The organism is Paraburkholderia sp. BGA-UO-ETr-F12 (genome assembly GCF_059567945.1).
Window position 1 is genome coordinate 229428 of sequence record NZ_JCAQOZ010000067.1, and the last position, 55781, is coordinate 285208.

General features: G+C 59.9%; 58 protein-coding genes and 1 pseudogene (2 of these 59 cut by a window edge). 23 read left to right on the forward strand and 36 right to left on the reverse strand.

From position 1 onward, the window contains the following. Nucleotides 1–798, reverse strand: partial view of an SDR family NAD(P)-dependent oxidoreductase gene (locus tag AC57B6_RS37520; RefSeq protein ID WP_496423237.1) — the 5' portion only. The gene continues 177 nt to the left of window position 1, outside the view; the window shows 798 of its 975 coding nt (coding positions 1–798); its start codon is at nt 796–798; the stop codon falls past the left edge of the window. Between the two features lie 127 nt (nt 799–925). Here AC57B6_RS37520 and AC57B6_RS37525 point away from each other — a divergent pair, with 127 nt between their 5' ends. Continuing rightward, nucleotides 926–1558, forward strand: coding sequence for a TetR/AcrR family transcriptional regulator (locus AC57B6_RS37525; protein WP_496423238.1), 633 nt, complete (start codon nt 926–928; stop codon nt 1556–1558). Nucleotides 1559–2253: 695 nt separating this feature from the next. Here AC57B6_RS37525 and AC57B6_RS37530 read toward each other — a convergent pair. Next, nucleotides 2254–3234: a protein kinase domain-containing protein gene (locus AC57B6_RS37530; protein WP_496423239.1), complete on the reverse strand. Its 981-nt coding sequence runs from the start codon at nt 3232–3234 to the stop codon at nt 2254–2256. Between the two features lie 408 nt (nt 3235–3642). Next, nucleotides 3643–3801, reverse strand: a complete 159-nt coding sequence (locus tag AC57B6_RS37535) for a hypothetical protein (RefSeq protein ID WP_156034504.1) — start codon at nt 3799–3801, stop codon at nt 3643–3645. Here AC57B6_RS37535 and AC57B6_RS37540 point away from each other — a divergent pair. Further along, the gene (locus AC57B6_RS37540) at nt 3800–4171 is read left to right on the forward strand and encodes a YciI family protein (protein ID WP_028195206.1); all 372 of its coding nucleotides are present in this window, start codon (nt 3800–3802) and stop codon (nt 4169–4171) included. The two genes, AC57B6_RS37535 and AC57B6_RS37540, sit on opposite strands and share 2 nt — an antisense overlap. A 107-nt stretch (nt 4172–4278) precedes the next feature. Here AC57B6_RS37540 and AC57B6_RS37545 read toward each other — a convergent pair whose 3' ends face one another. Continuing rightward, complete coding sequence (locus AC57B6_RS37545; RefSeq protein ID WP_183797474.1) at nt 4279–4755, reverse strand: hypothetical protein; 477 nt, start codon at nt 4753–4755, stop codon at nt 4279–4281. 859 nt (nt 4756–5614) lie between these two features. On the opposite strand from AC57B6_RS37545, the gene AC57B6_RS37550 reads away from it, so the two are divergent. Further along, the gene (locus tag AC57B6_RS37550) at nt 5615–5938 is read left to right on the forward strand and encodes an antibiotic biosynthesis monooxygenase family protein (RefSeq protein WP_144195007.1); all 324 of its coding nucleotides are present in this window, start codon (nt 5615–5617) and stop codon (nt 5936–5938) included. Between the two features lie 137 nt (nt 5939–6075). Here the strand turns inward: AC57B6_RS37550 and AC57B6_RS37555 are convergent, their stop codons facing one another. The 3 genes from AC57B6_RS37555 to AC57B6_RS37565 form a co-directional block, all read right to left on the reverse strand. Continuing rightward, nucleotides 6076–6546 (reverse strand): hypothetical protein, encoded by a 471-nt coding sequence (locus tag AC57B6_RS37555; RefSeq protein WP_496423240.1) that lies wholly within the window; start codon nt 6544–6546, stop codon nt 6076–6078. A gap of 187 nt (nt 6547–6733) precedes the next feature. Continuing rightward, nucleotides 6734–7036 carry a putative quinol monooxygenase gene (locus AC57B6_RS37560; RefSeq protein WP_496423317.1) on the reverse strand — a complete coding sequence of 101 codons (303 nt, stop codon included), beginning with the start codon at nt 7034–7036 and terminating at the stop codon, nt 6734–6736. Between the two features lie 378 nt (nt 7037–7414). Next, nucleotides 7415–8299 (reverse strand): AraC family transcriptional regulator, encoded by an 885-nt coding sequence (locus AC57B6_RS37565; protein ID WP_496423241.1) that lies wholly within the window; start codon nt 8297–8299, stop codon nt 7415–7417. Between the two features lie 73 nt (nt 8300–8372). Here AC57B6_RS37565 and AC57B6_RS37570 point away from each other — a divergent pair, with 73 nt between their 5' ends. Further along, a complete protein-coding gene (locus tag AC57B6_RS37570) occupies nt 8373–8876 on the forward strand; it encodes a hypothetical protein (RefSeq protein ID WP_106354298.1) in 504 nt (167 codons plus the stop codon). Nucleotides 8877–8930: 54 nt separating this feature from the next. On the opposite strand, the gene aroE is transcribed toward AC57B6_RS37570, so the two are convergent. From aroE to AC57B6_RS37595, 5 genes are read right to left on the reverse strand one after another with little or no spacing between them, the layout of a single operon-like run. Beyond that, nucleotides 8931–9764, reverse strand: coding sequence for a shikimate dehydrogenase (aroE, locus tag AC57B6_RS37575; RefSeq protein ID WP_178370800.1), 834 nt, complete (start codon nt 9762–9764; stop codon nt 8931–8933). Continuing rightward, a complete protein-coding gene (locus AC57B6_RS37580) occupies nt 9761–10984 on the reverse strand; it encodes a CaiB/BaiF CoA transferase family protein (RefSeq protein ID WP_281665270.1) in 1224 nt (407 codons plus the stop codon). The genes aroE and AC57B6_RS37580 overlap by 4 nt, the downstream gene beginning before the upstream one ends. Continuing rightward, entirely contained in the window at nt 10984–11442 is a 459-nt protein-coding gene (locus AC57B6_RS37585) for a MaoC family dehydratase (protein WP_046572410.1), read from the reverse strand. The genes AC57B6_RS37580 and AC57B6_RS37585 overlap by 1 nt, the downstream gene beginning before the upstream one ends. A gap of 1 nt (nt 11443) precedes the next feature. Next, nucleotides 11444–11836 carry a VOC family protein gene (locus tag AC57B6_RS37590; protein ID WP_496423242.1) on the reverse strand — a complete coding sequence of 131 codons (393 nt, stop codon included), beginning with the start codon at nt 11834–11836 and terminating at the stop codon, nt 11444–11446. After that, complete coding sequence (locus tag AC57B6_RS37595) at nt 11833–12783, reverse strand: ketopantoate reductase family protein (protein ID WP_252890635.1); 951 nt, start codon at nt 12781–12783, stop codon at nt 11833–11835. Before AC57B6_RS37595 ends, AC57B6_RS37590 begins: the two co-directional genes overlap by 4 nt. Nucleotides 12784–12878: 95 nt before the next feature. On the opposite strand from AC57B6_RS37595, the gene AC57B6_RS37600 reads away from it, so the two are divergent. Continuing rightward, nucleotides 12879–13784, forward strand: coding sequence for a LysR family transcriptional regulator (locus tag AC57B6_RS37600; RefSeq protein WP_496423243.1), 906 nt, complete (start codon nt 12879–12881; stop codon nt 13782–13784). A gap of 209 nt (nt 13785–13993) precedes the next feature. Here the strand turns inward: AC57B6_RS37600 and AC57B6_RS37605 are convergent, their stop codons facing one another. Continuing rightward, nucleotides 13994–14788 carry an SDR family NAD(P)-dependent oxidoreductase gene (locus tag AC57B6_RS37605; RefSeq protein ID WP_496423244.1) on the reverse strand — a complete coding sequence of 265 codons (795 nt, stop codon included), beginning with the start codon at nt 14786–14788 and terminating at the stop codon, nt 13994–13996. Between the two features lie 104 nt (nt 14789–14892). Here AC57B6_RS37605 and AC57B6_RS37610 point away from each other — a divergent pair, with 104 nt between their 5' ends. The 3 genes from AC57B6_RS37610 to AC57B6_RS37620 all read left to right on the forward strand — a co-directional run bounded on the left by AC57B6_RS37610 (nt 14893) and on the right by AC57B6_RS37620 (nt 18681). Continuing rightward, nucleotides 14893–15783, forward strand: coding sequence for a LysR family transcriptional regulator (locus tag AC57B6_RS37610; RefSeq protein ID WP_030099675.1), 891 nt, complete (start codon nt 14893–14895; stop codon nt 15781–15783). 169 nt (nt 15784–15952) lie between these two features. Then, complete coding sequence (locus AC57B6_RS37615) at nt 15953–17083, forward strand: ATP-binding protein (RefSeq protein WP_496423245.1); 1131 nt, start codon at nt 15953–15955, stop codon at nt 17081–17083. Between the two features lie 725 nt (nt 17084–17808). Then, entirely contained in the window at nt 17809–18681 is an 873-nt protein-coding gene (locus AC57B6_RS37620) for a manganese catalase family protein (protein WP_028195191.1), read from the forward strand. 170 nt (nt 18682–18851) lie between these two features. Here AC57B6_RS37620 and AC57B6_RS37625 read toward each other — a convergent pair whose 3' ends face one another. Further along, nucleotides 18852–19262, reverse strand: a complete 411-nt coding sequence (locus tag AC57B6_RS37625) for an NUDIX domain-containing protein (protein ID WP_030099677.1) — start codon at nt 19260–19262, stop codon at nt 18852–18854. Between the two features lie 964 nt (nt 19263–20226). Here AC57B6_RS37625 and cls point away from each other — a divergent pair. After that, a complete protein-coding gene (cls, locus tag AC57B6_RS37630) occupies nt 20227–21498 on the forward strand; it encodes a cardiolipin synthase (RefSeq protein WP_496423246.1) in 1272 nt (423 codons plus the stop codon). An 86-nt stretch (nt 21499–21584) separates the two neighbouring features. On the opposite strand, the gene AC57B6_RS37635 is transcribed toward cls, so the two are convergent. Both AC57B6_RS37635 and chrA read right to left on the reverse strand, forming a co-directional pair. After that, nucleotides 21585–21749 carry a hypothetical protein gene (locus AC57B6_RS37635; RefSeq protein WP_216752857.1) on the reverse strand — a complete coding sequence of 55 codons (165 nt, stop codon included), beginning with the start codon at nt 21747–21749 and terminating at the stop codon, nt 21585–21587. 283 nt (nt 21750–22032) lie between these two features. Continuing rightward, nucleotides 22033–23271, reverse strand: a complete 1239-nt coding sequence (gene chrA, locus AC57B6_RS37640) for a chromate efflux transporter (protein WP_496423247.1) — start codon at nt 23269–23271, stop codon at nt 22033–22035. 625 nt (nt 23272–23896) lie between these two features. Between chrA and AC57B6_RS37645 the strand changes: the two genes are divergently transcribed. The 3 genes from AC57B6_RS37645 to AC57B6_RS37655 all read left to right on the forward strand — a co-directional run bounded on the left by AC57B6_RS37645 (nt 23897) and on the right by AC57B6_RS37655 (nt 26383). Then, on the forward strand, nt 23897–24472 hold the full coding sequence (locus AC57B6_RS37645; protein WP_042274191.1) for a GNAT family N-acetyltransferase: 576 nt from the start codon (nt 23897–23899) through the stop codon (nt 24470–24472). Nucleotides 24473–24833: 361 nt separating this feature from the next. Further along, the gene (locus AC57B6_RS37650) at nt 24834–25295 is read left to right on the forward strand and encodes a WapI family immunity protein (RefSeq protein ID WP_496423248.1); all 462 of its coding nucleotides are present in this window, start codon (nt 24834–24836) and stop codon (nt 25293–25295) included. A 452-nt stretch (nt 25296–25747) separates the two neighbouring features. Beyond that, complete coding sequence (locus tag AC57B6_RS37655; protein ID WP_028195185.1) at nt 25748–26383, forward strand: SDR family oxidoreductase; 636 nt, start codon at nt 25748–25750, stop codon at nt 26381–26383. A gap of 609 nt (nt 26384–26992) precedes the next feature. On the opposite strand, the gene AC57B6_RS37660 is transcribed toward AC57B6_RS37655, so the two are convergent. From AC57B6_RS37660 to AC57B6_RS37690, 7 genes are all read right to left on the reverse strand, one after another. Beyond that, nucleotides 26993–27427 carry a hypothetical protein gene (locus AC57B6_RS37660; protein WP_496423249.1) on the reverse strand — a complete coding sequence of 145 codons (435 nt, stop codon included), beginning with the start codon at nt 27425–27427 and terminating at the stop codon, nt 26993–26995. A gap of 565 nt (nt 27428–27992) precedes the next feature. After that, complete coding sequence (locus AC57B6_RS37665) at nt 27993–28997, reverse strand: transketolase family protein (protein WP_046572416.1); 1005 nt, start codon at nt 28995–28997, stop codon at nt 27993–27995. Next, complete coding sequence (locus AC57B6_RS37670) at nt 28994–29836, reverse strand: transketolase (protein ID WP_028195183.1); 843 nt, start codon at nt 29834–29836, stop codon at nt 28994–28996. Before AC57B6_RS37670 ends, AC57B6_RS37665 begins: the two co-directional genes overlap by 4 nt. Nucleotides 29837–29879: 43 nt before the next feature. After that, entirely contained in the window at nt 29880–31208 is a 1329-nt protein-coding gene (locus tag AC57B6_RS37675; RefSeq protein WP_183797449.1) for an MFS transporter, read from the reverse strand. A gap of 185 nt (nt 31209–31393) precedes the next feature. After that, entirely contained in the window at nt 31394–32143 is a 750-nt protein-coding gene (locus AC57B6_RS37680; RefSeq protein ID WP_496423250.1) for an SDR family NAD(P)-dependent oxidoreductase, read from the reverse strand. 96 nt (nt 32144–32239) lie between these two features. Continuing rightward, nucleotides 32240–33127, reverse strand: a complete 888-nt coding sequence (locus tag AC57B6_RS37685; protein ID WP_496423318.1) for a LysR substrate-binding domain-containing protein — start codon at nt 33125–33127, stop codon at nt 32240–32242. Between the two features lie 267 nt (nt 33128–33394). Continuing rightward, nucleotides 33395–35545, reverse strand: coding sequence for a hypothetical protein (locus AC57B6_RS37690; RefSeq protein ID WP_496423251.1), 2151 nt, complete (start codon nt 35543–35545; stop codon nt 33395–33397). Between the two features lie 356 nt (nt 35546–35901). Between AC57B6_RS37690 and AC57B6_RS37695 the strand changes: the two genes are divergently transcribed. Further along, nucleotides 35902–37182, forward strand: coding sequence for an MFS transporter (locus tag AC57B6_RS37695; protein ID WP_496423252.1), 1281 nt, complete (start codon nt 35902–35904; stop codon nt 37180–37182). A gap of 14 nt (nt 37183–37196) precedes the next feature. Here AC57B6_RS37695 and AC57B6_RS37700 read toward each other — a convergent pair whose 3' ends face one another. After that, complete coding sequence (locus tag AC57B6_RS37700; RefSeq protein WP_030099687.1) at nt 37197–38189, reverse strand: LacI family DNA-binding transcriptional regulator; 993 nt, start codon at nt 38187–38189, stop codon at nt 37197–37199. 178 nt (nt 38190–38367) lie between these two features. On the opposite strand from AC57B6_RS37700, the gene AC57B6_RS37705 reads away from it, so the two are divergent. After that, nucleotides 38368–39201 (forward strand): NAD-dependent epimerase/dehydratase family protein, encoded by an 834-nt coding sequence (locus AC57B6_RS37705; RefSeq protein WP_028195176.1) that lies wholly within the window; start codon nt 38368–38370, stop codon nt 39199–39201. Nucleotides 39202–39301: 100 nt separating this feature from the next. Further along, on the forward strand, nt 39302–39847 hold the full coding sequence (locus AC57B6_RS37710) for a GGDEF domain-containing protein (RefSeq protein ID WP_281663594.1): 546 nt from the start codon (nt 39302–39304) through the stop codon (nt 39845–39847). 122 nt (nt 39848–39969) lie between these two features. Here AC57B6_RS37710 and AC57B6_RS37715 read toward each other — a convergent pair whose 3' ends face one another. After that, the gene (locus AC57B6_RS37715; RefSeq protein ID WP_028195174.1) at nt 39970–40299 is read right to left on the reverse strand and encodes an ArsR/SmtB family transcription factor; all 330 of its coding nucleotides are present in this window, start codon (nt 40297–40299) and stop codon (nt 39970–39972) included. Between the two features lie 87 nt (nt 40300–40386). On the opposite strand from AC57B6_RS37715, the gene AC57B6_RS37720 reads away from it, so the two are divergent. From AC57B6_RS37720 to AC57B6_RS37740, 5 genes and pseudogenes are all read left to right on the forward strand, one after another. Continuing rightward, on the forward strand, nt 40387–41484 hold the full coding sequence (locus AC57B6_RS37720; RefSeq protein WP_178370813.1) for an NADH:flavin oxidoreductase/NADH oxidase: 1098 nt from the start codon (nt 40387–40389) through the stop codon (nt 41482–41484). Between the two features lie 562 nt (nt 41485–42046). Then, complete coding sequence (locus AC57B6_RS37725) at nt 42047–43057, forward strand: zinc-binding alcohol dehydrogenase family protein (RefSeq protein ID WP_028195172.1); 1011 nt, start codon at nt 42047–42049, stop codon at nt 43055–43057. Between the two features lie 108 nt (nt 43058–43165). Beyond that, nucleotides 43166–43321 (forward strand): hypothetical protein, encoded by a 156-nt coding sequence (locus AC57B6_RS37730; RefSeq protein WP_178370814.1) that lies wholly within the window; start codon nt 43166–43168, stop codon nt 43319–43321. A 52-nt stretch (nt 43322–43373) separates the two neighbouring features. Beyond that, nucleotides 43374–43679 (forward strand): putative quinol monooxygenase, encoded by a 306-nt coding sequence (locus tag AC57B6_RS37735; RefSeq protein ID WP_496423253.1) that lies wholly within the window; start codon nt 43374–43376, stop codon nt 43677–43679. A 228-nt stretch (nt 43680–43907) separates the two neighbouring features. Continuing rightward, nucleotides 43908–44516: pseudogene (locus AC57B6_RS37740) on the forward strand (phospholipase D-like domain-containing protein); the annotation flags it as partial. Between the two features lie 86 nt (nt 44517–44602). Here the strand turns inward: AC57B6_RS37740 and AC57B6_RS37745 are convergent. Beyond that, entirely contained in the window at nt 44603–45124 is a 522-nt protein-coding gene (locus tag AC57B6_RS37745) for a zinc ribbon domain-containing protein (RefSeq protein ID WP_216751242.1), read from the reverse strand. A 113-nt stretch (nt 45125–45237) separates the two neighbouring features. Beyond that, a complete protein-coding gene (locus AC57B6_RS37750) occupies nt 45238–46212 on the reverse strand; it encodes an alpha/beta fold hydrolase (protein ID WP_496423254.1) in 975 nt (324 codons plus the stop codon). A gap of 82 nt (nt 46213–46294) precedes the next feature. Between AC57B6_RS37750 and AC57B6_RS37755 the strand changes: the two genes are divergently transcribed. Continuing rightward, the gene (locus AC57B6_RS37755; RefSeq protein ID WP_144194316.1) at nt 46295–46732 is read left to right on the forward strand and encodes an RrF2 family transcriptional regulator; all 438 of its coding nucleotides are present in this window, start codon (nt 46295–46297) and stop codon (nt 46730–46732) included. Between the two features lie 137 nt (nt 46733–46869). On the opposite strand, the gene AC57B6_RS37760 is transcribed toward AC57B6_RS37755, so the two are convergent. Beyond that, the gene (locus tag AC57B6_RS37760; protein ID WP_028195167.1) at nt 46870–47655 is read right to left on the reverse strand and encodes an IclR family transcriptional regulator; all 786 of its coding nucleotides are present in this window, start codon (nt 47653–47655) and stop codon (nt 46870–46872) included. Between the two features lie 127 nt (nt 47656–47782). On the opposite strand from AC57B6_RS37760, the gene AC57B6_RS37765 reads away from it, so the two are divergent. Both AC57B6_RS37765 and AC57B6_RS37770 read left to right on the forward strand, forming a co-directional pair. Then, nucleotides 47783–49126, forward strand: coding sequence for an MFS transporter (locus AC57B6_RS37765; protein ID WP_375791918.1), 1344 nt, complete (start codon nt 47783–47785; stop codon nt 49124–49126). Between the two features lie 4 nt (nt 49127–49130). Further along, nucleotides 49131–49577 carry a type II 3-dehydroquinate dehydratase gene (locus AC57B6_RS37770; protein ID WP_106354330.1) on the forward strand — a complete coding sequence of 149 codons (447 nt, stop codon included), beginning with the start codon at nt 49131–49133 and terminating at the stop codon, nt 49575–49577. Between the two features lie 360 nt (nt 49578–49937). Here the strand turns inward: AC57B6_RS37770 and AC57B6_RS37775 are convergent, their stop codons facing one another. The 8 genes from AC57B6_RS37775 to AC57B6_RS37810 form a co-directional block, all read right to left on the reverse strand. Next, nucleotides 49938–50156 (reverse strand): hypothetical protein, encoded by a 219-nt coding sequence (locus AC57B6_RS37775; RefSeq protein ID WP_496423255.1) that lies wholly within the window; start codon nt 50154–50156, stop codon nt 49938–49940. Nucleotides 50157–50185: 29 nt separating this feature from the next. Next, nucleotides 50186–50647 carry a MarR family winged helix-turn-helix transcriptional regulator gene (locus tag AC57B6_RS37780; protein WP_028195163.1) on the reverse strand — a complete coding sequence of 154 codons (462 nt, stop codon included), beginning with the start codon at nt 50645–50647 and terminating at the stop codon, nt 50186–50188. A 161-nt stretch (nt 50648–50808) separates the two neighbouring features. Continuing rightward, nucleotides 50809–51522, reverse strand: coding sequence for an SDR family oxidoreductase (locus tag AC57B6_RS37785; protein ID WP_028195162.1), 714 nt, complete (start codon nt 51520–51522; stop codon nt 50809–50811). 73 nt (nt 51523–51595) lie between these two features. Beyond that, nucleotides 51596–51970, reverse strand: coding sequence for a hypothetical protein (locus tag AC57B6_RS37790; protein WP_028195161.1), 375 nt, complete (start codon nt 51968–51970; stop codon nt 51596–51598). A gap of 31 nt (nt 51971–52001) precedes the next feature. Continuing rightward, on the reverse strand, nt 52002–52883 hold the full coding sequence (locus AC57B6_RS37795) for an NmrA family NAD(P)-binding protein (protein WP_496423256.1): 882 nt from the start codon (nt 52881–52883) through the stop codon (nt 52002–52004). A 541-nt stretch (nt 52884–53424) separates the two neighbouring features. After that, a complete protein-coding gene (locus AC57B6_RS37800) occupies nt 53425–54357 on the reverse strand; it encodes an amidohydrolase family protein (protein ID WP_046572429.1) in 933 nt (310 codons plus the stop codon). A 2-nt stretch (nt 54358–54359) separates the two neighbouring features. Then, nucleotides 54360–55682, reverse strand: a complete 1323-nt coding sequence (locus AC57B6_RS37805) for an MFS transporter (protein WP_496423257.1) — start codon at nt 55680–55682, stop codon at nt 54360–54362. 12 nt (nt 55683–55694) lie between these two features. After that, nucleotides 55695–55781 carry the 3' portion of an MFS transporter gene (locus AC57B6_RS37810; RefSeq protein ID WP_496423258.1) on the reverse strand. Its footprint extends 1152 nt past the window's final position, so the window shows 87 of its 1239 coding nt (coding positions 1153–1239); its start codon lies off the right edge, out of view; its stop codon occupies nt 55695–55697.

Consider the following 55781-nt stretch of genomic DNA (forward strand, 5'->3'; position numbering starts at 1 on the left):
TCCGAACTTCGAGGCCTGGATATACCGGCCCGCTGCCGTCTCCGGCGTCTGATTCATGCCGGGAATGAGGTTCGCGATTGGGATAAACAGATACTTCACGGCCAGGCTGGCTTGTCGCGAAACGTTGGTCGCAGTCGCCGCACCGGGCGAGACAGCGTACACGGCCATGCCTGCGGGTAGCCGGCGCGCCAGCGCTGCGGCCCACCAGGCAACGAAGAGCTTCGCGTCGGCATACGCATTGTTGGGCACGTACTTCACGTTCGGCCCGTTGCGAATCAGGGCTTCCATCGCAGCGGTCAGGTCGCCGTGGTGGTATTTGGCAGCGAGTGCATCCACGTCGGTGTACTTGAACATGGGTACACCCCCTCGGGCAGGTTCCGCGCTGGCAATAACAATCCGCGCGTTGGGACTCAGCAGGTTCGCGCGGAGCAATCCGACAGTCAATTGATGATGACCGATGAGCGGGGCCTGAGAAGCCTCGACGCCCGCCGAAGTGATCACCCGCTGCTTACCTGGGACCATCCCGGCATTGAGCAGTAGGAAATCAATTGGCCGACCTCGCTTGACCAGTTCGGCGAGCGCGGACTGGACGCTGGCCGGCGTGTCCAACTCCAGCTCCAGCGGCGTGAAGGCCTGTCTTTTAGTTTCCGCTGCGAATTGAGTGGCCGCTTCCTTGGCCCGAGCCAGGCTGCGTCCGGTGATAATGATCTCGCGCCAGCCCTCTCCGGCAAGAATGCGGGCAGCCGCATAACCGAGCCCGGAGGTGGCGCCGGTGACGAGCGCAATCGAATGTTCCATGGGCGTCTCAGTGGTGAAGGGTGAAGGCCGAGTCGTGAGGCCCCGCAGGGCCAGAAACGGCTTGTTAATTTAGAACTATTCGGTTATATATTGGTACCGCAAAAGTTGTCAAGGAGTTTTGAACCAAATGATTCAAAATACTGCCAGGCCAGTGGGTCGACCGCGCAGCTTCGACGAGGCGGGAGCGCTGGAAAAGGCAACTCAGGTGTTTTGGTCGAAAGGCTACGACGGAGTGACGATTGACGATCTCGTCGCCGGGATGGGTGTGGGACGGCCGAGCCTGTATGCCGTCTTTGGGGACAAGCGGACGATATTCTTGCGGGTCCTCAAGGCGTACGTAGAACGGAAAGGCGCATCAGCCGCGAAGGCACTCCTCTCACCGCAGGGTCTTCGCGACTCGATCACGGGCTTTCTAAGGTACGCCGTCGAAAGTGCGACCGAGAAGGGGTCCGCCCGGGGCTGTCTTCTGATATGCGTCGCGCCGCTTGTGGACGACCCTGAAGTCCGGCAGTTCCTGCAAAACGCGGCCGCCGGTGGCACCGCGCTGGTGGAAGGTCGTTTCCGGGACGCAATCAGCGCGGGAGAAATCCCATCTGACTTTCCCGTCGCCGCGCGCGCAACCCAGGTCACGGATTTAGCGCGTGGGCTGACCATGCGTGCGCAGCTAGGCATGCCGCGCAAGGCGCTCCTAAAAGATGCTGAGGAAGCGGCCGATTTGGTGCTCCAACCGCTGCGTGGAAACGCGGGGCCAGAAAGTTGACACCGGCGTTAAGGGGCGTTACGGGGCAGTAGGCTTTGATGGTTGCCGCATTACGCGCCCCTTAATCCCGATCAATCGTTTCCCGTTGGGATAGGAGCGATCACCTTGATTTGGAAGTCGAAACCTATACGCCAGTTGGCCCCAAGCGCGGTCCCTCTCGGGTGGCGATTCGCGCAGTCGGAAGCTCCCTACAGGCAAACTCGTCACGGCGATCTTCGTCCCAACGTCCGTTGTAGTGGCGCATGCTCGTGTCCGATGAGACTTCTGGGGTTCCGTGCAGGCTACTCCGAAGCGGCCCTTCACAACAGGCCGTTGTTGGCCGAACCCGGAAGTTCGGCCCGTGGTCGTCAGTCACCTGCCAACCTCGAGGCGAACTTGCCTTGTTGACCCGATCCGGCCACTCACGCAAGTTCGGACGCAACGGCAGTTCTGATGTACAACGGCCATTCGCGCAGCGGCTTCGACAGGTGGGGCTCCACCAAAGTCGACGGTCGACTGTCAGCTTTGGTTGGGGGAGGTGACCAGTTCCACACCCGCCAATCGCACGTCGACGGAAGCGCTGAGGCTGCGTGACCATCGTTGTCGTCGTTTAATACTCGAGCAACGTTCTTCCCAATCCTGCCTACGCTATTGCATCAAAGACCGGCAAGAACGGGAGTGGCGGATAGTCCGAATTGAATCCGCGGCACGCGTCGTCACTCGTCGAACCCAGATTCGGATTTCAATTCCACGAATGGGCTGTGTACGAAAACCCATTCATCCATGCTTCCAAGATTTTTCGTGTAATCTTTTCCTTTGCTACATTTCTTAATTAGGTCTTTAAATTTGAAAATTTCGTCATCGCTTAGATTTTTAGAAAAATTATATTCTCTTATTGATTTTTTTTGGCCGGACTCCAGTTTCATAAGGCGCTCTATTATGCCGCTAGCATAATACAAATAATGCGATATGTACGCCTTCCAGGCATTGAGTACATCTGGAGTTTCATTTTCCGGTGTTATGTATGGCACACCAAGCGCTTCATGTGTGAGCGGAAACAAAATTTCATCGAAAGTTTCCTTAACCAGCCGCCAATGACGCTCTCGAGAAGTTTCCTCGTTAAAAAAAGATGTGCCGTAGTCAATTATTCGAAAATCGGGGCAGGCCTGAACGTCATAAAAATGCGGCGCCCCGGTCGGCGTCCACGTTATCGTTCTTTCTCGCACTAAGATGTTCTTTGTATGCATGTCGCCGTGCAAAATTCCAAGTGAAGCGATGCGATGGAGAATCTCGACTAGCTGATTTGCCAGCGCCCAACGCACCGCCAAGGACTGAACTTCACTTGTAAGCCATGAATTCAGAGTTACGCCGGGGAAAAATTCCATCGCCATATAAAAGCCGTTCGAAATAGGCCCACCATCGTAAATTCTAATTCCGAAATGTCTGTGATCGATCTCAACCTCGCATGCCTTTTGGGCTTCGTAGAGGGCTTGCTTTTGCTTGTCGCGTTTGTCGCCTGACCGCAACTTCGTCCAGATCTTCAGCGCCACTTGGGGCCGCAAGATGCTTGATGCGAGAAATACAACCCCGTTGGCCCCGCTCGATAGGACCTGTTCTAGGTGATAGCCCGGGACAACGTATCTTGTATTATTTATAATGGCTGCACCGTCAGGTGTCACTTCGAATATATTTTTCATGTTCAAGAAAATAATAGTATCTAATATTGTTTATTCAAAATACGGAGTGAGATCGCCCGCATTCAACTAAATCAGCTTTCGCGGCATAACTTACAGAACAGATTTTAGAGCGTATTGCAGCGAATAAGGATAAGTATTTGTCGCAGGAGGGCCGCTTTCCATAAACCTGATGGTCTATTGGGCGGCGCCGTCCTCTGAGGGAGCGAACAGCCGTCATTTGAAGCAGCAGGTCGTACAACCCGCTGAACAAAACATAGTAACTTTTGGCGACGGTCGGCCCAATGGCCGAAAAGAGCAACGACGCGACTGACACAACTCGCGCACGACAGTCAGTTGCTTGACCGAAGCCGACATTCGAATGTCCACTCTGACGCGTCGGCGAACGGCTGGAGATGGCCGACCTCTGCCTCACGCGATCCGCACGTGCAGCACGAGCCCGGCGGGTCGGCATCGCGCCCGCAAAAAAGGGGACAATCCGGCGAGACCCGCTACAATTTTTTCAGTAGATTGTCGATTTTCGGTCATCAGCTTCGTCGTCAGGTTATTCACACCGAAAGGATCTCCCATGAAATACCTCGGCTTGGCCTACTTCACCCCCGATAAATTCGCCGCGATGGCGCCAGACGACGTCAAGAACCTGGTGAGCCAATGCCCCGCATTGGACGACAAGATGCGGGCAACCGGCAAAGTATTGATTTCCGCATCGCTTGGCGATCTGGACAATTGGCGGACGCTGCGCCCGCGCAGTGGCAAGACGCACGTCACCGATGGGCCCTATACCGAGTCGAAGGAAGTCGTGGGCGGCCTGTTCATCATCGAGGCGGATACCCATGACGAGGCGTTGCGCATCGCCTCCATGCACCCGGCGGCCACGCTGGGCGAAGAAGGGGGATGGGCCGTCGAGCTTATCCCCATGGATTTCTTCTGGGCCCGATGAGGGCATGGGCGCGTGTCTCAACTATGCGTTGGCGCTCGCCTATGTTCGTGACGGAGGGCAGGCATCCTGCGAATCTGATCGACTGAAGCCGTTCACCTTCTCAATGGTTAGCGCTGCGCGGGAGCCGGTTGATGGGCCACCGCGTCTGTTTCTGCGCGCGTCTTGGGTTTGGCTGACGTTTGCTTGCTCGGGCTCGGCTTCGCGGCTGCCGGCGTTTCCTTCGCCGCTATTTGTGATGCCTCTGCAAGAAGGCGCATTGCACGGTTCGCGGTAATGCGGCTTTGCGGGACGCCCTTCGCATCGAGTGCGATCACTTGGTATAGCTCACGGTCACACTCCAGCTCCCGCTGATATTGCTCTGCTGTGTCGACGAGCAATTCGAGCATGGTCTGCTGACGTCGTCTTTCGTCACTCGTGATGGCAGGATTCCTACATATTGAGGACCCAAGTGTGATCAATGTGTTGAGCTGGCTCAACTGCCGGTTGCATAGATCGAAGGTGGAGAGCGCAAGTTTTTCGTACTGGAGTGCGTCGACAGGCGGGCGTGAAGCGGGTTGAGACTGTTTTGTAGGTTTGCTGCTCATGGTGCGACCTCCCTGGTACTTCCTGGATCGCCCGACACTCGCTTGCTTTAAGGAAGTGGGTGAGCGGGCACGTGGCGGGTTTGGAAGACCGGCGCTAAACCAAACCGGCGAGCCTCGCGGCTCCCCCACCACAGCCCGCCCATTGAAATATAGACGTGCAGAGGTAGACGCACGCCCGCCTGAGCGGGTGTGCGGGTTTAGCTAGCAGGCTTCCACACCTGACCGCCGGGTGTTTCCCGATGGCTTGATGATTATAAGTCATGGCAGCGGTGCAGCGATCAACCACGCGGGCTAAGAGTTTGCGTCTGGCTGATTGGATAAGGCTTCGGCATGATGGCAGGCACATCCGGCGACTGCGTTCTCGCTGAGGATTCTCTGCTTCCGCGATAAAGACTCGGAACCGACCGCCAATATGAAGAGGCACGTAAAACAGTCAAAAATAGTGAAAATCCACCGAACCTTACTCTTCTCACTGTCGGCAGTTAGTCTTTCTGCATACGCAAACTTCAGCTATGCGAAGCAGACGCTTATCTCGGAGAGTGGCGGTTGGCTCAAGGCGGTGCGCTCGGCGCAAAGCAGAGGTTTGAGGCGGCGAGCGCGGAGTGTCCGGTTGATTTCATTGAGAGGGCCTTGGCGAGGCGGGAATTGGTGAGGATGGGTGTGAAGGAGTAGGGGATTTGCGATTCGAGGCGCGCCCTCGTTCAGCCGGCCGGCTTGATACGTTCTACACTGTGCGATAGATCGTCGATAATCGGTGGCAATGCTCCGGAAAGAAGACGACTCGAATCGTCTGCCAGTCGGATCACGTAGAGAAACCTATCCGTTGTCGAACCAGTAATTTTCGAATTGAATCAACAGAATGTATTCCTCCACGTTTATCTTTGCGACCAAGCAGTTCGACGATGAGTTTCATCGGCTTGATCAAACAATCGCAGAAGCTGCCAGGACAATCCCGGGCTACCTGGGCGAAGAAGCGTGGGAAAACGCTTCCACCGGTTTGACGTCCAATGTGTACTACTGGGAGTCGCTCGAAGCGCTTCAAATGCTGATCCAACATCCTGCTCATATCGAGGCGAAGGCCGCGCAGTCAAATTGGTTGGCCGGCTATCAGGTGATTATTTCTGAGGTCATACGGACGTATGGAGACGGCGCGCTGGCCCACGTTCTCGGGTCGCCGGTATAACGCTGATACGCCGATAGCCACCGCACGGGTAGCGGGCGTCATGAAGGAGGGGCCGCACTGCTGTCGCCTGGGGCGGATGCTTGATCGGCGACCTCTCTCCTTGCTGATCCAGACCTGAAACCGACGATAACTCGCGCCTAGATATGCACGTCCGGCGCCTTTGAGGGCGCGGCGGGGGCAGGCGGTACCGGCGCACGACTTTGGCCGACGACGATTACCGGTCCGGGCACCGCCCATGCGGGCACGGCGAATAGCACCGGCATCGGCTGTTGCAGCGCAAATTGGCTGTCAAACGCAGCGTGCTGAAGTTGCTGCATCTGGATCTGCATTGCCTGCATTTGCGTGTTCATGGCGCGCATTTGCGCGAGCACCCAGGCTGGCGGCGCGCCACCGTTACTCGACTGCACCACGATGCTGCTGGCGCCGTTTGGGCTATGCCAACTCCACGTGCTGACCTTCACCGGGCCGGCCGAGGTCTGAATCAGGCGGGTCTCACTTTTGGCCTGAACAACGTGACCGTCGACATTGACGAAAAGCGGCTGGGCCGCCAAGGTGACGGCCGGTGCGATCACCAGGGCGGCCGCGGCAATAAGACTGCGAAAACGCATCTGATCCTCCGTTGATTGAGCCTTGCACGCGGATGCGTGAAGGCTCGATAAATATGTCGGGGAAAACTTAAAAATACCTTAAATTGGCCGGGCGGCGGACGTGTCGTTGCCGGCTGCCGGGCGACGCGGCATTGCTTGAAACAGCGAATGGCATAGACAAAAAAAACCGCGCCGGAAGCCGGCGCGGCTACGACGGCAGCTTCGCCGCGAGTACATCGAGGTTCATGATTTCCGGCGGGTTAGCGAAGAGATCCGCAGCTTTCGCCATCAGCGCCTCGGCTACTTTGCCCGCCAGGTGCGCCTGGCGTCCGGCGTCGTCGGGGAACGCGTCGAATATGCCGTACACCGATGGCGCGATTTTCAGCCCGAACCACGCGATCGTTGCGGGTTCCTGCTCGACGAGCGGCAGTCCGCCCATCAGGAAGCTTTCGACTTCCTGTTCCTTGCCCGGCTTCGCTTCGAGCCGGACGAACAACGCTTTCTTGACCATGCCTGCCTCCATGTTGATGCCGCCTGCGGGTACCGACGGGAACGCCCCGATGATCTCTTCACGCGTGCGTGGCACGCGCCCAAACTGTCGCCAACAGCGCATTGATTACAAGCACCGTCGCACCAGGATGTAACGATGAGCCTACTACTACTTGACGCTGTGGCCTAGCGATTAAGAGCAACAGGCCTTACAAGGGTGACCGAGTTTCGTCGGAGTTTTCCGCGAGGCGTGGACCGCATCCAGCCGGGCGCTCGAGCCGAGGTCCGCAGGCGAACCTCTGTCTGCGGCTCAGCGTCAGCGTAGGTCGGCCGCTTTTCGGTAGCCAGAGTCGGGGTGAATGACTTTCGGTCGGCTGCGTTGCGTTCGGCCCGGTTGACTTCAGGGAGACGGCTTCGCTTCTCGAGGTGCGTGGCCGAAGTAGGCCTTGTAGGCACGACTGAAAGCGGCCTCCGACTCATAACCAACCGACCTTCCAACCTCGCCCACGCGCGCGTCACCTTTCGTCAGCATGTCCCGGGCGACGCTCAAGCGCCATTCGTTGCGGTAACGCACCGGAGACTTGCCAACGAGCGCATTGAAACGTTCGCAAAAGTTGGAGCGGGACATGCCGGCGACGGAAGCGAGACTATCGATTGTCAAACCACGTGGCGACTGCTCATGGATTGCCTTCAAAGCGCGGGCAATACGCTGATCTGCCAATCCGCCCAACCAGTTCGATGCATGACCATGATGAACCCAGGCACGCAACGCACGCACCACCACGAGATCAATCATGCGGGAGACCATCAAGGCGGATCCCGCCTCGTCATTGTCCGCCTCATGCAGAAGAAACTGCATGATGTGCGGTAGCCAGTCACATGTCTCCGCCTCGCGAAGGTGGATCATGGCGGGTAACGTCAGAAGCAGCTCCGGCTGGCTGGCCGGATCAAACCAGAAGTGGCAGGCGACGACGTTCGCCGGTTGGTCCAGGGCGGCAATGCGCAGGCTGCCAGGTCCGCGCGGCAACAAGAGCAGTTCGCCGGCTCGAATCTCGCAAGCGTCTGCCTCATTGCCGGCAATTCGCACCGCGCCTTCCATGACTGCGTACGCGTGCGCTGCCTGCGCTGACGTGTCCAACTGCGCGAATGGCAGCAGCATCGACGAAAAGACGCGGTCGCCTGTCATGCGCATGCGCGCAAGAACCTGAGACAGGAGATCGCCGTTAGCCAGACCTGCAAGCGTCCGATCCGGAAAAATGGTCAAGTTTTTCCCAGGTTCAGTCATGTCAATTCGGGTTTCGTGAGCCTAAAGTAAGCGCCGACAACCAACGAAACCACGCAACGAAAGGATTGGAACCATGTTTGGAATTTCGCCGCTCGGCTGGATACACACTCTCGGCAGTCTACCCGCGATCCCCATGGCCGTGTACATGTTCGCGCGTTACGGCAGGATCGTTCCGCGCTCAGTTGCTGGGAAGGTGTACTTCGTCGCCATGCTGATTGGTTCTCTGACCGTGTTCGTCATCGCGCATCAAGGTATCAGCTACGTCATCGGAGTCGCAGCGCTCGTGCTGTTGCTGGCTGGATATGGCGTTGCGTATCTGCCTCTGCGTCTGCCCGGCCGAATCGGTATCTATCTGGAAACCTTCTGTCTGACGCTGACAGCATTCGTGCTGATGGTCCCCACGGTTACCGAAACGCTGAAGCGTGTGCCCGACGGACATCCGCTGGTCAGCGATCCGAAGTCGCCACTGCTTCTCGGTGCCCAAGCCGCGCTCCTCGTCGCGCTTGTTCTGGGGCTGATCGCTCAAGCACTTTATCTTCGCAGGAAGCCGCAGCGTTCCGGTCCGGTGAAAATCTAGAGAAGTGGTGAGAGGCGACCGCCAGCGGCAAGCTTGCGCCACGCCGTTGCACTTTCAATCAAGCGGTACCGTGAGCCGGTCGATCACCGCACGGGTCTGGGGCCGCACGCCTCGCCACCAGTCGAATGCTTCCGCCGCCTGTTCCACCAGCATGCCGACACCGTCCGCGATACCCAGTACGCCCGCGTTGCGCGCGAGTCTCAGGAAGGGCGTCAAGCGCTTGCCATAGGCGAGTTCGTAAGCCGAGCCCGCAGGACTGAAAACGCTCGGTGGGACAGGCGGCAGATCGCCGGTAAGGCTGGCCGACGTCGCGTTGACCACCAGATCGAACTGTCCCATCGCCTCAAGGTCGGCGTACCCGCACGCGGCAAGCGGACCGCTGCTGGCGACTTGCTCGACCAGTGCCCGAACCTTGGCAATGTCCCGGTTGGCGACGACCAGTTCAGCAGGTTGCGCGGCAAGGAATGGCAACAATGCGCCACGCACCGCCCCACCGGCGCCGAGGATCAGCACGCGCCTGCCGGCCATCGGCAGGTTCAGATTGACTTCGATGTCGCGCACCAGACCGACACCGTCAAAATTCTCAGCGACGATGCGGCCGTCGCTGAAGCTCAGCGCATTGGCGGCACCGGCCAGTGCCGCGCGTTCGCTGCGTTCGTCGGCCATCGCGAACGCCTTAAGCTTGAACGGCGCGGTCACGTTCATGCCTTTGCCGCCCGCGGCGATGAACGCGCGCACGGTCGCGGCGAACGCGTCATGCGGCTCCAACGGTCCTTCGATTGCCGTATAGGACATGTCCTGCCGTGTTTCCTGCGCGAAGAGACCGTGGATCAGCGGGGATTTCGTATGGCCGATCGGGTTGCCGATCACCGCGTACCGGTCAGTCATCGTGACCTCACTTTCGAATACAGCACACCTGCTGTCTGCATCGCGTCGATCTCGGCAGCGCCGAAGCCAAGCGATTGCGCCACTTCCACATTGTGCTGACCGAGATCGGGCGCGACCTCGCTGATCGTCGTGTCGCAATCGGAGAAACGGAAGGGCAGGTTCGGCAGGCGCAACTTGCCGTAGCGCGGATGCTCCTGCTCGACCACCATGCCGCGCGCCACGATCTGCGGATCGGCAAGCACTTCGTCAATGCGCTGCACCTTCGCGCAAGGCACCTCGATACCATCCAGCAGATCGAGCACTTGCACGACCGGTTGGCTTGCCACCCAGGGCTTTACTACGGACAGAATGTCCAACCGGTTCGCATTGCGTCCCGCGCCGGTGTGATAGCGCGTGTCGGTGCCGAAACCGGCTGGTCCTCCATGCGACTCGACCAGCGCAGCGAAGCGCTTCCACGCATCGTCCACCTGGGCCGCGATCACGAGGTCGCCGTCGGCGGCTCGAAACACGCCATAAAGCGTCGACGTGGGCATGTCGTGACCGGTCTGCTCCGGCAGGATGCCTTGCATCGTGTAGCACTGCACCGCGTATTCGTGCATCGACACCAGCGTGTCGTAGAGTGCCATGTCGATGTGCTGGCCGCGGCCGCTCTTCACGCGACCGAGCAGCGCGGCATTGATTGCCGCCACCGCGTGAATGCCGGTGTACATGTCGCCAAGCGAGATACGCATGAGTGGCGGCGGCTCACCGGGATTGCCGATCATCTGCATGATTCCGCTCTTCGCTTCGGCGATCAGACCGAAACCGGCGCGATGCGCGTCCGGTCCCGTATGGCCGTAGGCCGAGATCGAGCAGTACACCAGTTGCGGATTTCTTGCGGACAGTTCGTCATAACCGAGCCCGAGTTTGTTCAGCGCACCCGGCCGGTAGTTCTCGACAAACACGTCCGCCGAATCGCACAGCCGCTGCATGAACGCCTTGCCGCGCGGGTCCCGCATGTCGACGCTGACGCCGCGCTTGCCCATGTTCAGTTGCAGGAAGTAACCGCTCTGCTCGTCGTCGAGCACAGTGGCGTGCTGACGACCCGCATCGCCGCTGCCGGGCCGCTCGACCTTGATGACTTCGGCGCCGAGCGCCGCGAGACAGCGCCCCACATACGGACCGGCCAGAAAATGGCTGTAATCGACGACGCGAATACCTTCAAGAGGACGTGCTTGCATCAGAATGCTCCCGGGCGGCGCGGCACCATCAGACGATGCTCGCCATGCTGGACGACATGTCCGTCCTGATTAATCAGTTCGGACGGCAGTACGACGATCCCCCAGTCGGGACGGCTCCGGCTCGCGCGCATCGCGCCCACACGGAATTTCACGTGCAGCACGTCGTTGACCTTGATCGGCAGGTTGAAGTCCCACGTCCAGCCAAGCGACATACCCGGCAGGAAGCGGTAGTCGCTCTGGGTCTTGAGCCCGTCGGCGATAGACAGGCCAAACAGACCGTGTGCAACGATCGAACCGAAGTGGCTCGCGTTTGCGTATTCCTCGTCCACGTGAACGGGTGTGTGATCGCCTGTCAGGTCTGCATAGGCCAGAATGCGCTCCTTCGTTACCGTGTAGCTCGGGCTCACGCACTCGTCACCCTCGCGGGCATCGTCCCAATACTTATCGACGATCGGCATCTCAAACCTCCGAGCGGGGATTGATGTCCAGCGCCCGCGCCACGCACGATGCCGGCCGGGCCTGGATCAGTTCGATGGCGAGGCCGTCCGGGAGGCGCAACCAGTTGCGTCCCTGTGGCATTTCGCTGACGTCATACTTGTGCGCGGCAGCCAGCGCGGCCTCCATGTCCTCACACATCACGCCGAGGTGCCCGAGGCGGCCTTCGGGCGCGTCATGCTGCGGGTTATGGATGAACTGCAAACCGCCGAGCGTCCAGTACTGTCGTGGTTCGTCGACGGTGCCGTCGACCTCGCGCATCGTCATGCCGAAAACGTCTTCGAAAAACCGGATGTGCCAGTGAATGTCCTTCACCCAGATGGCGACATGCTCCAGATAAGCCTTGCTACCGTTCATGCGGTTGTCTCCTTGTGTTGTCGGTCGGTCATGGCGCGCTCGATGCCCTTGATACACGCGACCAGCGTCGCGTTGACGGGTGTCGGCACACCGTACCGTTGTCCCCGGCGCACGACCGCGCCGTTGATAAAGTCGATTTCGGTGATGGAGCCTTTTTCGAGGCTTTGCAGCATCGAGGTCTTGAACCTCGACGAAAGTCCTTCGCCTGCCAGGTTCCACGGGCGTTCAGGATCCGTTGTGGAGAGCGTCACACCGGCGGCGTGGGCGACCGCGATCGCTTCGGCGACCGCCGCGAGCGCGGCCGCCTTCAGAAGCGGTTCGTCGTATAGCTGGCCGTAGGTCAGGCCGGTGGTGGCGGACAGCGCGCCGGTTGCGACATTGACCAGTAGCTTGTCCCACATCGTGCCGACAATGTTGTCGCTGACCGTGGTGGCCAGTCCGGCGGCATTGAAGGTTTCAGCAATCGCCGTCACGCGGGACGTTATCCGGCCATCGAGTTCGCCGATATAGGTCGCCTTGCCGGCCACGCCTGACTCGATATGCCCTGGATTGCGCATCACGCCGCCGACGTACGTCTTGCCGGCCAGCACGCGCTCGCGCCCGACGATGTCGGCGAGCACATCTTCGTGCCCAAGGCCATTCTGCAACGACAGGACCAGCGTGTCGGGTCCGATCAGGTCCAGCGCGCCGCGCATCGCTGCATCGGTATGAAACGACTTGACCAGCACGACCACCAGATCGACGGCGCCGGCTTCGGCGGCGCGTGTCGTCGCTTGTACCCTCACACGACGCGAGCCATTCGCGTCGTCCACGCACAGACCGTCGCGCCGCATGGCCTCCACATGGGCCGCCGAGCGGTTCAGCAACCAGACTTCGTTGCCGCTTTCGGTCAGCGCGGCGCCGATGGTACAGCCCAGAGCACCCGCACCTAAAATCGCAATCTTCACTGCCGTCTCCTTGATCTGAAGACCACGATATGATTTGGTGCTCATATGCGCAATGCAATGGATACAATGACGTTATTGCGCCAGACAATATTGCTATGAACCCGGCAGAACTCCCCGATCTGAAGCTGCTGCAGCTCTTCGATCTTCTCTACGATGTCCGCAGCGTCACGCGCGTCGCGGAGCAGCTCGGCCAAAGTCAGCCGACGATCAGCATCTGGCTCGGGCGTTTGCGAGCGCATCTGCAAGACCCGCTGTTCATACGTACCCCTGGCGGCATGGCGCCGACGCCGCAAGCCGATGCGCTGATCGGTCCGTGCCGGGAGATTCTCGAATCGCTGCGGCGCTTCGCTGCGTGGGAGATTGCATTCGATCCCACCACCGCGAAGCGGCGGTTCCGCATCTGCATGACCGACGCGAGCCACATAACGCTTCTTCCGCGCATGCTGGCGCACGTGCGCGCGCAGGCGCCTGGGATCCGTCTCGAAGCGGCCAGAATCGACGGCAATACCGAACGCGCGCTGGAATCAGGTGAGGCAGACCTTGCAATCGGTCATGTGCCCTGGCTCGGCGGCGGCATTTACCAGCAGCAGTTGTACACGCAGGACTGGGTGTGTTTGCTGAACAAGCATCACCCTCGGGTGCGAGCGAAACTGGGGCTTAAGCAGTACCGCGCGGAAGGGCACGTCGCCATCGCGGCGGGGACCGGGGCGCAACTGCTGGAGCAGGCGCTTGTGCGCGAACAGGTTGAACGGGACGTCGTACTCGAGTTACCGGGTTTTCTCGGGCTCGGCGCCATCATCAGGAGCACCGATCTGATTGCCACGCTGCCTCGGCATATCGGCGAGACGTTGGCCAAGGTGAATGACTTGTCGGTGCGTCCGTGTCCGATACCGGTGGAGGGATTTGCGGTGCGGCAGCACTGGCACGCGCGCTATCACCACGAAGCGGGAAATCGCTGGCTGCGCGATCTGGTCGCTCGGCTATTCAGCAGTCTGCGCTGACGTTTCACGCGACGTCGGTTGTCGTGGCGTCGACGTGTCACCATGCATCAACCGGTCGGCGCGATTAAGGCAACTCCGGGCGGCTATTTTGTTTGGTAATACTCGTACGAAAGCTGCCACATTCAACTTGGGCTGTCGTCTACTCCAGGAAGGAACCGATGGTTTGGCCCTTCCCGAAGCCGCGTTGAACGAGCGAAAAAGCGCGCGCCCTATGCAATGGTCCGAACGACACCGCCGTCGACACGCAAGGAAGTCCCCGTTGTCGCCGACGCCTGCTCCGAGCAGACATAGACGACCAGGTTTGCGACTTCTTCGGTCGTCGCGAAGCGATTGAGGAGCGTGGTCGGGCGATTCGTTTTCAGGAACTGCTGCTCGGCTTCTTCACGCGAAATGCCCTGCGCATCTGCGTTCGCCTGCGCCCAACCGCCCATGATCTCCGAATTCGTCGGACCAGGGAGAACCGAATTAACGGTGACGCCCGTTCCGCCGACCACCTCGGCCAAGCCCCTCGCAATCGCGAGTTGAGCGGTCTTGGTCGTGGCGTAGTCGATCATGTCCTTGGGGACGGCCAGCGCGGACTCGCTACTGATGAAGACGACGCGTCCCCAGCCGCGCTTCGTCATGTTCGGCACATAGTGGCGGGCGGCGCGAACGCCGCTCATGACGTTAAGTTCGAAGAGATCGATCCACTCGCCGTCCTCAATTTCGAAGAAGGACTTCGGACGCCCCGTACCCACATTGTTGACGAGAATGTCCGCATCCGGCGCCTGCGCGAACAACTTTGCCGCGCCTTCCGGGGTCGAAAGATCCGCGATCACGCCGGTAAACTCCGCCTTTGGCAAGAGTTCGCGAAGCTCACGAAGTGCCGTGGAGACGCGCTTCTCTGTGCGGCCGTTGATCACGACCGCGGCGCCCGCGCGCCCCAGTCCTTCTGCAATGGCTCGGCCGATGCCTGCCGTTGACCCGGTAACGACCGCCTTGCGGCCAGTAAGATCGATATTCATGACACCAGTCCTTCAACGTGTGGAGAAAGCTGGATTGTGGGTGATGTCGGAATCAATGATAATGACTCAATTTTGCATAATATTAATTCCCGGGAGGAATGGAGGTGGATCGATTCCAGGAGTTAAACGCCTTCATAGCCGTGGTTGAAGCAGGCGGTTTTACCGCCGCCGCGCGTAGAACCGGCGATTCACAGTCGGCCATCAGCAAGGCTATCGGCGCGCTCGAGAGACGCCTCGGGGTGGCGCTATTTATCCGAAGTACGCGCAGCGTGACCCTGACGGATCAGGGGCAGAGATATTATGACCGGACCAAACCGCTGCTTGACGAGATGGATGACGCCGACAGCGAGCTGACCAGCAGCACGCATAGTGTCTCGGGTCCGATCAGGATTGCCGCATCAGGTACTTTTGGCCGTCTTCATGTTTTGCCGCTTATCCCCGATCTGCTATCACTCAATCCTGGCCTTCAGGTGGATCTCATTCTCTCGGACTTCGTGCGAGATATGGTGGAAGATGGGATTGATCTGGCGATCCGGGTGGGGCCCGTGAACGATCCTGACGCGATCGTCAGGCGCGTAGCCAGCACGCCTCTCGTCTGCGTCGGATCCCGTCGCTACTTCGAGCAACGCGGAATGCCAAAGACGCCGGCCGAACTCGTTGACCACAATTGCCTTGTATATCGCGGCTTGACGGAGCCGACGCATTGGCCTTTTGTAGGGCCAGAGGGTAGATTTAGCGTGTCCGTGCGCGGAAATCTCTCGTCCAACAGTATCGAAACGATCCGCGCTGGTGTTTTAGCCGGCGTGGGAGTCGGCCTGTTTGCCAGGATCTCGCTTGCCGATGACCTCCGACATCCGGACGTCATCACCGTTCTCGACGAATTTATAGGCGACGCCAGAGACATAAGCCTCATCTGGCCAAGACGCCGATTTGTACCGGCGCGTGTGCGACAAGTCACCGATTTTTTTGCAGAGGCTATACCGCGGCGTATTTAGTCTTCCGAAGCTTGATCAACGATCCGGGCTTCCGGGTTTGGTCATTTTGTGACGTTCGGCTGCGTCGCGCAAACGGCCGCTCCCGCCTTTTCGATCGATGTTCGTCCCTGATTTGCGCGTACCATAGGGGCGGCTGTGCGGATATCCGACTCGCCCTGGAGACGCTTCTATGCGACTTGCTGACTTTATCTTGCGGCAATCAGAGCCAATTCTGGCGCAATGGGAGGCGTTCGCCGCCTCCCTCGTGCCGGCTGCGGCAATGATGGAACCGTCGGCGTTGCGAGACCATGCGCCAGAGATCCTGCGCGCGGTGGCAAAAGACCTGCAGACTGCACAGACGAGGGAAGCACAGTACGAAAAATCAGTCGGGCGGGCCCCCGCTCCAATCAATGCGACCGAAACCGCCGCGCAAACGCACGCCCTTCTCAGGGCACGATCCGGCTTTAACATCAAGCAACTCACGGCCGAATATCGCGCGCTGCGCGCAAGCGTACTCCGCCTGTGGATGGACGATTGCGCGCCCGACGCACCTCATCTGGACGACGTCATTCGCTTCAATGAGGCGATCGATCAGGCACTTGCGGAATCGGTCGACTTTTTCAGCGCGCAGGTCGAGCAGAGCCGTAATTTGCTGCTTGGCATGCTCGGGCACGACATGCGCAGCCCTCTCCAGGCGATTCAAATGACTGCGTCGTATCGTGAAGCACTGAACGCCGGGGAGCAGGTATCGGACGCAGCAGGTCGCCTGATACGCAGCGGGGCCCGGATGCAGGCGTTGCTTGATGACCTGTGCGATTTCAATCGGACCAGGCTGGGCTTGGGCATCAACGTCATACCCAAGCGTGTCAATCTCGCGGACGTGCTTGCTGAAGAACTGGAAGAGTTGCGAGCCATTCATCCGGACAGGCAGATTGAGCTGCACGTGACGGGGGATTCACAAGGAGTCTGGGACGGCCAGCGCCTGCAGCAATTGCTCGGAAACCTCGTGCTCAATGCCCTCAAGTATGGGGCACAGGACGCTCCGGTGCGCGTGATGGTGACGTGCGACGTGACGCATGTCCGTATCGACGTTAGCAACCGTGGACCGGCTATTGAGCGCGCGACGCTGGCGCGTATCTTCGATCCCCTGATGCGGGGGGACGAACAGCAGAGCAAAGACGACAGGGCGCGTAATCTCGGACTGGGCCTGTATATCGCGAGCGAAATTGCCAAGGCCCACAATGGTGCGATCGAAGCGCGCTCCGACGAGACGGAGACCTCATTTTCAGTGTCGCTCCCGCGTGCTGGCGAATCCGGATAAGACGTTGCTGGTTCATTGCGACGAGGCTGAGTGCCTCCCGCGTCGGTCGTCGCCGGTTGTGTGCTGAGGGTAAGCGGTCGTCCAACCGTCGAGTCGCAATGACGCCTTGGCGTCGAACCGGGCCGTTTAAAATCAAGTTGGAGGGTCTTTTGGGGCGGCGATGGTTCAAGGGAAATGACAGGGGCGAAGCCAGTCTGAGAGCTCAGTTTCAGCACAGTCCTTCCACATTCATGCCGTGCCCGATGCATGGCGCATCCACTACGTTGCGCCAGACTATTCTGACGAGCGCCCGCGCTTGCAGACAATCCGGAAAGGCTTGGTGGGGGAGATTTGGCGGATGATCACGGCACCCGTCTGTTCGTCGAAAATTACGATCTAACGGCCCTGTATTACAGTTTTGCGCACCGCCGAATCGTTGAACTTGCTTAAGCGTCGCCCCACGCGGCCCACTGTCGGTGTGTTGACTAAATGGGTGAGCTGGGCACAGCGCATGCTGGGATTCGTGCGGCACTGTGTTGCCATGCTCGGCAATTTCGCCGGGCATCCGCCAGAGCGTCCGCTCTGAGAGCCGGGCGCCCGTCGTTGGGTGCGGGCAGCCGTCTGGCTGTGCCGCCGTCCGGGTTGATCAATCCACGGTCGTACGCGATTCCACGCGGGTACAGGCACGTAACCGTTCCTCGCACCCCACAGGGGGAATTGCTTCGGCCAGTCACCGGAGAAGTCTCATGTTTATCCACAACAAACGCCTTCAGTACACCGTGCGGGTTGCCGCGCCGAACCCGGGTCTTGCGAATTTGCTGCTCGAGCAATTCGGCGGCCCCCAGGGAGAACTGGGTGCCGCGTGCCGATACTTCACCCAGGCGGTCAGTGAAGATGACCCGGGGCGCAAGGACATGCTGTTCGATATCGCAACCGAAGAACTCAGCCATCTGGAGATTGTCGGGTCGATCGTTGCGATGTTGAACAAAAGTGCGAAGGGCCAACTGGCCGAAGCCGTCGAAGCGGAGGCCGAGCTATATCGTTCGATGACCGGTGGCGGAAACGACTCGCACACGACGGCTTTGCTGTACGGCGGTGGCCCAGCCCTCACCAATTCGGCGGGTGTCCCCTGGTCCGCGTCCTATGTCGACACGATCGGCGAACCCACGGCCGATCTGCGCTCGAACATTGCGGCGGAGGCTCGCGCGAAGATTGTCTATGAACGCCTCATTAACGTCACCGACGACCCGGGCATCAAGGAAGCACTGGGATTTCTGATGACCCGCGAAATTGCCCACCAGAAATCGTTCGAGAAAGCTTTGCATTCGATCCAGCCCAACTTTCCTCAAGGCAAACTGCCTGGCGTACCGCAGTACACCAGCGTGTACTACAAGATGTCGGAAGGCGAGGACGCACCGCGCGGACCGTGGAATGAAGGGCCAGAATGGGAGTTCGTCGCCTCCCCGGCGCCTGCCGTGGATGGAGGGGACGGAACGGCCACGGTCAATGTATCGAAGCGGGATGTAAAGGTGCTGCAGTCGATGGCGTCGCGAACTGCGTCGGATACGAGCTCGGATCCGACAACAGGGGCAGACCTCGGCGCGGGTCAAGCTGTCTGACGTTGCAGGCAGGTGCGCGGCTGTCCAAAGCGGCCGCGCGCTCAATGTCTTGTGGCTGGCGCGAACGTCTCTTTCGAAAGAGTCGAGGGACTGTTGTGCGCTCACGGTCCTGCGCCATCACGGCGCCGGACGCTGTTCTTTTCGGCGGATCCGGGTGGCGTTGAGGTTATTCACTCGACTTGCTCCGACATCTGCTGCAAACCGCCGTGTTCAGCAGCGACCACGCGGCCAAGGAAAAGCTCAACGATTCCCCGGGTCGGCACACTCGCGGAAAGCGTCCCAATCTTGACGGGCGGGAACCATTTGCATCGGGTGATTTCGTTGCTCGCCTGCGCAACCGATTCATACGCCACGTCGGCGAAGAATACATAGTGCAGCGTGTTGAACCCGCTGAACTGAAAAAGGTAAGTCAATTCGGTCGCGGTGAGTGTCGTTTCCTCCGCCAGCTCACGCAGTGCGGCTTCGTGAGGTGCTTCCCCTCGGCGGATTCGGCCGCCCGGAAGCGCCCATCGCGATCTCAGCCTGGCAACCAGCAAGACACGGTTGTCCCGGACACATAAAACGGTTGCCCTCTCTTTCATGGATGTCTGTCCGTTTGATCGCAAAGCGCTAAAAGACCTCAATCATAATTTAGCGTGTTGATGACGTCTTTTTGGCCGCGTACGCTACCGTAAAATCGTGCCAATGCGGAACTCGCAGGCTTTGGCAATCAGGAAATGTCGGTGCGGGACGGGGAGTATAGCGATGAAAATGTCTCACAGATTAGGGAGCCCCGATACGGCGGGGCCGGTGTGGGGGCTTGTCTTTGGCATGTTCATGACGGCAGTCGGGATAGGCCTGTGGTTTTATGCGACATCGCAGGCCCCCGCCGGACGACAAGATGAATCGTTGGCCGTAGCGGCCGTTATCGTCGGCCTGTTTTCTGCCGTCTATGCGGGGCGCGAACTCTGTCACAAACGTCGGTAGATCGCCTTGGGGCGCGTAGGCGATCGGCTTGCGCCCAACCGCAATCGATATCGACCGACATGCGACCTGGACATTCCGCGGCGGTATCACTGCGGCCCACCGGCGACAGTCGCGGCAACGCAGTCTCGCTGCGCTGCGGACGTGACCTGGCCTGGCCGTTATAAGTGCGTCGAGGGAGGTTAGCTTCTTGTCACACGTTCCCAAACACTAAAGCAGCGAGATGTACTCCCGCCGCACTGCAATCACGCCCTCAAGTGCCACCAGGGCTTGCTCAACTTTGCGGGGTTGTCGTCGCAGGTCATCTGTCATTTCAATCCTCCTGACGGACGAGCGCGTCCTGTTCGCGCATGACGAGGTTCAGCGACTCCGGCGCATCTTGGCTCAGAAGGCTGCGGATAATCCGGCGAGCTTCTCTGGTTCCCATTAGCACTCTCTTGATGGCGTAGTGAATTGCGCTGACTCTCCATGCGCAGCGCCCAGCAACATGCCGACGAAGGGGAGAAGCGCTGATCTATCCGCGGTCCCGAATACCCGTACACTAACGGTTCCGGACGAGTGTCCGCTACGCGAGGCCCGCGCATGCCGACGATTGCCCTTATTGTCCTGACGGTCGTGGTAACGCTCGTCGTCGTGCTGGTGATCGCGAACCTGACGAGCGGCGAGAAGAAGCTCGAGCACAAGATCGAACGGCTTTACGCCAGTGACGATCCGCAGTTCATTCGCTCGATGGGGCTGCTGCTCGGGCCGCCCGTCGTCCCGGGCAACCGCTTCGAGGTGCTCCTCAACGGTGACGAGATCTTCCCGTCGATGCTGGAGGGCATCCGCTCGGCGCGGCATACGATCACCTTCGAAACCTTCATTTACTGGTCTGGTGCGATTGGCGAGGAATTTGCGCGCGCTCTCTCCGACAAGGCGCGCGCGGGTGTCGCGGTGCATGTGCTGCTCGATTGGGTCGGCTCGTCGAAGATGGACAGGCGCTATTTGCGGATGCTGCGCGAGGCGGGTGCGGAAGTCGTTCGGTACCATAAGCCGCACTGGACCGGTCTTGGTCGCATGAACGACCGCACGCACCGCAAGCTGCTCGTGATCGACGGACGCATCGGCTTTACGGGCGGCGTGGGTATCGCCGACGAGTGGAGCGGACACGCGCAGGATGAGAAGCACTGGCGCGACATGCACTTTCGCGTCGAAGGCCCGGCGGTAGGGCAGATGCAGGCGGTCTTCATGGACAACTGGATCAAGTCGACGGGCAATGTGCTTCACGGCCCGCAATACTTTCCGGAGATCGACGCCGCAGGCGAAGGCCTCGCGCACATGTTCAGCAGTTCGCCCTCCGGCGGCAGCGACGACATGCAGCTCATGTACCTCATGGCGATCACCGCGGCAACGCATTCCATCCACCTGGCGAGTGCGTACTTTGTGCCGGACAAGCTGACGATCAACGCGATCGTCGAGGCAGCGAAGCGCGGAGTTAAGGTGCGCATCATCACGCCCGGCAAACGCATCGACACCCACACGGTGCGCGAGGCGTCGCGCGCGTGCTGGGGCGACCTCCTCGCCGCGGGCGTTGAGATGTACGAGTATCAGCCGACGATGTATCACTGCAAGCTGATCGTCGTCGACGAGTATCTGGTGTCGGTAGGCTCGACTAACTTCGACAGCCGCTCATTCAAGCTCAACGACGAGGCCAATCTCAACATCTATGACCGCGATTTCGCGCGCCGGCAGACCGCCGTTTTCGACGGCGACGTTGTCAACGCGAAACGCATCACGCTTGACGACTGGCGCCGCCGTCCGCTGCTTGAAAAGCTGCTGGAACGGGTTGTCGCGCTGCTCGATTCGCAGCTTTGAGGTTTGGAGTCGCCCGCGGAAACGATGACAACGGACACCTACGATCGAGCGAGGTGATTCGATTCTCCGATTGGATCGGGATGGCGTCAGGGCGGCAATCTGCCTGCGGTCGCACTGACGGCGAGAACCGTTCTGCCGTCACTGGCAAGACCACACTCGTAAATGATCGGCGTATAGACGCCGAGGTTATTCTGGAACTCGGCTTTGTCGCCTACCTCTTTCCCGTGTTGTTTGCGTTTGATGACCGCCATGAATTCCTCCGATCAGTTTCCACGTCTCGTCGACACGGCCTTTGTAGATTAGATCAACGCGCCCGGCGGCAAGAAATTTATTGTGCCGGTAAGCAATGCATGGTCCCGGGCGCTCGACCTACTCACGCAGACTGTCGATACTCTTTGCTATCGCAGCAGCCGGTTAATAACCTGCAGTTGATAGCCGGATGGACCGTGCCGGTAGTTTTGCGATCTGCGGTTACCGTTTGTCCCGACGATGCGCAGAGTGGGGCAGGTGCGCGGAGCTTGTCCGGACATCGGTTCAACGTAAAGCAAACTCGGCTATGCTAGCGAGCGCACCCACCACGACGACCGCGAATGGCGGTACCTTCCACCGGGTAAGCAATAGAAAGCAGACCGCCGCGACAGCGAAGTCGGCCTTCGAAAGCACCGCAGTGACCCATACCGGCGAATAAAGCGCTGTAGCCAGCAAGCCGACGACCGCCGCGTTCACGCCGCTCAACATCGCTGCCGTGGCAGGGCGCGAGCGCAGGGATTGCCAGTGAGGCAGGGCGGCTATGACCAGCAGCAGACCCGGCAGAAATATACCGGCGGTGGCCAGCGCGGCGCCGACCCAGTGACGCGGTGCCTCGGGCATCATCCAGCCGAGAAAGGCTGCGAATGTAAACAGCGGTCCCGGCACGGCTTGGGCCGCGCCGTAGCCGGCCAGAAAATCACTCGGCGCGATCCAACCTGTCGCGACAGTCTGCTGTTGCAGCAACGGCAAGACGACGTGGCCGCCGCCGAACACCAGTGCGCCGGAGCGATAGAAAGCGTCGAACATCTGAATGCCACGCGTGTTATGTAGCGTCAGTAAAGCGGGGAGTCCAAGCAGAATAACGAAGAAAAGCGCCAGCGCGGCCGATCCGATCACGGGTGAAATGCGCAACGCGGTAAGCGCCGGATGCGGTTCGCTGCCCCGTTGCGCGTCTCCAGTCCTGCAAAAGACGATACCGAGCAGCGCCCCGAGTGCGATCACCAGCAATTGGGCGTACACCGTCGTCAAGACGGCAAGCATTGCGATGGAAATAAGGGCGATGGCCGCTCGCTGACGATCCGGGCACAGACGCCGCGCCATATCCCACACTGCTTGTGCGACCACCGCGACTGCCACCAGTTTCAGGCCGTGGATCAAGCCTTGCCCCGCAGCATTGCCGAGGTCAGGAGCGAGCGCAGCAAAGCCGATAAGCAAGAGAACGGATGGCAAGGTGAAGCCACACCACGCGGCCAAACCGCCGAGCCATCCCGCTCGCATAAGCCCGATCGAAAATCCCACCTGACTGCTGGCGGGGCCAGGGAGAAACTGGCACAGCGCTACGAGGTCGGTGTAGGCCTCATCATCGAGCCAACGCCGGTTTTCGACGAACTCACGACGGAAATAGCCGAGATGAGCGATCGGGCCGCCAAATGACGTCAGACCCAATTTAAGGAAGACCTTGAGAACATCGAACACGTCGATTAATCGGCCGGAGCGTGGCACTGTAACGGGCTGCTGATCCATCAAGTTTTATCCGTGGAGACTTGTCCGCGCATCATACAGTGACGACCTCCGGCCTCTCGGAACGTGCGGCTCGAACGCTCCGCGTGCGGGTAGGGCATCGATCTACCGCGCGGTCACCTGCCCCATTCAATTTTTCGATGGGCGTCTAGTCGCAGTGAACGGGGCTTGCCTGGAACCGTTCAAGCGGGTTTCGACGGTTGGCGTACGAGGCACGCGAACGTCTCTTAAGTAGAAGGTCGAATGGCTGGTGAGGGTAGAACTGAGCCGATCATTATCGGATTCAGTCCGACCATGAAGCGTCATTCGTCCGCTCCGTCGCCCGGACGTTCAGGCATCGGTTTCACTAAGGAAGCGGCCATCCAATTCGCGATGTTGAACGTTGCTTCGTTGGCCTTAGTCGGCGCTCGCATGTCGACGCTGACATGCCCGCTCGCGGCAGCAGGGCGGTCGTTCGACAGCGGCAACCGCGAAGGGCAGCTATGGCACCAACGAATGCGTACTTTCGACCCATAGGGGACGTTCGGTTTTCCCTGCAGCAGACATTGACATTCGCGTCGTCAGGCGAACTATTGACGAAAGACTCTTGACTAGACATACTCGCACGCCTTTGTCAACGGAGAGCGATGTGACGAGTGCCAGCTTCGATGTGTTACATCAAGAAATCTCTACCGCACGTCTAAAACTTGTACCGGCGTGTGGCCAGTTCGTGCAAGAGCTTCGAGAATACAGTATTGAGAACCGCGCCCATTTGCAGCCATGGGAGCCGCTTCGAGCCGAGAGCTTTTTTGAAGCTGAATCAGTCGCGCAACGACTTTCCACGATGGCCCATAACAACACTTCAGGGCAGGCTGTGCATCTTCTATTAATTTCCCCGGAAAGCGGAGAAATGATGGGGGAATGCAATTTCACCAACATCGTGCGCGGCCCTTTCCAAGCGTGTCACCTTGGTTTCTCGGTCGGAAAGCGGTTTGAAGGAAAAGGTCTGATGCGCGAAGCATTGACGCCCGCCATTTCGTATATTTTCGACCACGTCAGATTGCACAGAATAATGGCGAATTTTAGGTCCGAAAATGTTCGTAGCGCACAGCTATTGGAGCGGCTAGGTTTTGATCGCGAAGGACTGGCTCGGTCCTACCTAAAAATCAACGGGGTATGGGCCGACCACGTACTTACGTCGCTCGTAAACAACGCAGCGGATTGAATCGGATTCGCGACGTTCATTACCGCATGTTCGACTCGCATTTTCGAAGAGGCAAGCATGCGCGGCAGCCGGTGAGTACCGGGCGGCGGGTGTTCGCCGTCCCACCAGGATTGTTTAAAAACGCTTGATTGTCAACAATCTAAACGTGATGTCGAACGGCCGTTCCTGGCCGCGTGTCGCCTCATGCAATTAGCATGCGCCGCTTCACCCTCGCTTCGCTGCGATCGGCAGCACGCGACCCGCTTCTGCCACTTGAGAGCATTGATTGGCTGCCAGAAACCGGACATTCGCGGACTTCTACGGCTAGCCGATATACTTCGCATCGGCACCATGTGCACCCATAACAACCGAATCCGATTAAATGTCCGAGCAACCTCACGTGAATTTGGATGAACCCAGCCTACAGATTGGGGGGTTGAAACTCTGGGTCCACGGTCGTCAATTTCCGTTGGCGCAAGATTACTGGGATGGAAACTGGCTGCAAGTGACCGCACGATGCGACTCCGCAAGCTCAACCGTTTCGACGGTCGGCCCCATTGTGCATCTAGGTGAGTTGGTGCAGCTCCTCGAGGAATGCGAGCGACTCTACGAGTCCCTATCGGGCACTGCGACGCTTGACTGCATGGAGCCAAACCTCGGCGTTACTTTGACGGCCAAGACAAACGGGCACATCGATGTGCGGATTCACCTCTCGCCTAACCACATGTTGGAGAGGCATGAGTTCAATGAATCACTTGACCAAACGTTCTTACCGACAATCATTTCGCAGTGCCGCGAAATTCTGACAGAACACCCGCTGCGCAAGCCGGAGAACGGGAACTGAATAATTCAAATCGATTCACGCGCCTGCGCGAACCAGTGCCGCCAACCTAGCGAGTTGCTCAAAAGCGGCCCCTCGTGAACGTCCGAAAGTGGCCGATTGCACCAGTTCGACGATCGTCCCCGGACCGGACATTTGGATCCTCGGCGGCTCCTTACCTGCGGTTTCTGCGAACGCGTACTACCGGCCAGCAAGCACCTCTCACGGGCTCGGGCCGGTTGTCCGCGGTCGTGTCCGTACCGGCCCTCCACAGCGCGCTTACGACGATGGTTCCAAAGTTTGACACTGTACGGAAGACTGCGCTTACGGACGCAGGGAAACTCGGTGACGAGGAATAGCGGTTGGGCCCGCCGTTGCGACTTCCCCCAGCCTGATGGATGCAGAAAACTTTCGCGTTCTGATACTAGACTGTGAATACAGACTGCTGTGTAGCACATCGTTCCAGGAGAAAAGTCATGAACGTTCTGTTAATTGGCGCAAGCGGGAGAACGGGGCGGCTAATAGCCGAAAAATTGCATGCCGCCGCCATCCCGTTCTGCCCGTTGATACGCAACGCGGCAAAAAGCGATGCTTTCGAGCGGTTCGGCGTCCGACCGCTCATTGCCGACCTGACTGGCGATTTCTCGCATGTATTCAGCGGCGTACATACTGTCATTTACGCCGCCGGCTCGGCAGAAACCGAGGGCTCGGAGCAGGAACGCCTGATCGACCGCGACTCGATCATCAAGTCGGTCGATTACGCAAAGCAAAGCAGCGTGGGCCTTTTTGTCGTTATCAGTGCATTGCTTGCGTACGCGCCGGAACGTTCGCAGCAAGCACTACAACACTACGCGCAAATGAAACGCGAATCGGACGACTACGTGATTGCTAGCGGGCTCGATTACCTTGTGCTGCGCCCCGGCACGCTGACAATGGAGCCGGGAGTGGGAACCATTCAGATCGTGTCGGATGCCGACTCTCCGCGCGACCCGGTGGCGCGTGAAGATGTGGCCGAGGTCGTTCTCGATGCGCTCAAGGCGCGACTGGTCAACAAGGTAATTGGTTTTGTAGGAGGAGACGTGCCTATTGGAGATGCGTTAGCCCGCGTGTAGCCCTGCGCCCCGATCACGGCATCAGATCCGCTTTCTCGAACGCTTACCGCCTGCCTTAGCGTTCTCTGTGAAGGATCTGAGTAAGAAATACTCAATCAGAAATAACCCCGTGTAACCCAAGTGCACCGAACACAATCCGCACCGTCGTTTAGTCTGACGGGGCGAGCGAATGACCGCTGACGAAAAAGTTTTATGATCGGTTTGGGTCGAGAGTGTGAGTCCGTCGATAAGGAAAGCTGCCGCCGGATTGATCCAGGCCGCCAACGTCGGCAATCCGCCACGTTTGGCGACGAAGAACCCGGCCTGTCCCAATGGCGGCTCCGGCCGATGACCAAGCGTTCGTCCTTGACGATTGGATGGCCGTTACGGAGTGGAACCGTCGCTCGAACGTCCGGGCGATGACGCATGTGAGCGGCTGTTTGTGGCCGGGAGCACGCGTTCGCACGAACCGCCGGAAAGCTCCCGCGGATGCCTGTCCACATTTGCTTGCGGCGCTTGCCCGTGCTCGTGACGGAGGGCAGGCATCCTGCAAATCTGATCAACTGAAGTTGCCCACCTTCTTGATGGTTAGTGCTGCGCAGGAACCGATGCTCGGGCCGCCGCGTCTGTTTATGCGCTCGTCGTGGGTCTGGTGGACGTTTGCTTGCCCGGGCTCGGCTTTGTGGCTGCTGGTGTTTCCTTCGCCGCTATTTCTGATGCCTCTGCAAGAAGGCGCATTGCACGGTTCGCGGTGATGCGGCTTTGAGGGATGCCCTTCGCGTCGAGTGCGATCACCTGATATAGCTCACGGTCACACTCCAGCTCCCGCTGATATTGCTCTGCCGTATCGACGAGCAATTCAAGCATGGTCTGCTGACGTCGTCTTTCGTCACCCGTGATGGCAGGATTTCTACATATTGAGGACCCAAGTGTGATCAATGTGTTGAGCTGGCTCAACTGCCGGTTGCATAGATCGAAGGTGGAGAGCGCAAGTTTTTCGTACTGGGGCGCGTCGACAGACGGGCGTGAAGCGGGTTGAGATTGTTTTGTAGGTTTGCTGCTCATGGTGCGACCTCCCTGGTACTTCCTGGATCGCCCGACACTCGCTTGCTTGGGGAAGTGGGTGAGCGGGCACGTGGCGGGTTTGGAAGACCGGGTCAGAAACATGCCGGCGAGCCTCGCGGCTCCCCCACCACAGCCCGCCCATTGAAATATAGACGTGCAGAGGTAGACGCACGCCCCGCCTGAGCGGGGGTGCGGTTTCTGACTGCAGGCTTCCACACCTGACCACCGGGTGTTTCCCGACGGCTTGATGATTATAAGTCATGGCAACGGTGCAGCGATCAACCAGGCGGGCTAAGTGTTTGCGTTTGGCCAATTGGATAAGACATCGGCGGGACGCGATGGGTTGTCGGGAACCAAAGGATTGCGGACAAGCACGCGGCTAGTTGCTTCAGCGTTGACGGCCAGTACTAACGCGTAGCAGGTTTCGTCAACGCACGGGCCTGGCAGTCGATGGCGGTGCGTCGACGGAACTGACGCACCCCCCTTTCAAACTAGCAGACGACTCGTTTCACGCGCAGGCGGAGCGATGTCCGCCGTGCGGCTGCGTCTGAATGACACCGTGGGCTCATCGAAGCCAGCCCTTGATGGTATCGGCCATGACGTTGGTCGAGATGCCATAGCGATCGTGCAAGGTCGGCAGCGCGCCCGCACCAAGAAACTCATCGGGCAGTGCGATTTGGCGGTACATCGGCGTGACGCCCGCCGTGAGCAGCGTGGTCGCGACCGCTTCGCCGAGGCCGCCGATCACCGAGTGATTCTCGGCGACCACCACCATGCGACCCGTGCGCCGCGCTTCGCGCAAAATCGTCTCAGTGTCGAGCGGCTTGATGGTCGGGACGTGCAGTACGCCAACTCCCACGTTGTCCGCTTCCAGCAACTTCGCCACCTCCAGCGAGCGCATGGTCATGATGCCCGACGAGATGATCAGCACCTCGGCGCCGTCGCGAAGCAGCTTCGCCTTGCCCAGCTCGAACTGATAGTCGTATTCGTCTAGCACGGCCGGAACGTTGCCACGCAGAAGGCGCGCATACACCGGGCCGTTATGCGCGGCGATCGCGGACACCATCTGCTCGGTATCGAGTGCGTCGCACGGATCAATGACCGTCATGTTCGGCATTGCGCGCATGAGCGCAAGATCCTCGGCTGCCTGATGGCTCGGACCGTAGCCGGTCGTTAGCCCAGGCAGCGCGCAGATGATCTTCACGTCGAGGTTGTCTTCTGCGATGGCCTGGTGCATGAAGTCATACGCGCGACGGGTTGCGAATACGGCGTACGTCGTGACGAACGGCTGCGCCCCTTCATGCGCCATACCTGCGGCCGCGCCCATCAGCAACTGCTCGGCCATGCCCATCTGATAGTAGCGGTCCGGAAACTCCTTTCCGAAGATATGCAGGTCGGTGTACTTGCCGAGGTCGGCCGTCATGCCGATCACGTTCTTCTTCTCCCGGGCCAGTTGGGCCAATGCATGGCCGAACGGCGCCGAACGCGTGACTTGTCCTTCGCCGGCAATGGAAGCGATCATCGCCGAGGTCTTCAGGCGCGGCTTCGCGGTAAGAGTGGTGTCGTTCATGCTTGTCTCCCTGCTTCGAGTGCTGCGAGCGCCAGTTGCCACTCGTGGGCATCGACGCGGATGAAATGGTTCTTTTCCCGTTCTTCGAGAAACGGCACGCCGCAGCCCATGCGGGTATCGCAAACGATAATCCGTGGCTGCTCCTTCGGATGATTGCGTGCAGCATCGAAGGCCGCTTTCACCGCGTCAATATCGTTGCCGTCCACGCGCTGCGTGAACCAGCCAAATGCTTCGAGCTTCTCGACGAGCGGCTCGAACGCCATGATCTTCGAGGAGGGACCATCTGCTTGCTGGTTATTGACGTCCACCATGGCGATCAGGTTGTCCAGCTTCCAGTGAGCGGCCGACATCAGGCCCTCCCAGATCGCGCCTTCATCGAGTTCACCGTCGGAGAAGAGCGTGTAGACGAAGGCGTTTGAGCCCTTGCGCTTCAGTCCCAGGCAGCGGCCCACCGCGATCGTGAGACCGTGGCCGAGCGAGCCGCCGGACATCTCCATGCCGGGCGTGTAGCTCGCCATACCGGACATCGGCAGCCGGCTGTCGTCGCTGCCGTAGGTTTCGAGTTCTTCCGGGGGCAGGAAGCCGGCTTCGAAAAGCGCGGCGTAAAGCGCGATCGCGTAGTGGCCGTTGGACAGCAGGAAGCGGTCGCGGCCTTCCCAGTCGGGGTTGTCGGGTTGGTAACGCATCGCACCGAAGTAGGCAACCGCGAGTACATCGGCGATATCAAGTGCCTGGCCGATATAGCCCTGGCCCTGCACTTCGCCCATCAGCAAGGCGTTTCTGCGAATCCGATAGGCGCGCTCGGCGAGCGTCACCGCATCTGATGACGGACTGTTCATGATCTCTCCTTGATTGAAAAATGAGTCTTTGCGGCAAACGGTGTCAGCGATTGACGGATTTGGCTGGCACGAGGAACACAAGCGCGGCACCCATGACGATCGCCACAGAGATAAAGATGAGCCCGGCCGTCGATTTACCGGTCAGGTCGTTCAACCAGCCCACGATGGCAGGCGAGAAGAAGCCTGCGAGATTGGCGAAACAGTTCACCGCGGCGATACCCGCCGCGGCGGACATGCCGCCGAGAAGCGCGGTCGGCAGTGACCAGAACTGCGACGACGAGGCGAGGATGCCGGCGGCGGCCACGCTGACACACACCAGCGACGCGCCGACTCCGCCCAGCATCGGAAGCGTTGCAAAGCCTGCTGCCGAGACGAGCATCGGGATCGCAAGATGCAGACGACGCTCACGGTGGCGGTCAGCGCTCGCGCCCACCAGCGGCAGCGCAATGATGGCGCACAGGTACGGTACGGCCGTAAAGATGCCTACCCACAGCGGGTCGGCCACGCCGGACTTGCGGATGATCGTCGGCAGCCAGAACGTCAGCCCATACTGACCGAGCACGACGCAGAAGTAGATGGCAGCCATCAACCACAGACGACGATCGCCGATGAAAGATCTGATCGACACATGGGCGATCTTGTGGGCGTTGTCGCTCGCCACGTTGCGTGCGAGGAGCGCCTTCTCCGGATCAGTGAGCCATTTTGCGGCAGCGATACCGTTGTCGAGGTAGAGCAGGATGGCGACGCCAAGGAGCAGCGACGGCAGCGCTTCGAGGATGAACAGCCACTTCCAGCCAGCGAGACCGTGTACGCCCTGGAATGCATGCAGGATGTAACCGGACAGCGGCCCGCCGACAATGCCGGCCAGCGGAATCGCCATGAAGAAGAGGGAGAGCGCCTTGGCGCGCCGCGCAGACGGAAACCAGTAAGTCAGATACAGGATGACGCCTGGCGCGAACCCTGCCTCGGCCACGCCCAATAGAAAGCGCAGGACATAGAAGGTGGTGGGCGACTTGACGAAGACAAAGGAGGCCGAGATCACCGCCCACGTCAGCATGATGCGAGCGAGCCAGTTTCGCGCGCCCACTTTGTGCAACATGAGATTACTCGGTACCTCGAAGAGAAAATAACCGAGGAAGAAAATGCCGGCGCCGAAGCCATACACGGTTTCGCTGAATCGCAGGTCGTTGAGCATCTGCAGTTTCGCGAAGCCCACGTTGACCCGATCGAGATAAGCGCCCAGATAGCACAGCATCAGGAACGGTATCAAGCGCCGTCCCACCTTCGCATACGTTTTTGATTCGAAGCTCGCCGGATCGGCAAGCGATGTGACATCGCCCGTCATAGACGGCGCAGCGGCTTTCGTTTTCATGGTTGTCTCCTGTCGGCCAGAGTTAGCGCTTTAGCTGTCGATCAGAGTTCGCGCTTTAGCGCTTACTCTGCATCCCATGCAAAGCTCTTAGTCTGGCCCCATGCAAGATGATTGCGGCCATATTGCCCCGGCTTTTACCGCCGGGTGCATTGACTCATCCGCCGCAATCGCGACGGATGTTGCGCTTAGTGGATTAACATGCCGCCGTTGACGTCGAGCGTGATGCCGGTCAGATAGGCCGACAGATCGCTCGAGAGGAACAGGCAGGCGTTCGCGACGTCGGCCGCATCGCCGAGTCGGCCGAGCGGGATGCCCTTGATGATGTCGGCGCGCATCTCCGTCGTGAGCTTGTCTCCGGTGATATCGGTCTGAATCAGGCCCGGTGTGATCGAGTTGACGCGGATGTTGTCCGCCCCGAGTTCGCGCGCCATGGCACGCGCGAGACCGAGTACGCCCGCTTTTGCAGCGCTGTAATGAGGTCCGCCGAAGATGCCTCCGCCGCGTTGCGCGGACACGGATGACATGCAGACAATGCTGCCGCTCTTTTGCGCTCTCATTTGCGGAATAACCGCTTGCGACATGTAGAGCGTGCCGCGCAGGTTCACGTCGATGACCGCATCGAAGTTGTAGGCTCCGATGTCCATTGTCTTCAACGGCTGGGTGATACCTGCGTTGTTGATAAGACCATCGACACGGCCGTACCTTTCGATGACCGCCTTGGCGGCAGCCATGCATGCGGCCTTATCGGTCACATCGCAGGCGAGGCCGAAGTGTTCTTCGCCGAGTTCACGCGCGGCACTCTCTGCGTCTTCCTTGCGAAGGTCTAGAATCACCACCCGCGCGCCTTGCGCAGCAAGCGCTTTTGCGGTTGCCTTGCCAATGCCACGCGGCGAGGCTGCGCCGGTTACGATTACTACCTGGCTGTCGAGCAACATGTTTGTCTCCATCGATCACGTTAGTTGGTAGACGCAGTTTCAGCGCTTCAACCATCTCGATCAATGCAGTTCGGCTCAACTATTGCTGAAGAATTTTCAGGTGTTGCGGCTGATCTCCTGCTCGACCCAGGTCAAAAACTTGGCCACGCGCGGCAAGTCCGCGTTCTGGGAAGGGTAAACGAGGTGATGGGCCCCGACTTCGACCGCATACGTGCGATCGAAGACCGGTACGAGCGAACCGCGCTTGAGGTGGACCGATGCGAGCATCGTGCTTTCCAGCGCGACGCCGTGTCCCAACGCCGCGGCTTCGAGCGACATGTACGAGCGGTCGAACGCGAAATCGTATGCCTTGGGCGACACCGCGACGCCGAACTTGCCGAACCATTGCTTCCACTGAACGAGAGGCGTCTCCGAGAAGATCAGGCGCCGCTCGAGCAGATCCTCGGGGGTACGCACCGGGTGTCTTCTCAGGTATTCCTCCGATGCAAGAGGCGCGATGAACTCGTTGCGTAGCGTTTTGATCTCGCCATCGGTCCAATGAGCGTAGCCATGCCGGACGTCGACGTCATAGAAGCCGGAGGTGAACGATACATCCTCATATGAGCATGCGAGATTCAACTGAATGTCGCCGTTCGCTTCCTGGAACAAAGCCAGCCGCGGCAGCAGCCACATCAACCCAAAGCTGGGACTCGAGTGAATGCGAAGTATCTCGACACCCGATTGGCTCGATGCGCGTTCCGTCGCGCGGCTCAGGTCGGCGAGCGATCCGGTGACATCGGCCAGATATTGCTGACCCGTGGGCGTCAAAACCAGCCCCCGTCCCAGTCTTGTGAACAAGGGCCTTCCCACGATGGATTCGAGGTTGGCAATCTGATGGCTGACCGCGGATGGCGTTAACCCTAATTCATCGGCCGCCCGATTGACGCTCTTCGTGCGTGCGACACTCTCGAACGCGATGATGGCTTTTAGTGGTGGGATGCGCATTGTTCCTGGATGCAGAGGTTGCGAGCGGGCTTGGATCAGGGTGTTCTGCTTCGCTACAGGCGATTCCAGAAATGTCGCGTATCCCAGGGGTAAAGGCAAGCCGAGGTTCGGCCGACAGGCAATCGGTTCACAGAGGCGCGAGACGTTGTGGGAATACGAGGGCCGTCCGTCTGGATGGGTTTTTTTTCGACTCGCACAGCTAGTTCAGCTCATAGACTTCCTTGCGAGGCAACGCCGGCCCTTAAAAGGCCGGCGCACTTCATAGGATCAATTTGAAACGGCGTACTTCAGCGTCCAGCTGAACGTACGACTACTTCCCGCGTTGAGTGCGAAGGGGCGTGTCGTACAGGCAAAGTTCGAATGCAGCTGCCCGATCGGAGTGGTCGACAACGGATTGGTTACCCCAGCCGCCATTTCGAAGTTAGACAGGGCGCAACCGTCAAAACCCATCGTGCCATAGCTGGTCGCATTGCTATTAGCGTACTTAACCGAAAATCCATCGCTATTCGCTGTGGTGTTCGGGAAATCCGCAAAGGACGTGAAGTCTGTCTCGACCGCGATGGGGCCGGTCAACGTCCCGGAACTCAGCGTATCGGTTCGCGTCAGTGTGCCTTGACCAAACGTTAGAACCGTGTGGACCTGCAGGTCGATATCCGTGGCATAGGTCGCATTCTTAACGGCCTGCCGGAACTTGGTCGTGTCGAAAGAGACGGCCACCTGGCCGTTGTTTTCCTGAACATTCAGGTTCTTATAATACGTGACCGGAATGTAGGTTTTCCCGTTATAGGAAACTTGCGGAATCAGCAACGCATAGCCCAGATCCGTTGTGCCGTAAATCAGGTTGTCGGAGAACGGCGTCGGGTAATAGGGCGTGTACGAATTGTAGTCGGGCGCCTGGCTCAGATTCAGATTGATGACCCGCTTGCCGTCGCGCACGGTGATGAGCGCGGCGCTATACGGATGCGCGGTATCGGTGGGCAAGTTGTACCAGGTGAGCGTGTAATGCGGTTTTGTATTCAGCCACGCTTGCAGGTCGGCATCGGACATCGGCGCTTTGCCGTTGAAACCGAGCTTGTCCCACCACGCGTTCACATACATGTACTGGTGCAGCAGGCTGAAGTTCTCGCCCATCACGCGAGGCTTGCCGCGATACGCGTCGGTGCCGCGGCCCTTGACCCACATATTCACGGAGGGAGTCGGCAAGGTCGGGTCGTACCAGAACGTGTCGAAACGATAGGCCGCCTTGTAGATGAACGAATAGGCCACCTCCATCTCCTGAGCGGACAGTACGCCGGCATTTGCCGCAGCAGTCAGGATTTCCATAAAGGCGGAGTCCCCGTACGGCCCGATGGACCTGCCATAATTGAAACCCTGGCCATCTGCGTTGAGCTGCGGAAGAATGAGGTCGACTGACTTGCGTAGATAGGATTTCAATTCGGGCGTGAGATTCGCCTCATTGCCCATTTCGAAAGTTCGTTCAACGACTTCGCCAATTAGCAACGTGCTGTACCGATCGAAGCGTGCCTGATCATAATAGGTCGTATGGGTGTTCGAGGCCTCGTCGGAAAAACCGCCGGACGAGTCTTTCCGAATGTGATTCGTGAGTGTGTACAGAAGCGCGTCCCGCGCACCCATCGATGCCACAGTCGGGTCGGTGGCGGAAGAGAAAGTCGGATTGCTCCATCCCAGTTTTTGTCTTAGTCCCGCAATACCGTAAGAAACCGCATAGTAGTTTTGAGCGGTATTAAGCGATGCAACGTCGATCGGCGTACCTGTGGCGGGGCACGTATTCTTCAAGCCGCTTGCATCGGCGCCAAACATATCGCAGAAGTTCAGGCGATTTTGAAGAGTAGCGAGCATTGCGTCGCTGAAGACCTCGTTGAGCATGCCATGCGCTTTGAAATTATTAAGCGCAACGAGGTAGTAGTACTCGCCCCAGGATGTATTCGCATACGTGTAATTCGCGCCGCTTGTCTGCGTCATCATCGCGGTTGTTATCTTTTGATACGTTGCGAGGTAATCCGCGTATTTCGGATCCCCTTTCGCTTTCATATCGATCAATATGTACGACAGGCCGAGCGCCAGTTTGCCTGGAAGAAATTTATCGCCCGTGTTCGTATCGAGTACATGGACCGGACTGCCGTCGCCCAGGTCCATCACCACCTGTGTGAAATCAGGCGCTTTCCTGATGAGATCAAAGAGCGCCCTCATCTGCCCCATCATGGTTATAGACACGCCTGCTCCTGGCGGGACGCTCGTATCCGTCGCTCCATAAACGATTCCGTGGAGAGACACGGTCGACGCAGAAGAAACTGGACTTTTCGGACCATCGTTCAGGCCGCCTCCGCAGGCACTGACGAGAAGGAACGTCAGTGTACTGGCCGCGAAAATAACGGCTGATTTTCTTGACGAATGCATTTTTGTCTCCTGATTGTAAGTGGATCGATGCTGAAACACGACGGACCCGCGTCCCGCCAGTCCGCCTGACCTCCGCGCCGTCTCGACCTGCCGAGAGGCCGCTACGCATATGAACGAAAACGATTAACCCTACTTCGGGGATAGATGGTCCCACCATTGGATTGCAGAGCACAAGACCAGGTAAACCAAGGACTAGACAGAGAGTCACAATGCTTCTATCCTAGAAAAACGTTTTCCTAAATTGACGTGCCCGTGACGTGGCGCACCTGCTGCGGCGCATAGCGACCCTCGGCGCTCCCTGCCTTCAATGACACATAGCGCGACGCGACGAACGCCGCCGCGCAACGGAGACTTACATGCATTCCGCCGTTATCAGACCCGCGCGCACCGCCGCTAGCCGTTACCGCTGGACGGTCTGCGCGCTCCTTTTCTTCGCCACCGTAATCAACTACATGGACCGCCAGATTCTCGGTCTGCTCGCGCCGGTGCTGCAGCACGACATTGGCTGGACCCAGGTGCAATACGGCCGCATCGTGATCGCCTTCTCGGCGTTCTACGCGGTCGGCCTTCTGTGCTTCGGCCGAATTGTCGACTGGCTGGGCACGCGCATTTCATACGCGCTTGCGATGCTGATCTGGAGCACGGCTGCGGTGTTGCATGCGGCGGTCGGCTCGGTGGCCGGCTTCGCCATAGTTCGTGCGCTGCTTGGCATCGGCGAGGGGGGTAACTTTCCGGCTGCCATCAAGACGACGGCAGAATGGTTTCCGCGGCGCGAGCGTGCGCTTGCGACCGGCATCTTCAACTCTGGCGCGAATATCGGCGCAGTGTTCGCGCCCGCAATCATCCCGCCGCTTGCGCTGGCGTTCGGCTGGCGTGCGGCGTTCGTGATCATCGGGGCGGTGGGCCTCGTCTGGCTGGCCGTATGGCTCGCGCTCTACCGGTCCGCAGACACGAGTTCGGGGGAGGGCGGACAGGACGAGGCCGAGACGCTCGATGCCGTCAACGTGAACGCCCGCGCGCCGGGCTGGGGCGCGTTGATCCGAAAGCGCGAGACGTGGGCGTTCCTGATCGGCAAGTTCCTGACTGACCCGGTGTGGTGGTTCTATCTGTTCTGGCTACCGAAGTGGCTTAACGAGTCGCGCGGCATGGACATGCAGCACATCGGCCTGCCGCTCGTCTGCATCTATGCGATGACGACCGTCGGCAGTATCGGCGGCGGCTGGCTCTCTTCGGCGCTCTTGCGTTCCGGGTGGAGCGTGAACGCCGCGCGCAAGACAGCGATGCTGATCTGCGCGTGCTGCGTGCTGCCGATCGCGTTCGTCTCCCAAGTCGATAACCTGTGGGGCGCCGTCGCGATCGTCGGACTGGCCGCAGCCGCACATCAAGGCTGGTCCGCGAATCTTTTCACCACCGCGTCCGATCTCTTTCCGAAGCGCGCGCTGGGCGCGGTTGTGGGGGTCGGGGGGATGGCGGGCTCGATCGGCGCGGTGCTGTTCTCGGAAGTGATCGGACAGGTCCTGCAACGCACGGGCCACTACTGGGTACTGTTCGCGATCGGCGCGCTCGCCTATCTCGTCGCGCTTGGCGTCATGCAGATGCTGACGCCGCGCATGACGCCCGCGAAGCTCGACGCGTGAAAGCACGAGGCGCCTCAGCTGCGGGCCGCTGTCGACTCACGGACGATGAGCCTCGGCTCGAACGTCGAGTGCCCAGCCTCCGCATGGCCCGCGAGCGCGTCGATGAGCTTTTGCATCGCGAGTTCGCCCATCTTCTCGCTCTGAATATCGACGGTCGTGAGCGCAGGCGCTGCGTACTCGCCATACGGGACGTTGTCGACGCCGGTCACCGAGAGCTCCTGCGGCACCCTGATGCCGAGCGACGCCGCCTCTTTCATGAAGCCGAGCGCGATCAGGTCGTTGTAGCAGATCACCGCCTGCGGCCTGCGCGGACCGAGCATCACGCGCGAGCACGCATCTTCGCCTGCATGCGCCGTCGGCGCGTGAGCGTCGTACACGTCGAGCGTGAGGCCGGCCTCCTCCAGACACTCTCGCGCGCCGCGAATGCGCTCGTCGTTGATGCGTGCCTTCCCAAAACCGAGGTAGGCGATGTGACGATGCCCGAGGTTGAGCAGATGCCGCGCGAGCATGTAGGTTGCGAGCCGGTTGTCGATTCCGACGCTCGGGATCTGCAGCACATCGCTACGTCTCAACAGCACGACTGGCTTGCCGAGATCGAGCAACCACTGCGCGTCATTGTCGGGCATCCGCGAACTGACGATCAGGCCGTCGACCCGCTGCGCGAGCGCTTCGATCAGCGGGCGCTCACGCGCCTGGTTTTCGTCGGTGTCGACGAGCAGCAGCGTGTAGTCGTGCCGCAGCGCGACGCGGTTGGCGCCTTTCACGACGTTCGTGAAGTGCGGATTGCTGATGTCAAGAATGGTCAGCCCAATGGTGCGGGAGCGGCCGGTGATCATCGATCGCGCAAGCGGATTCGAGCGGTAGCCGAGTTCCTCGATCGCAGCCTTCAGGCGAGCCTCGACCGGTGCGGAGAAGCGCTGCGCCCCGTTCATGTACTTCGACACCGTGGCGACCGACACGCCGGCGGCTGCGGCGACGTCGCGAATAGTTGGGGAAGGTTTTTTCATGCGAAAGGTAACGTTTTCTCTTTTGTTTACCGATTGTCGCAGAAAGCGCGGTCAGGGGGGCGAATGCCATTCGGCGTAAGCGCCGTCTAATGGCCGCGCATCCGGCATTTGATGCTGAACCTCATCCATCGCTCTCGTATAGAAAACGTTTTCCGTCAGTCATCTTTCAGGAGTTTTTATGAGCCAAACAGTCGTGCCGTCGTTCAAGCCGTTCCGGCGCCTGCTTCTGACCGGAGCCGCCGGCAACCTGGGCAGCCAGCTGCGCGGCGCGCTCGCCAATTGGGCCGATGTCGTGCGCGTGAGCGACATCTCGGAGCTCGGAGAACCTGCGCCGCACGAGGAAACGAGCATCGTCGATCTGGCGGACCGGCCGGCGGTGATGCAACTTGTCGAGGGCGTCGATGCGATCGTGCATCTCGGCGGCATCTCCGTCGACGCCCCGTTCGAGGATCTGCTCGGCGCGAACATTGTCGGCACATACAACGTGTATGAGGCAGCGCGCAAGCACGGCGTGAAGCGCATCGTGTTCGCGAGCTCCAATCATGCGATCGGTTTTCATCCGGTCACCCAGGTGCTCGACGCCGACTCGCCGCAGCGCCCGGACAGTCTCTACGGCGTGACGAAGTGCTTCGGCGAGGCGCTTTCGCGCTATTACTACGATCGTTTCGGCATCGAGACGGTGTGCCTGCGAATCGGCTCGTCGTTCGAAGAGCCGAAGAACCCGCGCATGCTCGTCACGTATCTGAGCTATCGCGACTTTATTGAACTGGTGCGCTGCTCGTTGTTCACGCATTGCGTCGGGCACGCAGTCGTGTACGGCGCGTCGAACAATCCGGTCAAGTGGTGGGACAACACGAAAGCCAGCTTCCTCGGGTTCAACCCGCGCGACAGCGCTGCGCGGTTCGCGGAACGTTTCCCCGCGACCGCACCGAGCGACTCGCGCGACGATCCCGCACAACGCTTCCAGGGCGGCCCATTCGTGCTTGGCCAGCCAATGGAGCCGAAGCAGTGAAGCATGCGTTCTCGGGTGATCGGGATACCTGCTCACGAAGCGTCCGACGCAAGTCCAGACAATCGCGAGCTGCTTCTGCGATGTGACGGAGCGAACGGCGTTGCTCGATCGGCTGCGGCATCAGGCGTTCCACGATGCGCTGACCGGCCTGCCGAACAGACGCTCCTTCCTCGAGAGGCTGGATGAGGCATGCGCGGCAGGCGGCGAAGGCGTGGCTGCCATCATGTTTATCGACCTGGACGGCTTCAAGGCCGTGAACGATACATACGGGCATCAGTGCGGCGACGAAGTGCTGATTGAAACCGCGCGTCGGATAAGTCGCTGCGTGCGTGCCGGCGATCTGGTTGCGCGACATGCCGGGGATGAATTCACCGTGCTGCTGACTGGTCCTGCAGTCGATCGTGCCGCACTGGAGAGAATTGCACGTGCAATCCTGCTGACACTGAGCCAGCCCATAACGTTCGGGGCGAAGGTCGTGCGGGTATCGGCCAGTATCGGCATGCTACTGCGCGGCGAGGCACCGTCTTTGAGTGGGGAAGCCCTGTTACGCGCGGCCGATGCCGCCATGTATCGTGCGAAAGTCGCGGGCAAGGCGCGTATTCTCGTGCACGAGCTTCGCGATTCACCGGCGGGCAAGCCGGGTTGAGATCGACGCCGTGTCGTGCCGGCTGATTCGGCCAGCCTGGCGCCTGCCGCGCGATTCATCGGCGCACAGGGCAGGCGGGCCGAAGCTGAAGCCGACAAGCCGGAGACGACAAGCCAGAAGCCCTAAGCCGGCTCGCTCAACGCCGGTTCCGCGGCGATCTGCTTGAGTATCGCCTCCATTAACCCCGGAAACCGGCTGTCCAGTTCCGCGCGCCGCAACGAATTCTGATGCACGGTGCCGGCCACACGCGTGCGCACGAGGCCCGCCTCACGCAGGATCCGGAAGTGATGCGACACGCTCGACTTCGGGCGGCCGCCGTCTAGCTCGCCGCAGGTCGCCTCGTCGACGGACGACAGCCGACGGACGATTTCGAGGCGAACCGGGTCGCTCAGGGCATGGAAGAGCCGTCCGAGCGTGAAGTCCTCAGCGGCAGGATGGTTATAGGTACGCATCCTGCAAATGATAAAGGTTTCTGCGATACTTGGTTATTCGATGTTTATCGAACTAACGTACAAGCAAGTCCAGAGGAGTTTCACCCGATGTCCGCACTGTTCCAGCCCTACAAGCTCAAAGACGTTTCCTTGCGCAACCGGATCGCCATTCCGCCGATGTGCCAGTACACCGCCGAAGACGGCCTGATCAACGAATGGCACCGTGTGCACCTGGCCGGTCTGGCGCGCGGCGGTGCCGGGCTGGTGATCGTCGAGGCGACGGCCGTGTCGCCCGAAGGCCGTATCACGCCGGGTTGCGCCGGGATCTGGACCGACGAGCAGGCGCAGGCTTTTGCACCGGTCGTCGCGTCGATCAAGGCGGCCGGCTCGGTGCCGGGCATCCAGATCGGGCACGCGGGCCGCAAAGCGAGCGCCAACCGTCCGTGGGAAGGCGACGATCATATCGCTAATGGCGACAGCCGCGGCTGGCAAACCATCGCACCATCGGCGATCGCGTTCGGCGGCAATTTGCCCAAGGTGCCGAAAGCGATGACGCTCGACGATATCGCGCGCGTTCGCGAAGATTTCGTCGCCGCCGCGAAGCGAGCGCGCGACGCGGGCTTCGAATGGCTCGAACTGCACTTTGCGCACGGCTATCTCGGCCAGAGCTTCTTCTCCACCCACTCGAATCAGCGCGACGATATGTACGGCGGCAGTCTCGAGAACCGCAGCCGCTTCCTGCTGGAAACGCTCGCGGCGGTGCGCAAGGTGTGGCCGGAGCACCTGCCGTTGACGGCGCGCTTCGGCGTGATCGAGTACGACGGCCGCGACGAGGAAACGCTAGCTGAGTCGATCGAACTTGCGAAGAATTTCAAGCGCGAGGGACTGGACATGCTGAGCGTCAGCGTGGGCTTTTCCACGCCGACCGCGGCGATTCCGTGGGCGCCGGCGTTTCTCGCGCCGATCGCCGAACGCGTGCGCCGCGAGGCCGGGATTCCGGTTTCATCGGCATGGGGCATCGATACGCCGGAACTGGCGGACCGTTCGGTGAAAAACGGGCAACTGGATCTGGTGATGGTTGGCCGCGCGCATCTGGCCGATCCGCACTGGCCGTACCATGCGGCGAAGAAGCTGGGTATCGAGCGTCCGTCGTGGACATTGCCGGCGCCTTACGCGCATTGGCTCGAACGCTACGCGGTCGCGTGAGTTTGCGCGTCGGTTTCCTTTTGTACTGATGTGCTGGTGTACCGATGTGCCGTTTGTCCTATGCTTGATGCAGCGGGGCAGACGGCACGTCTGATTTGCCTTCTACGCGCGAACGCGCGGCGCCGCGTGTTGGTGCACGCCGCGAGTTTGTGGGAGTTTCCACTGAAGGCCGTCATCCGGCAGCCTGATTCGTAGAACGCATTAAAGATGCCACCCACTGAAAGGCCGGCGTAGACGGACAAACCGACCCCTTCACTTGCTCGTAGAAGCCATCAGCCACCTCGCATGCCTGGACCGTCGACGCTGAATGCGAGCACACCATCTCATCCAAATACCTATGTTTAACCAGAAACATAGCCTGTGCAGCGCGTGGGCCGGTCCAGTCCGCATTCACAACTCCCGCCTATACGATGATCAACCTGCGCCACTACTTCTGAGCGTCCGTGCAGGGCATGCAGTTCATTCACGGCGTAAGGGTCATTTCCCTACGCGCTCCTGACGATATAAGTGAGTGAATAAACCGGCCCGCTGTAACTTAAACCGTCATTTTTCTGGAGTACATATGAAAGCCGTTATCTATAACGAGTCGGTTCCGCTCGGTTCTCCGGATGCCCTGACCGACACCACGTTACCCGAGGCTGAGCCAACCGGGTACGACCTGTTGGTGGAAGTGCATTCGATCTCGGTGAACCCGGTCGATACCAAGATCCGTGGCGGCGTGCTGCCGCCCCCAGCGGTCCCCAAGGTGCTGGGCTGGGATGCGTCCGGCGTGGTGCGCGCCGTGGGCGACAAAGTAACCCTGTTCAAGCCCGGCGATCGCGTCATGTACGCCGGTTCGCTGTTGCGGGCGGGCACCAACAGCGAACTGCACCTGGTCGACGAGCGCATCGTCGGGCCGATGCCGAAGAGCCTCAGCTTCGAGGAAGCGGCCGCGCTGCCGCTGACCTCGGTCACGGCGTGGGAGTTGTTGTTCGACCGTTTGCAAGTGCGCGAAGGCAACAATCCGATCGGGACGCTGCTGGTCATTGGCGCTGCCGGTGGCGTCGGCTCGATACTGATCCAGCTGGCGCGCCAGCTGACCGGCCTGACCGTGGTCGCCACCGCATCCCGGCCGGAAACACGCGACTGGGTGCGCGAGCTTGGAGCGCATCACGTGATCGACCACACGCAACCGATGCCGGAGCAGTTGCGCGGCCTTGGCATTGACGAGGTCGATTACGTGGCGAGCCTGACCCACACTGACAAGCACCTGGCCGAAATCGCCCAAATGCTGGCGCCGCAGGGCAAGCTGGGGCTGATCGATGACCCCGAGTCGCTCGACGTGCCGATCCTCAAGCCCAAGAGCATCTCGCTGCACTGGGAATTGATGTACACCCGATCGATGTACCAGACCCCGGACATGATCGAGCAGCACAATATTCTGGCCCGGGTTGCCAGGCTGGTCGACGCCGGCGTGCTGCGCACGACGCTGGCGGACCATTTCGGCACCATCAATGCGGCCAATCTGCGCCGTGCCCATGCGTTGATCGAGAGCGGCAAGGCACGCGGCAAGATCGTGCTGTCCGGCTTTTGAGATTTTGAGGAGCGCGCCATGAAAATCACAACTGCCATCGCATGAATCACACAATGAAAGCTCTGCTTCTTCAACACGCAGGACCGGACTAAACACTGGAGCTGGCGAATGTTCTTATCCCCACGCCAGGCCGGCGCGCGCGTCCTCGCAACCGCATCACGTTCGATGGACCGCGTCCGCTCGTTGGGCGCCGACGAGGTGCCGTCGGCATTGCGTGAGGCTGAAGCAGGGCACACACAGGGCAAAGTGGTGATCAGGCTTTGAGCCGCCACCAGACTTGTCCCATAGTTCAACCGTAAGATAGAAAGGAACCGTTATGACCATTGAAGTCATTGCCACGCTAGAGGCCCGCCCCGAAAGGGAAACCGACGTCGAGGCAGCGCTACGCGTGCTGCTCACGCATAGCAGGCAGGAACCGGGCGTCCGGCGCTACGACCTGTACCGCGACAGCACACGACCCGCCACGTTTCATCTGATCGAGGTTTACGCGGACGAAGCCGCGCTGGAAGCGCACCGTGAGAGCGCCCATTACGTCAGGTATCGGGAGCAGGCCGGCGAATGGTTGCTGGCTGCGCCAATGGTTGCGGTCCTCCACCCTGTTGCCGTTGCCCGGGATGAGTAAGTCCGGGGGCGACGAGTCGATCACTCCGCGTGAATCCGCGACGCCTGTAATACGGCATGTCTGTCGCAACCGCTCCGAATCAACCGCCCCCGTCCATTCGTTTGCTCGGATGGGGAACTCGAGTCTTAGGCGAAACTGTGAAGGCGCGCCGCGTGTCGCGGCTCGCAATCGACGGTCTCGCAGGCTTTGAGCTAGCCGCCGTTGACAGGACTCGCCTTATTGAATTCTTTGCTGCGCTTACACAAGCCGCACTGGACCGGTCTTGGTCGCATGAACGACCGCACGCACCGCAAGCTGCTCGTGATCGACGGACACATCGGCTTTACGGGCGGCGTGGGTATTGCCGACGAGTGGAGCGGGCACGCGCAGGATGAGAAGCACTGGCGCGACATGCACTTTCGCGTCGAAGGCCCGGCGGTAGGGCAGATGCAGGCGGTCTTCATGGACAACTGGATCAAGTCGACGGGCAATGTGCTTCACGGCCCGCAATACTTTCCGGAGATCGACGCCGCAGGCGAAGGCCTCGCGCACATGTTCAGCAGTTCGCCCTCCGGCGGCAGCGACGACATGCAGCTGATGTACCTCATGGCGATCACCGCGGCAACGCATTCCATCCACCTGGCGAGTGCGTACTCTAACTTCGACAGCCGCTCGTTCAAGCTCAACGACGAGGCCAATCTCAACATCTATGACCGCGATTTCGCGCGCCGGCAGACGGCCGTTTTCGACGGTGACGTTGTCAACGCGAAACGCATCACGCTTGACGACTGGCGCCGCCGTCCGCTGCTTGAAAAGCTGCTGGAACGGGTTGTCGCCCTGCTCGATTCGCAGCTTTGAGGTTTGGAGCCGCCCGAGGAAACGATGACAACGGACACCTACGATCGAGCGAGGTGATTCGATTCTCCGATTGGATCGGGATGGCGTCAGGGCGGCAATCTGCCTGCGGTCGCGCTGACGGCGAGAACTGTTCTGCCGTCACTGGCAAGACCACACTCGTAAATGATCGGCGTATAGACGCCGATGTCATTCTGGAACTCGGCCTTGTCGCCGATGTATGTGATGGGGCCGCCCGGGCTATCGGTCCAGCGATAGCGACTGAACTTCAACTCATAGGGGCCGCCCATCCATCTGACGGTGTGCGTCGCCAGTCGCTCGATCGGACCCGGGCAATAGATGCTGGCCGCAGCGTTCCCTCTATCGCCTAGACACTGCAGATCGTCATTGCGGCACGGCTGGACTTGATTCGCTGCGTCGCTGCCGTACCTGGCGCCGCTGTCCGAAGCGCAACCCCAGGTGATCAACGAACCGACGATAAGCATTCCCCAGCCGCCCAACATTTTTCCCACGCCGGTCTGCCGCTTGACCACGGGCGGGCCACACGTGACGCACGACGTCGCCTTGTCGCCTACCTCTTCCCCGCGTTGCTTGCGTTTGAGGACTGCCATGAATTCCTCCGATCATTTCCCACATCTCGTCGACACGGTCTTTCTAGATTAGGACAATCTGCCGATCGGGCAGGCACGCGTTCACCGTCCGTGTCAGATCGCGCCCGTGTACGTCAAAGATCGCGGAGAAACTCAATCAATGCCGCGTTGACGAAATCCGGCGCCTCCTGTTGCAGCCAATGCCCTGCTTGTGGAACGATTCGAGAGGCCGACAGCTTGGGCACGATCTGGGACATGCCATCGATAATCTCGTGCATGCCCGGCATTGCCAGACCGGTGTCTCGCTCGCCGACAAGGTACAGGGCGGGAACCTCGACGAGCAAGCCCTCGAAAGCCGATTGCATTTCCCAGTTCCGATCGAGGTTGCGGTAGTAATTTAATCCACCGCGAAAGCCAGAAATGCTGAATGCCTGTACAAACTTGTCGAGGTCGGTGGGTGCGAGCCACGTGGGCAACGAAGGTGGATCAATCAGAGCGTCAAGGAGTCCACCGTTGCGCGGCACAAGTCCGAATGGATTGGGCGTATTCGCATCGCGGGCTCCGAGGTCGCCTGATGCGGAGTAATAGATCTTGCGCAATGTCGTGGCAACGTCCCGCTCAAGTTCGGCTTCGGCCAAACCAGGTTCGGAAAAGTAATGCGTATAGAACCTCATCTGCTCGGTCTGCGGAAAAAGCCGGCTCGGCGTCACGGGCGCGCGGCCCATCATCGGCACCCCGAGCGCAACGACAGCGCGAAAGCGGTCAGGCCGAAGCAACGCGGCTTGCCAGGCAATGGTTGCACCCCAATCGTTTCCTACAACAACGGCGTCGCGTTCTCCGAGAATGTCAACGAGCGCCACCAGGTCACCGACAACGTCTAACGTCGTGTACTGTCCGATTGCCGTCGGGCATTCGCTTGATCCGTAGCCACGCAGATCCGGTGCTACTGCGTGGAAGCCGGCGTGCGCAAGTGCCGCCAGTTGATGGCGCCAGGCATGCGAGGTCTCAGGAAAGCCGTGACACAGGAGCACCAACGGGCCATCGCCCTGTTCAGCGACATGCAGGCGAATTCCGTTTGCTTCAACAAAGATTTGACGGTATGCGGTCATGGTTGCTCTGGCAGAGATGGATGCACACAAGAATCCCGAGATAGCGTAACATCAAAAGTTGCGCATTACCAAGCTTCCGAATATGCAACGCGATACCCGATTGGCTCGACTTCTGCACGTCCTCATTCACATGCATCTTCGAGGAGGCGCGACCACCTCGGAGACGATTGCGCTGATGCTGCATACGAACCCCGTCTTTGTCCGTCGAACGATGGCTGCGCTACGCGAATCGGGGTACGTAAAGTCGACTGGTGGTCCGGGCGGAGGCTGGGCGCTTGCCTGTGACCTCAACGATCTTACGGTGAGAGATGTCTACGAGGCCATTGGACATACCGCGCCGTTTGTGATCTGCGTGGCCGACGACAATCACACTTGTCCGGTGGAGGCGGCGGTAAATCGCCACATCAATGAGGTATTGGGTTCAGCGGAAAATACGCTACTTCAATTGCTTGGTGACAAGCGACTCTCCGAGATCGCGCACGACGTGACGTCGTCAAAGTCGCGCAAAACGACTAGTTGATCTCGCGGAGCAATGGAGTGGGGGGGCAATGGGCCGCTGACAGAGACGTTCGGTCATCCGCACCGACGTATCGGAGACGGCAATTCGGTCGAAGCGGACCAGTTCCTCCGCCCGGAGGGCATGAGTCCGGTCCCTCCTCATCCCTTGCCGAGGGGTGGCCGACTGGGGAATCCCGCCATATTGCTCAACTGAGCCAGCTCGTTCGCCGCCTCGCGCAGCAGTACCGAGTACTCGTGCATCTTTTCGGCGGTCAGCCGCACCCGCGGACCGGCCAAACTGATAACGCCGACGCAACGCGAACCACTTACCACGGGCACCGCCACGGCTGACATGCGGGGGGCAAACACCTCGTCGATCATCGCGTAACCACGTACGCGAGCAGCGTGGAGGAATCCCAGCAGCGCTTTGAGTGTCGTCGGCGCATTGGGTCCGAACTCATTCGGCGGTCCGAAGCCCTGCTTCAAAACCAGTGCAATCGCTTGTTCGTCGGTCATCGTCATGAGCCACGCGTGTCCAGTCGACGTGCATGAAAGTCGCGCGGCCTGGCCCATGTCGGGGTCGTAGCGGAAGCCGATGCGATGCCCGTCCGCCTTGCCCACCCAGATAATCGCTTCGCCGTCCACCAACGACAGCCGTGCCAGTTCACCGGTTTGCGCGGCGACGCGCTCGATGATCGGTTGGGCGATATCCGCGATGCCCGTGAGGCTCAAGAATTCGAGTCCGTTCGAGGTCATGCGCATTGTCAGGATGTACCGGCTGTGATCGACCAGTTGCCTGACATACCCGCTTTCAACGAGTTCAGCGAGCAGGCGGTGGCACGTGCTGCGCGGCAGGGACAAGGCGTCAGCAATGGCAACAAGGCCTACCCCTTCGCCTTGCGACGCGAGCAGATCGAGAATTTTCAGCCCGTTTTTGAGCGACACTTTCTGTCTATTTTCACAATATGAAATGGAGTTCCGGTGCGGAACAGCCTGTCTTTGTAGCGCAAACAATAGCACTTGTTCGTCGCCAGAAACGAACGTTTCAACATATCGGGAATTCGGAGACAACATGTCATTTTTTGCTGATTCAGATCTTGCCGCGGAAGAACAGTCCGCGCAGGCTCACTTGATGGCGCGCCGGGCGGTGGCAGGCGCAACCGTCGGCACTGCGCTCGAATGGTTCGACTTCGCACTGTATGGCGTGGTCGCGGCCACGATCTTTCCAAAGCTGTTTTTCCCGTCGCTGGACCCGACCGCCGCGCTGCTGGCGTCACTGGCTAGCTTTTGGGCAGGACTGGCCGCTCGCCCGCTCGGCGCGGTGATCTGCGGGATGCTCGGTGACCGTTGGGGACGGCGCAAACTGATGCTTATCACCGTGTCGGTGATGGGCGCGTCATCGTTCCTTATGGGGTTGCTGCCCACTTACCACCAGGTCGGCATCCTCGCGCCGACTTTGCTGGTGTCGCTGCGCATCATTCAGGGTTTCGCGCTTGGCGGTGAATCGACGGGCGCGCAGCTGATGGCGGTGGAGCATGCGTCTGTTCACCGACGTGGTTGGTATTCAGGTCTGCTTGGCATTTGCTCGCCACTGAGCCAGATTCTCGCCAATTTCTCGCTCTTTACGCTGGCCGCGTTGCTTTCGTCGGACGACTTCGATTCCTGGGGATGGCGAGTCCCGTTCCTCGCAAGCTTTGTCCTGGTGCTGCTGGGCATCTACATCCGCAGGAAGGTCAGCGAGACGCCGGCCTTCGAGGCGCTCAAGCAGACTGGCGTTCCCACACGCGCGCCCAATCCGCTTGGCACCGTCTTCAGATACCACTGGCGCACCGCGCTTCGCCTGACGCTGTTCTTCTGCGGCCCGGCCGCGCTGTTTTATCTGATCGTGGTTTTCTCGCTCAGCTACCTGACGAAACACCTCGGCGTACCCAGGCAGACGGGTTTCATGCTGCTAATGGTGGCAAATGTCTGTGCCATCGTGGGGGCGTTGGCGGGCGGCTATCTGAGCGATCGGATCGGACGCAAACGTGCGCTCATGATCGGCTCGTTCTGCACGCTGATCTGCTGCCTGATCTACTTCCCGATACTCAACCAGAACTCAATCGTCATGACCATGGCCGTGATGGGCGTATTCCTCGGCTTCACACAGTTCCAGAGTGGCATCCAGCCGGTCTGGTTCGCCGAGTCCTTTCCGACCGACGCGCGCTACACGGGCTCCGCACTGTCGTACTCGGGAGCCAACCTGCTCACGGGCGGCCCGATGCCGATCGTCGCCGTGGCGTTGCTCAATGCCTTTAACGGTTCCCCGTGGGCCATCGTAGCGGTTTGCGGCTCGCTGAACCTGATTTCCTTCCTGATGATCGCAATATCCCAGGAAACCAAAGGCACGTCCCTGGAACGCTCTTCTACACATTGATACCATGACTCGCAAACTCTACATCCTCAATGGCTCCAATCTGAACATGCTGGGCGCAAGGGAGCCTCACATTTACGGCACCACCACGCTCAAGGACATCGAAGAGAACTGCCTGACGCTGGCCGACACGCTTAAGTTCGACTGCGTATTCCGTCAGACCAACAGCGAAAGCGTGCTGATCGACTGGATCCAGGAAGCGTTCCTGCAGGACGCGGCGTTGATCATCAACCCGGCTGGCTTTTCGTTCGGTCGGATTCCGGTGCTCGACGCAGTCAAGCTCATCCGCCGGCCCGTAGTGGAATTGCATATCACCAACATCCACCAGCGTTCCGAAGAATATCGTCACTCGACCATCTCGGTGGCGGCGACTGCGGTGATCTGCGGAGCTGGTGCGAACGGATATTTGCTAGCGATCCGCGCGATTGACGATCTGTGGGGCAACCCGACTTGAGCCTGCCCCTCACTTCATGAACCACGCGGGCTCCGCGACGAGGCCCGCTTCGGCCGACATTTGCGTGTCGGGCATCGGGCAGGACTTCGAGCGGACCAGCCGTCCGAGTGACCATCGCATTGCTCTGGCGAGTGGCCGAAATTGGCCGGCAAGCGTCCGCTCGCCGGCTAGTTGCCGTCAGACCTCGGTCTGCTCCTTGGTATCGAGCTGAACCGGTCGTTGCGTCTTGCGCTGCGTTACCGTTGCCCGCGATCCGACGTGGGCTATCAATTGCGAGAGTGGACATAGCCAGCTCGCGAATGTTCGAAGACATTTGGACGCTTATGCAGCTCTAGTGGAGATGTGCGTCACGTGAGACGTTTAGCTTTCAAAGCTCGCGCCAGGCAGCAGGTCGCCCACGTTGGGAATGTCGAGACCAGGCAAGAGACGGCGGCCGATGTCAGCCAGACCGGTTCCAATGGCGGTATGCGGTTTCCGCCTGGCGACCTCGGCTAGTGCCTGCGTGAACGCTTTCTTGAACGCGAGCCGCGGATGGAGCGCAAGGGTATCGTCGATGAGCTGGGGAGAAATCTCGTCCATCCGAGGGCAGCCGCAATGCATCCGGAGGCTTAGTCTTGCGACGAGCGCATCGACACGTCGCCGATGACCACCCCTCTCAACCCCTCCCGCAACGCCGTAACATTGTCCACTCCGTTCAGTTGCTCGAACTCCCGTTGCGCTGCCTGCCAGAGAGGCGCTGCCCTTTCGTGCAGACGCCGTCCCTCCTCGGTGAGTTCGACAAGGCGGCTACGGCCGTCGGTGGGCGAGGGCTTGATCGTGACGAAGCCGTCGCGTTCCAGGAAGCCAACCATTTTTCCCATAGCCGTTCGTTCGATATCGAGCCGTTCGGCAAGGGCGTTGACCGGGGTACTTCCCACCTCGTTTAGGGCGGCCAGGGTGAGGAATTGCGTGATGCGCAGACCCGCCGGCTCGAGATGGCTGTCGTAGAGTCGTGAGATTTGCCTGCTTGCTTTCCTGACGGCGAAGCAGTTGCATTGATCGATTCCAAGCGGCTGATTGACCGGCAACATCTGTTTCACTCCTGATTTTGGTTAATTGCGCGGACGCTGCGCGCGCGTCGCGCGAATATACTGCGGTATGTTTCGATGAAACCGGGAGCGACAGCGCTGGCATACGGCGGCCTGCGCACCTTATGTCTCGCTGCCGAAACCGACCGGTGTCATCTCGGTGTTCAAAGCCCTGCAGGCGGTGTGATGTAGCCGGGTATCTCGGCCGCAAGCGTGCTCTTCAGCACCGCTGTCCCCTCGTCGGCCATAACCTCGCTCTTGCCGGCGGCGAGAGCGTCGTAGGTCTGTCGCACCACGTCCTCGGGACTGGCCTTCGGCACGTCAATGCCGTTGGTCAGATCGGTATCCACGAACCCGACGTGCAGGCCCAAAACCTGGATGCCACGCTCGTGCAGGTGAAAGCGAAGCTGGTTCGTGTAACTCCAGGCTGCGGCCTTCGATGCGGCATACGGTGTCAGATAGGGTCGCGGAAGCCACACGATGTCGGAAAGCACGTTGATGATGGCAGCATGCGGCTGGGCTGCCAATATCTGTTCGAAGGCCTGTGTGACGCGCATGACGCCGTAGTAGTTGGTATCGAACATGCGGGCGGATTGCGCTTCCACGTCGGCCGCCAAAGGCCCGTCGATCAGCGCGGCAATGCCCGCGTTGTTGATCAGCACGGTCGTATCCGCCGCCAGTTTCGCGGCCTCGGCGATCGACGCCGTATCCGTGACATCGATCCTGACCGGCACAATGCCCGACTCGTCGAAACCGCTGGTGTTGCGCATGCCTGCGTATACTTTCGCCGCGCCGCGCCGACGTGCCTCTCGTGCAAAAGCCAGGCCCAAGCCACGATTGGCACCGGTGATGAAGACGGTAGCGTTCCTGATATCCATGACAAGCTCCTTTTTCAAAAGCCGCAGACGGGGGAGAGTCAACTCCCGCCACTAGCCTGCGGGTGCCTCTGGTTCATAGAAAGATGTTTTCTGGCAACTGCTTCGAAAGCGCCTCACGCAGGCGCGTGGCGAGAGTCAGTACAGCGCCAAGCGGGCTCATCCGCACGCTGACTCGCGGCACCGAGCCGTCGGCGTTGCGGTCGACAACCACGACCGCGCTCAGCGCCTCGCCACTCGTCAGAACGGCCTCGTATTCCAGAAAAAGCCGCGAGCCGACGGCTTGAACGAACGTTGGCGTCTGTGAGACGTAGAAGGTTCCAACGGCGCCGACGGCGAGCCTGATTTCGTCGCGCCCGATAACGGGAGCGCGCAACACCGAGCTGACCAGCTCAGCGTCGGCCGTCAGATCATCGAGAAACGGGTGACGCTCAGGTTGGGTGGGTGACATTTTCAAACCTCGATTCGCTTTAAGGACGTGTTCACACGAATGCGGCCCGATTCCTGGCAATGAACTGCTGGACCGAGAGCGGCGGCTGCCCAGTGATCTTCTCGACGGCATCGTTGGTGCTTGAAAAGATGCCGTCGCGGTAGTTCTGCGCAACTTCGACCAGATGCTGCGTGAGGAACGGCGGAAACTTGTAAAGGGTTTCCATCTTGATCCGGAATTCCTCAATGGATGCTGGGGCATATTCGATCCGGGCACCGAGAACCTCGCTCATCGCGGCTGCGATCTCGACGTGGTTCATCTCGACGGGGCCGTGGAGCATGTAGGTCTTGCCCTCGTGGCCTTCGGGGTTGGCGAGGAGATGGGCGATCACGCGTCCCTGATCGTCGCTGGCGATGGGGGCGTGACGGCCGTTGCTGAAGGGAAATTCAATTTTCTTCGTGGCCCAGATTTCCCTCGCGAAATGCGGATAGACGAGCCAATCGGCAAAGAAGGTGGGACGCAAATGCGTAGTCGCGACACCCGACCAATCGAAGACCCGTTCGGAAACCCAGTGATCCTGTGCCGCGTGGCTCGCCGACTCCCGGCGTGCAGAAATCTGCGACATGTTGACGATCGCCGTGACGCCCGCTTCCTTTGCTGCCTGCGCGAAATAGGCCGCGGCCCCGATGATTCCCGGCGCGATTGGATGAAGGAAATACGCCGACCGGATGCCTTCCATCGCTGCCCGGATGTCGTCGATGTCGGTGAAGTCCCCGACCGCAACATCGACACCGCGCCGCCTCAGGGCTGCCGCCCGATCGTCATCTGTGCGCACATAGGCCCGCACGCGTTTGCCCATCTTGAGCAGTTCGTCAATGGCAAAACCTCCGGTCCGCCCGGTCGCACCGCTTACAAGAATCTCAGCCTCGTTCATCGCTTTTCTCCATTCGAAAGTGAGAGCATATGCTCTCTTGTGTTGGAGGTTAGGAGCATATGCTCTTATTGTCAAGGTTTTTTTTGGGGTTCGCGTGCCACGGATAACAGCACGACTGGTTCAACTGGCGGCATTGGCAGCGAACATCGACGGATGCCGCGGGGCAGAGGCGTCGATATAGCCCTTGCTTACCTGGATCGCGGAATGTCCAGTGTCTGCTCACCTCGGGAAGAGACGGGACCGCGCGAATTGACGAAGCGATTTCCTGTGGTTTGGCAAGGGCGCCGGAGATCATCAGCGAGGGCCGCGAGTATTCGATCTGCCCGCAGATTCGTGCCAGGCGCAAACCGCAAATATCCGTTCGCGCTAGTCATTACTAACAATGCGCTGACCGACGATGTGACCGGTCAGCTAGATGTGTAAGGGGCCGCTACTGTCTTTGGAGCTGACTTTTGAGTCTCCATCCGCGGTCGCTAAAGCGATGCATGTTTCGACTCGGTATATTGCCGTTGATCCCTCTTTTCGTGACATCTTCGCCGGGCTATGCGAATCCGTACAACTTCGTAGGGTTAGTGACGAATATCAGATGCTGCCAATCCGGCCGCCCGATCCAATCCGCGATCGTGTCCAGCAAGCTTGCATCATCCGGCTTATGAGTCTTCTCCGTCGGATGAGGCCAGTCGGTACCCCACAGCATCCGCTCCGGCGCCATCTCGATCAGCGCTTTCGCGACAGGTGCCACGTCTTCGTATGCTGGCGCGCCCGCCTTGCTGTCGACGTACGGCCCCGACAACGTGATCCATGTATTGCCTTTGTCGACAAGGCGCCGCGCGGTGCGCAAAGCGTCCGACGACAGGCCGCCCGGTTGCGGAACATGCGCGATATGGTCGATGACGAGCGGGCAGGGCAGTGCCGACAAATGCGGCTCGAGCACCGGCAGTCGCGCGCCCTGCACAACCAGTTCGATATGCCAGCCGAGATTGGCTATGCGCGCGGCAAGTGGCGTAAGCATGTCGAGCGTCGTGGCGCCCGGATAGCTCAGGTTGAAGCGGATCGCGCAAATGCCGCCTCGATCCAGATTCTGCAGTTCCGCATCGGTCACGGAACTGTCAATAACGGCAACGCCGCGCGCGTTGCCGCCGAACTGCCTGACGGCTTCGAGCGTACAGCGGTTATCCGTTCCATACGTCGACGGGGTGACAACCACGTTGCGCTTCACCCCGAGGCGCGTCTGCAAAAGCCGGTACTGCGCGACTGTCGCATTCGGCGGACGCAGGGTCGTGCCCGGTGCAACCGGGAAGCGATCGTCGTAGATATGCATGTGACAGTCGATGGCGCCTTCGGGCAACCTGAACGTTGGCCGATCCGTGCCGCCCGACCACGTCTCTTCCGCGTTTGCCAATTCAGGCATCGCCGCGGACATGAGTGCAACGCCCGCGAACTGGAGGAACTCGCGTCTCGTGGAAACAGCCATGATCAGATGGTCCCCGTCTTGCTAACCAGACGGTTTGCCGAACCGTTGCGAGTCAACAGCAACAAGGTCGCGACGCTGACGAGCGTGAGGATGGCGAGTGGCATCAACGCCAGCGCATAGCTTCCCGTCGCCTCCTTCACCCATCCGTATACGTTCACCATCAGTCCGCCGCCGAGCAGATTTGCAATCGCGTTGACCGTCGCGAGGCCTGCCGCCACGGTACTGTTGGACAGCATGTCTGTCGCGAGCGCCCAGAATGGCCCCTTGAACGAATAGGCGCCCACGAGCACCGCGCACAGCATGCAGACCGTCGGTACAAGCGAGCCGCTCAGCGACGTCGCGAACAGACCCACACCGATCAGCAGCATCGGTACTACCGTGTGCCAGCGCCGCTCGCCGACCCGGTCCGAGCGGCGGCCCCAGTACACCATCAGGATGGAAGCGACCGCGTACGGTACGGAGTTCAGCAAGCCTGTCTGCATGACAGACAACCCAAACGACTTGAGCAGTTGCGGCTGCCACACGGACAGCGTGCTGCCTGCCGCCGACGCACACGTATCGACGAGTGCGAGACACAACACATAGCGATTGCGGAACAGTTGTGCGAGCGGCAGCGACGGCACTTTCTTCGGAGCCTTCTGCTCGCTGACGAGCGCATTGACGAGCCACATCCGCTCGTCATCGTCGAGCCATTTCGCGTTCTCCGGCTTGTTGGCCAGCATCAACAGACACGCGACACCGAGCAGCACGGTCGGGACGCCTTCGAGAATAAACAGCCAGTGCCAGCCGCGCAGGCCCCAGAAGCCGTCCATCTGCAGCAGCAACGCCGAAATCGGTGAGCCGATGAAGCTCGCGGCGGGAATGGCGACCATGAACGTCGCGACGATACGAGCGCGATACGAGGCCGGAATCCAGTACGACATATACAGCAGCACGCCAGGGAAAAAGCCCGCTTCGGCGGCGCCGAGCAGAAAACGCAGGACATAGAACGACGTCGCGTTATGCACGAACGCGGTCGCCGCCGACACGATGCCCCACGTAATCATGATCCGCGCGATCCAGATACGCGCGCCGTACTTTTCCAACGCAAGATTGCTCGGCACTTCGCAAAGGAAGTAGGAAATGAAGAACAGGCTGCTGCCGAAGCCGAACACCTTCGCCGACATGCCAAGATCATGATTCATCTGCAGCGACGCCATGCCCACGTTGCCCCGGTCGATAAAGGCAAGCAGATAGCACACCATCAAAAAGGGAACGAGGCGCCAGACGACCTTTCGTATCGTCCGGCGCTCGATCGGGGACTTGTCCATAAATCCAGTTTGCATCGTTGTCTCCGTTTATTGTGCGCCTGCGCGCTGATTCGTGAATCGTTGCCATGCAATGACGGCGATGACCCCGCCGGCGAGCACCACCGCCATGGCTGC

Coding starts and splice junctions, on each gene's coding strand:
- cls (WP_496423246.1), top strand. CDS start 20,227: ATGCCGACGATTGCCCTTATTGTCCTGACGGTCGTGGTAACGCTCGTC.
- AC57B6_RS37590 (WP_496423242.1), bottom strand. CDS start 11,836: ATGAACGGTAGCAAGGCTTATCTGGAGCATGTCGCCATCTGGGTGAAG.
- AC57B6_RS37615 (WP_496423245.1), top strand. CDS start 15,953: ATGCGACTTGCTGACTTTATCTTGCGGCAATCAGAGCCAATTCTGGCG.
- AC57B6_RS37720 (WP_178370813.1), top strand. CDS start 40,387: ATGTCCGCACTGTTCCAGCCCTACAAGCTCAAAGACGTTTCCTTGCGC.
- AC57B6_RS37600 (WP_496423243.1), top strand. CDS start 12,879: ATGAACCCGGCAGAACTCCCCGATCTGAAGCTGCTGCAGCTCTTCGAT.
- AC57B6_RS37570 (WP_106354298.1), top strand. CDS start 8,373: ATGTTTGGAATTTCGCCGCTCGGCTGGATACACACTCTCGGCAGTCTA.
- chrA (WP_496423247.1), bottom strand. CDS start 23,271: ATGGATCAGCAGCCCGTTACAGTGCCACGCTCCGGCCGATTAATCGAC.
- AC57B6_RS37715 (WP_028195174.1), bottom strand. CDS start 40,299: ATGCGTACCTATAACCATCCTGCCGCTGAGGACTTCACGCTCGGACGG.
- AC57B6_RS37745 (WP_216751242.1), bottom strand. CDS start 45,124: ATGGCAGTCCTCAAACGCAAGCAACGCGGGGAAGAGGTAGGCGACAAG.
- AC57B6_RS37805 (WP_496423257.1), bottom strand. CDS start 55,682: ATGCAAACTGGATTTATGGACAAGTCCCCGATCGAGCGCCGGACGATA.
- AC57B6_RS37685 (WP_496423318.1), bottom strand. CDS start 33,127: ATGCGCATCCCACCACTAAAAGCCATCATCGCGTTCGAGAGTGTCGCA.
- AC57B6_RS37635 (WP_216752857.1), bottom strand. CDS start 21,749: ATGGCGGTCATCAAACGCAAACAACACGGGAAAGAGGTAGGCGACAAA.
- AC57B6_RS37785 (WP_028195162.1), bottom strand. CDS start 51,522: ATGGATATCAGGAACGCTACCGTCTTCATCACCGGTGCCAATCGTGGC.
- AC57B6_RS37620 (WP_028195191.1), top strand. CDS start 17,809: ATGTTTATCCACAACAAACGCCTTCAGTACACCGTGCGGGTTGCCGCG.
- AC57B6_RS37555 (WP_496423240.1), bottom strand. CDS start 6,546: ATGCGTTTTCGCAGTCTTATTGCCGCGGCCGCCCTGGTGATCGCACCG.
- AC57B6_RS37795 (WP_496423256.1), bottom strand. CDS start 52,883: ATGAACGAGGCTGAGATTCTTGTAAGCGGTGCGACCGGGCGGACCGGA.
- AC57B6_RS37735 (WP_496423253.1), top strand. CDS start 43,374: ATGACCATTGAAGTCATTGCCACGCTAGAGGCCCGCCCCGAAAGGGAA.
- AC57B6_RS37530 (WP_496423239.1), bottom strand. CDS start 3,234: ATGAAAAATATATTCGAAGTGACACCTGACGGTGCAGCCATTATAAAT.
- AC57B6_RS37655 (WP_028195185.1), top strand. CDS start 25,748: ATGAACGTTCTGTTAATTGGCGCAAGCGGGAGAACGGGGCGGCTAATA.
- AC57B6_RS37540 (WP_028195206.1), top strand. CDS start 3,800: ATGAAATACCTCGGCTTGGCCTACTTCACCCCCGATAAATTCGCCGCG.
- AC57B6_RS37585 (WP_046572410.1), bottom strand. CDS start 11,442: ATGCCGATCGTCGATAAGTATTGGGACGATGCCCGCGAGGGTGACGAG.
- AC57B6_RS37750 (WP_496423254.1), bottom strand. CDS start 46,212: ATGACCGCATACCGTCAAATCTTTGTTGAAGCAAACGGAATTCGCCTG.
- AC57B6_RS37695 (WP_496423252.1), top strand. CDS start 35,902: ATGCATTCCGCCGTTATCAGACCCGCGCGCACCGCCGCTAGCCGTTAC.
- AC57B6_RS37675 (WP_183797449.1), bottom strand. CDS start 31,208: ATGAAAACGAAAGCCGCTGCGCCGTCTATGACGGGCGATGTCACATCG.
- AC57B6_RS37550 (WP_144195007.1), top strand. CDS start 5,615: ATGTATTCCTCCACGTTTATCTTTGCGACCAAGCAGTTCGACGATGAG.
- AC57B6_RS37560 (WP_496423317.1), bottom strand. CDS start 7,036: ATGGTCAAGAAAGCGTTGTTCGTCCGGCTCGAAGCGAAGCCGGGCAAG.
- AC57B6_RS37660 (WP_496423249.1), bottom strand. CDS start 27,427: ATGAGCAGCAAACCTACAAAACAATCTCAACCCGCTTCACGCCCGTCT.
- AC57B6_RS37670 (WP_028195183.1), bottom strand. CDS start 29,836: ATGAACAGTCCGTCATCAGATGCGGTGACGCTCGCCGAGCGCGCCTAT.
- AC57B6_RS37765 (WP_375791918.1), top strand. CDS start 47,783: ATGTCATTTTTTGCTGATTCAGATCTTGCCGCGGAAGAACAGTCCGCG.
- AC57B6_RS37650 (WP_496423248.1), top strand. CDS start 24,834: ATGTCCGAGCAACCTCACGTGAATTTGGATGAACCCAGCCTACAGATT.
- AC57B6_RS37525 (WP_496423238.1), top strand. CDS start 926: ATGATTCAAAATACTGCCAGGCCAGTGGGTCGACCGCGCAGCTTCGAC.
- AC57B6_RS37730 (WP_178370814.1), top strand. CDS start 43,166: ATGTTCTTATCCCCACGCCAGGCCGGCGCGCGCGTCCTCGCAACCGCA.
- AC57B6_RS37755 (WP_144194316.1), top strand. CDS start 46,295: ATGCAACGCGATACCCGATTGGCTCGACTTCTGCACGTCCTCATTCAC.
- AC57B6_RS37665 (WP_046572416.1), bottom strand. CDS start 28,997: ATGAACGACACCACTCTTACCGCGAAGCCGCGCCTGAAGACCTCGGCG.
- aroE (WP_178370800.1), bottom strand. CDS start 9,764: ATGACTGACCGGTACGCGGTGATCGGCAACCCGATCGGCCATACGAAA.
- AC57B6_RS37790 (WP_028195161.1), bottom strand. CDS start 51,970: ATGTCACCCACCCAACCTGAGCGTCACCCGTTTCTCGATGATCTGACG.
- AC57B6_RS37770 (WP_106354330.1), top strand. CDS start 49,131: ATGACTCGCAAACTCTACATCCTCAATGGCTCCAATCTGAACATGCTG.
- AC57B6_RS37545 (WP_183797474.1), bottom strand. CDS start 4,755: ATGAGCAGCAAACCTACAAAACAGTCTCAACCCGCTTCACGCCCGCCT.
- AC57B6_RS37725 (WP_028195172.1), top strand. CDS start 42,047: ATGAAAGCCGTTATCTATAACGAGTCGGTTCCGCTCGGTTCTCCGGAT.
- AC57B6_RS37625 (WP_030099677.1), bottom strand. CDS start 19,262: ATGAAAGAGAGGGCAACCGTTTTATGTGTCCGGGACAACCGTGTCTTG.
- AC57B6_RS37565 (WP_496423241.1), bottom strand. CDS start 8,299: ATGACTGAACCTGGGAAAAACTTGACCATTTTTCCGGATCGGACGCTT.
- AC57B6_RS37700 (WP_030099687.1), bottom strand. CDS start 38,189: ATGAAAAAACCTTCCCCAACTATTCGCGACGTCGCCGCAGCCGCCGGC.
- AC57B6_RS37780 (WP_028195163.1), bottom strand. CDS start 50,647: ATGTTGCCGGTCAATCAGCCGCTTGGAATCGATCAATGCAACTGCTTC.
- AC57B6_RS37535 (WP_156034504.1), bottom strand. CDS start 3,801: ATGGGAGATCCTTTCGGTGTGAATAACCTGACGACGAAGCTGATGACC.
- AC57B6_RS37705 (WP_028195176.1), top strand. CDS start 38,368: ATGAGCCAAACAGTCGTGCCGTCGTTCAAGCCGTTCCGGCGCCTGCTT.
- AC57B6_RS37580 (WP_281665270.1), bottom strand. CDS start 10,984: ATGCAAGCACGTCCTCTTGAAGGTATTCGCGTCGTCGATTACAGCCAT.
- AC57B6_RS37605 (WP_496423244.1), bottom strand. CDS start 14,788: ATGAATATCGATCTTACTGGCCGCAAGGCGGTCGTTACCGGGTCAACG.
- AC57B6_RS37680 (WP_496423250.1), bottom strand. CDS start 32,143: ATGTTGCTCGACAGCCAGGTAGTAATCGTAACCGGCGCAGCCTCGCCG.
- AC57B6_RS37775 (WP_496423255.1), bottom strand. CDS start 50,156: ATGGACGAGATTTCTCCCCAGCTCATCGACGATACCCTTGCGCTCCAT.
- AC57B6_RS37800 (WP_046572429.1), bottom strand. CDS start 54,357: ATGGCTGTTTCCACGAGACGCGAGTTCCTCCAGTTCGCGGGCGTTGCA.
- AC57B6_RS37690 (WP_496423251.1), bottom strand. CDS start 35,545: ATGCATTCGTCAAGAAAATCAGCCGTTATTTTCGCGGCCAGTACACTG.